The sequence below is a fragment of the Sphingomonas turrisvirgatae genome (assembly GCF_001721295.1).
Lineage (GTDB): Bacteria > Pseudomonadota > Alphaproteobacteria > Sphingomonadales > Sphingomonadaceae > Sphingomonas > Sphingomonas turrisvirgatae.
Genome location: NZ_MDDS01000013.1, coordinates 167,583 through 222,893 on the forward strand (window position 1 = coordinate 167,583; position 55,311 = coordinate 222,893).

The following is a 55,311-nucleotide window of genomic DNA, read 5'->3' on the forward strand; positions in this document are numbered from 1 at the left end:
GACGGACGGTCGGGTGATTTCGTCGTGGCGTTGAAGCCCCGCATCACGCCGATATCGGATGGATCGAGGGGCAGCACGTCGACCCATGGCAGTTTCTGGGACTATGACCGGCGTGTGCCAATCCTGTTCTGGCGCAAGGGGATGACGGGCTTCGAGCAGCCGATGTCGGTCGAGACGGTGGACATTCTGCCGACGATCGCCGCGACGATCGGGCTGAACGTCCCGCCTGGCGAGATCGACGGGCGGTGCCTGGATCTGGACGCGGGGCCGGGATCGACCTGTCCGGCAAACTAGCCCGACAATTCACGTCGCCCCGGCCGTTCGCCTGGGTCCACCAAGCCGCAAGGTAATGCCGTCGAGCCTCGAAAGCTTTACTCGGCGCGCGGTGGATCCCGGCACGAGGCCGGAGATAACGTCGGTCTTCGAGGTTGGCGTTACGCCTTTTCGTCCAGCATCCTGATGATGCCCGAGAAATCGACGCCCGCGTTCCCGGCCTCGGTGAACCGGGTGTAAAGCTCTGCCGCACGCGCGCCCATCGGCGTGTTGGCGTCGGCGCTGGCCGCGGCTTCCATCGCGAGGCGCAGGTCCTTGAGCATCAGGCCCGCCGCAAAGCCGCCCTGATAGCCATTGTCGGCGGGCGTCTGCGGGCCGACGCCGGGCAGCGGCGCATAGCTGTTGAGCGACCAGCACGAGCCGGACGAGACCGAGGCGATGTCGTAGAAGGTCTGCGGGTCGAGGTTCAGCTTCTTGGCGAGCAACAGCGCCTCGCACGTTGCGACCATCGTCGCGCCGAGCAGCATGTTGTTGCAGATCTTTGCCGCCTGCCCCGCGCCATTGCCGCCGGCATGGATCACCGCCTTACCCATGTGCGACAGGATCGGCTCGGCACGCGCGAACGCCGCCTCGCTGCCACCGACCATGAAGGTGAGCGTGCCGCCCGCAGCCGCCGCGATCCCGCCCGAGACCGGGGCGTCGACGGCCACGAGCCCCTTCGCCATGGCGGCGTCGGCGACGCGGCGCGCGGTGTCCACGTCGATCGTCGAGCAATCGAGCAGGATCGCACCCGTATCCGCCGCGCCGAAGACGCTGTCTTCATAGACTTGTTCGACATGCTTGCCCGCCGGCAGCATGGTGATGACGGCCTCGGCGCCTGCGGCGGCGGCGGCGGCGCTTTCGACGGGCAGGCAGCCGGCAGCCCGGGCGCGGTCGAGCGCCTCGGCCGACAGGTCGAAGGCGCGGACATCATGTCCTGCCTTTGCCAGGTTCGCGGCCATGCCGCCGCCCATATTGCCGAGGCCGATGAAACCGATGCGTGCCATGTCTTGCTCCCAAACCTTCTCCTGAGGGAGAAGGATACCGTAGCTTGGCGGCTTGCCGCCTAGCGGAGGTTGGATGAGGGGAGATGCGCCATCGATAGCGCGATCCCCTCACCCAGCTACGACTAGGCAGCGAGCTGCCAAGTCTGCGCAACCCTCTCCCGACGGGAGAGGGAAGCAGTCACTTCCCCGTCCAGCTGCCCGGGCGTTTCTCGACAAAGGCGGCCATGCCTTCCTTTTGATCCGCGCTGCCGAACAGGCCGTGGAACAGGCGGCGCTCGAACTGGACGCCTTGCGCCAGGCTGGTTTCGAACGCAGCGTTGACCATTTCCTTGTTCGCAAGGATCGCAAGCGGCGCCATCGACGCGATCGTCGCGGCAGTCTTGAGCGCCTCTTCCACCAGATCGGCGGCGGGGACGATGCGGCTGACCAGGCCGGCGCGCTCGGCCTCTTCTGCGCCCATCATGCGGCTAGTCAGGCACATCTCCATCGCCTTGGCCTTGCCCACCGCGCGGGTCAGCCGCTGCGAGCCGCCCATGCCCGGGGCAACCGCCAGCTTGATCTCGGGCTGGCCGAACTTCGCCGTATCGGCCGCGAGGATGAAGTCGCACATCATGGCGAGTTCGCACCCGCCGCCCAGCGCGAAGCCGGAAACGGCAGCGATGATCGGCTTGCGCGTGCGCGTGAACTGGTCCCAGCCGGCGAAGAAATCATGGCCATACATGTCGGCAAAGCCTTGGTGCTGCATCTCCTTGATATCGGCGCCGGCGGCGAACGCCTTTTCGCTGCCGGTGAGGACCGCGCAACGCTGCGAAGGATCGGCGTCGAACGCGGCGAAGGCGGCGAGCAAATCGGCAAGCACTTCGCTGTTGAGGGCATTGAGCGCCTGCGGACGGTTGAGCGTCACCAGCGTTACGGCATCGCGCCGTTCGACCAGGATGGTGTTGTAGTCGGTCATGCTTCTTCCTTTGTCCGCTCGCGGCTGCGGGAGGGATTTTAGTTGGGCGTCCAAGCCTCGTCCTCCGGCAACGGCGCGAAGATCTGGTCAATGAGATGATCGCTCACTGCCTCGGGCGTCGCGGGGTCCCAGCGCGGCGCATTGTCCTTGTCGACGATCAGCGCGCGAACGCCCTCGATGAAGTCGTGCCGCTGCACGACGTGACTGGCAACGGCGAACTCCTGCCGCATCTCGTCCTCGAAGGTCGGCATGGTCGCGCCATCGAGCAGCAGCTTGAGGCTGACCTTCATCGACTGCGGCGATTTGGTGCGGATCGTGGCGAGCTGCTGGGCGGCCCATTCGCCGCCGTCCGCTTCGAGCGCTGCGATGATATCCTCGAGCGTGTCGGACGCGAACAGGCGGTCGATGGCGTCGCGGTGTGTGAGAATAGGGGCATCGGGTGTCGGTGCCGACAGCTCGCCCAATATGGCTTCGATCGCCTGTGGTTCGGCGGCGATGCGCGCCTTGGCATCGTCCAGCCGATCGGCGGGAAGATAGTGGCTGGCCAAGCCCAGCGCGACGCACTCCGCGCCATCAAGCCGATGGCCGGTGACCGCGAGATACTGGCCGATCCGCCCCGGCAAGCGCGAGAGGTACCAGCCGCCGCCGACATCGGGGAACAGGCCGATGCCGGTTTCGGGCATCGCGAACTTCGTGTTCTCGGTCGCTACGCGATGTCTTGCCGGCTGGCTGATCCCGACGCCGCCGCCCATGGTGATGCCGTCCATGAACGCGACGATCGGCTTGGGACAAGTGAACAGCGCGTGGTTCATGCGATATTCGACGCGGAAAAAATCGCGCGCATCGCGTCCGTCCTTCGCGCCGCTCTCTGCGAGCAGACGGATGTCGCCACCGGCGCAGAAGCCGCGCGAATATTTCGGGTCGCCATCCGGCGAGGGGGCATGGTCAATGAGCACGGCCTCGATCGTGGGATCGTCGCGCCATGCCGTGATGGCATCGAGCACCGCCTGACACATGCCGGTGTTGAGCGCGTGGATCGCCTTGGGCCGGTTGAGGCGAACGCGGCCGATCTTGCCCTCGGTCGAGATCAGGACATCCTGGCTCATTGGCGCGTCAGTTCCCGTCCGACGATCATCCGCATCACCTGGTTGGTCCCTTCAAGGATCGAGTGAACGCGAAGGTCGCGCCAGAAACGCTCGATCGGATAGTCCATCAGATAGCCATAGCCGCCATGCAGCTGAAGCGCACGGTCGACCACGCTGCTGCCAGTATCAGTGGCGAAGCGCTTAGCCATGGCGGCGAACTTGGTCTTGTCAGGGGCGTTGGCGGTCACCTTGGCGGCGGCGAGATACAGCAGCGCGCGTGCTGCCTCCAGCTCGGTTGCCATATCGGCCAGCGTGAATTGCGTATTCTGGAATTCGGCGATCGCGGTGCCGAACTGCTTGCGATCCCTTGTATATTGGATCGCCTCGTTGAGGCAGCGCTGCGCCCCGCCGAGCGAACAGGCACCGATGTTCAGGCGGCCGCCGTCGAGGCCCATCATGGCGATGCGGAACCCCTCCCCCTCGCCGCCGACCAGGTTTTCGACCGGCACGCGGACATTGTCGAACATCACCTGTCGCGTCGGCTGGGCATGCCAGCCAAGCTTGCGCTCGTTCGCGCCGAAGCTGACGCCGGGCATGTCCTTTTCGATGGCGAGGCACGAAATGCCCTTCGGTCCGTCAACGCCGGTGCGCACCATCGTGACGTAAAGCTCGTTCTCGCCCGCGCCCGAGATGAACTGCTTGCTGCCGTTGACGATGTAGAAATCGCCGTCGCGCTTCGCCGTGGTCTTGAGCGCGGCGGCGTCGGAGCCGGACGACGGCTCGGTCAGGCAATAGCTCGCCAGCCAGTCGGCGGTGACCAGGCGCGGCAGATACTTGTCCTTCACCACCTGTGACCCGAAGCGGTCGATCATCCACGCCGCCATGTTGTGGATCGAGATGAAGGCGCTCGTCGCCGGGCAGCCAAAGGCCATCGCCTCCATGATCAGCGCGGATTCGAGGCGGCCGAGACCGATGCCGCCGCTTTGCTCGCTGACATAGATCGCGCCGAACCCAAGCTCGGCCGCGGCCTTCACCGTCTCGCGCGGGAAGATGTGCTTTTCATCCCACTCCGCGGCATTCGGCGTGATGGCATCGGCGGTGAACTTTCGCGCCATCTCCTGGATCGCGCGCTGGTCCTCGGTCAGGTCGAACTGGTCGGTCATCATTTACCCCATTGTCGGGATGACGAACGCGTTGCCGCCGTCCGGCGATCCGTCTGGCCAGCGCTGCGTGATCGTCTTCACCTTGGTAAAGAACTTGACGCCCTCCATGCCGTGCTGGTTGGTGTCGCCAAAAGCGCTGCGCTTCCACCCGCCGAACGTGTGATAGGCGACCGGCACCGGGATCGGCACGTTGATGCCAACCATGCCGACGTTGACGCGCGCCGCGAACTCGCGCGCGGCGTGGCCGTTGCGGGTGAAGATCGCGACCCCATTGCCATAGGGGTGCTCGCTCGGCAGGCGCAGCGCGTCCTCGAAACTGTCGGCGCGGACCATCTGAAGCACCGGGCCGAAAATCTCTTCCTGATAGGTGCGCATCTGCGGCGTGACGCGGTCGAACAGCGTCGGGCCGACGAAGAAGCCGTCCTCGTGCCCCTGAAGGCTGAAGCCGCGACCATCGACGACCAGTTCCGCGCCCTCTTCCACGCCCATCTGGATGTAGCTTTCGATCTTCGCCTTGTGCGCGGCAGTGACGACCGGGCCGTAATGCGCCTCGGCATCGGTCGACACGCCGACGCGCAGGCCCTGAATTGCGGGCAGCAGCTTTTCGCGCAGTGCGATGGCTGTCTTCTCACCCACCGGCACCACCACCGGCAGCGCCATGCAGCGCTCGCCCGCCGAGCCGAAGGCGGCACCCGCTAGGTCGTTGACCACCTGGTCCAGATCGGCGTCGGGCATCACAATTCCATGGTTCTTCGCCCCGCCCATCGCCTGCACGCGCTTGCCGGCATCGACGCCGCGCCGATAGACGTAATGCGCAATGTCCGACGAGCCGACGAAGCTGACCGCCTTGATCTCCGGATGGTCGAGGATCGCGTCGACCATTTCCTTGTCGCCCTGGACGACCTGCAGGATGCCCTCGGGCGCGCCGGCTTCCAGCATCAGTTCGGCAAGGCGGACGGGCACGCTGGGGTCGCGCTCGCTGGGCTTGAGGATGAAGGCGTTGCCGCAGGCGATGGCGATGCCGAACATCCACATCGGGATCATGGCGGGAAAGTTGAACGGCGTGATGCCGGCGACGACGCCGAGCGGCTGGCGCATCGAATAGACGTCGATGCCGGGCCCTGCGCCCTGCGTATACTCGCCCTTCAGCACATGCGGGATGCCGCAGGCGAACTCGATCACCTCGAGTCCGCGCTGGATGTCGCCCTTTGCGTCGGCGATCACCTTGCCATGTTCGGAGCTGAGCAGATGCGCCAGCTCGTCCATGTGGTTTTCGATCAGCGCCTTGAACGCAAACATCACGCGCGCGCGGCGCTGCGGGTTGGTGGCGGCCCAGCTGGGTTGCGCCCTGAGCGCATTGCCCATGGCAGCGTCGAGATCTGCCTGAACGCCCAGCGTGACCTGCGCCTGAACCTTGCCGGTATTGGGATCGAACACGTCGCTGCGGCGCGCGCCCGTGCCGGCGGTCGATGCACTGCCGATGAAGTGGGAAATCTCGCGGACGGCGGTTGCCATGTCAGACTCTCCTTTACGAACGTGATGCCGCGCCTGGTGGCATGCGGCAACCGATGGACATGCAGGCACGTGCTGCATATTTGCAGCTATGGACTGGAGCGATTTGCCGATCTTCCTCGCTGTGGCGCGTAACGGCCAACTGGCCAAGGCCGCGCAGGCCCTTGAGATCGACGCCACCACCGCCGGGCGGCGGTTGCGGCGGCTGGAGAAATCGCTTGGCGAGCGGTTGTTCGAGCAGGGTCCAGATGGACAGACGCTGACGCCCGCCGGCGAACGATTGCTGACCCACGCGCGCGAGATGGAGCGGGCCGCCGCCGCGATGCGCCATCCCGAGCAGGGCGGACCCGTGCGTGGCACGGTTCGGGTCAGCGTATCCGAAGGGTTCGGCACCTGGTTCGTCAGCCGACATCTCGGCACCCTTGCCGACGCGCATCCCGGCCTGTCGGTCGACCTGGTCGCGTCGAGCGGTTTCCTGAGCCCATCGCGACGCGAAACGGACATCGCCGTGCTGCTGGCCCGTCCCCGCCGTGGGCCGCTGATCACGCGCAAGCTCGCCGATTATGGGCTGCGGCTGTACGCTTCCCGCGACTATCTGGCGAACAGCCCACCGCTCGATACCGCTGGCGATCTTCGCCAGCACCGGCTGATCGGCTATGTGCCCGACATCCTCTATGCACCGGAACTTCGTTATCTCGACGAGATACCGGGCGCGCATGAGCCGCAGTTGCGATCGTCCAGCATCAACGCGCAGTTCCGCATGGCGACCTATGGCGCGGGGGTGGCGGTCCTGCCCTGCTTCATTGGCGATTCCAGTTCCGCACTTGCGCGCGTGCTGCCCGACATCGTGCTGCGCCGCAGCTTCTGGCTGGTGACGCATGAGGAGACGCGGCACTTCGCGCAGGTCGAGGCATTCGTCGAGTGGCTGACGGCACTGGCGGCGCGGCACCGGGGCGAGTTGGAAGGCTAGAGCGCCAGCGCCTGGTCGATCACGGCATAGATGCGCGCGAGATCGTCGTCGGAGATACAGTAAGGCGGCATGACATAGACGGTATTGCCGAGCGGTCGGAGCAGCACCTCGCGCTCGCGGAAGAAGTTCAGCAGTCGAGGTCCAAGATCGGACAGGTAGCTGCCTGATCGATCCTGAAACTCCATTGCCACAACTGTTCCGATCTGACGGAGATTGTTTACTTTTCCTGCCAGGGTTTGCGCCTGAACGGCCTGGCGGCGCGTGAGATCGGCGATCCGGTCGAGCACCGGTTCGTCGCGCCAGATGGCGAGGTTCGCGGCGGCCGCAGCGCAGGCGATCGGGTTGGCGGTGTAGCTCGACGAATGGAAGAACATCGTCGCCCGATCGGTCGAGCGATGGCTTTCGAAAATGTCGGGCGTAGCCATGGTGACGGCGAGCGGCAGCGATCCCCCAGTCAGCCCCTTGGACAGGCAGAGCAGGTCGGGCACGACCCCGGCCTGTTCGCAGGCAAGCAGCGTGCCGGTGCGGCCCCAGCCCGTCATCACTTCATCCGCGACGAACAGCACGCCGTGTGCCGCGCAAAGCTGACGCAGGTCCCTGAGCACCGAGGGAGCATAGATCCGCATGCCGCCTGCGCCGAGCAATAGCGGTTCGACGATGAGTGCGGCCGGACGATCCGCGCAGAGGCGCTCGAATATGTCGAGTGTCGCCTGTTCGGCGCCTGGCTCCGGGAACGGGATGACGTCCACGTCGAAGAGCAGCGGCGTATAACTGCGATTGAAGACGCCACGCGCGCCGACCGACATCGCGCCGATCGTGTCGCCGTGATAGCTGCCCTCCATCACCACGATGCGGTGACGGTCTTCGCCACGATTGGCGAAATGGCCGAGCGCCATCTTGAGCGCGACTTCGACGCTGGTCGACCCGCTGTCGGAGAAGAAGACATGGTCGAGCGGGCGCGGCATCATCGCTACGAGGTCGCGCGCGACGGTCTCGGCCGGCTCGTGCGTCCAGCCGGCAAAGATCAGTTGGTCGAGCGTGCTCGCCTGCTGCCGGATCGCGGCCATGATGCGGGGGTGACAATGGCCATGGGTGGTCACCCACCAGGACGAGATCGCGTCGATGACCCGCCGTCCATCGGCGGTGAACAGCGCCGCACCCTCTGCATGCGTGACCAGCGGCACCGGCTCGTTCAGGCCATGCTGAGTAAACGGGTGCCAGACCGGCGACGTCACAGGCCGTCCAGGTCGAGTGCGGCGGCCGCGCCCTGAAGCGATTGCGGCGTCAGCGGATCGAGCACCGGCAGACGGCCGAGCGAGCGAACCTGGCCGATGACGCAGATCGTCGCCTGACTGTCGAGCACCTCTTCGCCCACGAACAAAAAGCCGGCGATCGGCACCTGTCGTGCGCGCAAGGCCTCGATCGTCAGCAAGCTGTGATTGATCGTCCCGAGCGCAGTGCGCGCGACGATCACGGTCGGCAGCTGCCAGCGCGCGAACAGATCGGCGTAGAGGAGCTCGCGCGTGACCGGCACCAACGCGCCGCCCGCCCCCTCGATCACCACGCGCCCGGCGGGCGGGTTCAGGGAAGCCGGGTCGATGACGATGCCATCGATCTCGGCAGCGCGATGCGGGGAACAGGGGGTGTTGAGGCGATAGGCTTCGGGAAACACCTGTGCCCCGGACAATTGGGCCACGGTCGCCGTATCGCTGCCGTCATCGAACCCAGCCTGGATCGGCTTCCAATAGCTTGCGCCCAGGCGCCAGGCGAGCGCGGCCGAGGCGACGGTCTTGCCGACGCCGGTATCGGTTCCTGTCACGACGATCATGCCAGCGCCTCGGCCAGCGCATCGATATCGGCATGGGTGGCGTTCAGCGTCAGCGAGATGCGCAGTCGGGACGTGCCGGGCGCGACAGTCGGCGGACGGATGCCGCGCACGTCGAAGCCGCGCGCCTGAACCGCGGCGGCGCGGGCCATGGTTGCGGTGTCTTCGCCAATGACGAGCGGCAGGATCTGCGAGCCGGTCGGCTTGACGCCTAGCGGGGCAAGCACCCGCTCGGCATGGGCGATCAGCGCGGCGAGCCGGTCGCGGCGCGCCGGTTCGTCCTGCACGATCCGCAACGCGGCGCGAACCGCAGCCGCCATCAACGGCGATGGCGCCGTCGAGAAGATGAAAGGGCGCGCGCGGTTGACCAGGAAGTCAATGAAGATGCGCGGCCCGGTGACCAGCGCACCTTCGCAGCCCAGCGCCTTGCCGCAGGTGTGCAGCGTGATGACGTTAGAGCGCCCCTCCAGCGAAGCGGCGATGCCGCGTCCACCTTCCCCCCACACGCCGGTGGCATGCGCTTCGTCGATCAGCAGCATGGCGTCGTGGCGATCGGCGATGTCGGCCAACGCCGCCACATCCGCAACATCGCCATCCATCGAATAGAGGCTCTCGACCGCGATCCATGGCGTGCCCGTGCCGCCGTCAGCTCGCCAGCGCAGGATCGTATCCTCGATGGCTTGCGCGTCGTTATGGCCGGCAGCGACGGCATGCGCGCGCGCGAGGCGCAGCCCGTCGTGCATGCTGGCATGGACCAGCGCATCGTGAACGATCAGATCGCCTGGCTGCGGCAACGTCGCCAGCAGCGCGACGTTCGCGGCAAAGCCGGTCGAGAAGAACAGCGCCGCCTCGCTGCCGAACATTGCTGCCGCTTCGGTCTCCAGCATCTCGATCTCGGGATCGTTGCCGCGCAGCAGACGCGATCCGCCCGATCCGATCGCCACGCCCTGCCCGATTGCGTCGCTCACCGCGTCGCGCAGCCGCTGGTCGCCGGCAAGGCCCAGATAATCGTTGGAGGCGAAGTCGATGCCGGTGCGCGGGGTCAGGCTGCGATAGCGGCCAGCGGCACGCAGCCGCTCAAGATCCTGATGGTGAAAGGCGCCGGTCACGCCGCCCCTGCGCGCGCGAGCAGCGCCCGCGCCTGCTTGAGGTGCGGCGCGTCGATCATCTTGCCGTCCAGTTGCAGCGCGCCTGCGTCCGGATTGGCGGCAAAGGCGGCGACGATGCGCCGTGCCTGATCAATCGCCGCCTCGCTCGGCGTGAAGGCGCGGTTGATGACGTCCACCTGTGCCGGATGGATCGCCATCATGCCGGTAAAGCCGTCACGCAGCGCCCTGCCGCAATAGCGTTCGAGTCCCTCGAGGTCGCGAAAATCGGGATAGACCGTCTCGATCGGCGCGACGCCGGCCGCATGTGCCCCGAACAGCGTCAGCGCGCGAACCATCTCGTAAGGCGGCGTGTAGCTGCCGTCGCTCTCACGCGAGGATATGGCGCCGATCGCTGCGGGGAGGTCTTCCGCGCCCCAGGTAAGCCCGGACAAGCGCGGCGAGCAGCCTGCATAGCTGCCAAGGCCGAAGATCGCGGCCGGCGTTTCGGTCGCGATCGGCAGGATGCGGGCACTGACACCCGCCAGCATCGCGTCCAGCCGCGCCACGTTCTCACCAGACTGCGCCTTGGGCAGCACGATGCCGTCGGCGCCCTGTGCGGCGGCGAGATCGTCGGCAACCATGCCGGAGTCGAGCGGATTGATCCGCACCCACCGTCCGACGCCGGGATGCGGCCGTGCCAGGAACGCCGTGACCGCCTGACGCGCCTGCGGCTTCGCAGCGGGCGTGACCGAATCCTCAAGGTCCAGGATCAGTGCATCGGCGCCGCTTGCCAGCGCCTTGTCCATGCGATCCGGACGGTCAGCCGGAACGAACAGCAGCGATCGCAGACGCATGGGCCCTCCCGTGCCTTGGCCCGGCACCATGCGGGGCGGCGTTCCCGTATCCAGCATGACGCGGCGAGGCAATATGCGCTCCGCGCGCGGCGCTCAGCCAAGGTCGCGCAAGGCGGCAACCAGATCGGCCTGCACGAACGGCTTGCTGAGCCGCGGCAGGCTGTCGTCGATGTCCCCGGCATCGGCATAGCCCGAGATGATCAGCAGTCGAATGCCCGGCAGCCGTTCGCGCAGCTGCAGCGCGAGCGAGGAGCCGGTCATTCCCGGCATGAGATGATCCGTGACCAGCAGATCGGGCCTCATCCCGGCATCGACTTGATCAAGCGCCGCCGCTGCCGATGCGGCGCAGGTCACGGTAAGCCCGATGTCGCGCAACATCTGCGCAGCGGAGTCGCGGACCAGTTCGTCATCGTCCACCAACAGGACGGTGCCGCTGAACGCATGCGCTTCGTCAGCTTCTGCCCCGCCAGCGCCCGATTGTGCCGCATCCACGCTTTCCGGAAGCCACAGCATGATCTGCGTGCCCGCCCCTGGTTGACTGTCGATCGTCAGCGCACCGCCCAGCTGCGCGGCGAGGCCATGCGCCATGGACAGTCCGAGCCCCGTTCCCTGCCCCACGCCTTTGGTCGAAAAGAACGGTTCGATCGCGCGGCGCTGTGTTTCCTGATCCATGCCCACGCCAGTGTCGGCGACGCACAGGCAGATGTAGCGGCCCGCGCCGAGTTCGCGCATGTCCCCCTCGCCGATCACGGCATGAGACACGCCGATCCGCAGCTGCCCGCCCTGCGGCATCGCGTCGCGGGCGTTCACGGCAAGGTTCAGCAACGCCATTTCAAGTTGGTTGGCATCCGCGGTGGCCGCGGGCACGCCAGCGGGGGCGTCGACCGCCACCTTGATCTGCGGGCCGATCGTGCTTGAGATGAGGTCGGCCATGCTTCGCACCAGTTCGCTGACATCGACCGGCGCGATCTGCAGCGGCTGCCGGCGGGCGAAGGACAGCAGCCGCTGGATCAGCGTACGGGCGCGCTCGGCCGATTGCAGCGCACCGGCGACGAACCTGCGATCGCGCTCGTCCACGACGCCCTTGCGGTGGAGCCGGTCGAGCGAACCGAGGATAGGGGTCAGCAGATTGTTGAAGTCGTGCGCAACACCGCCGGTCAGCTGGCCGATCGCCTCCATCTTCTGTGCCTGCCGCAGCGCCTCTTCGGCCGCAACCTGGCGTGTCACGTCGCGGCTGGATGCGACGATTCGAGTGACCCGGCCCTCCTCCGACAACGGTACCAGGGTGGTGTCCCAGTGGCGCGGCTCGCCCCCGACCACGAACGAGTGGCGATAATGGGCGATTTCACGAGTCTGGACGATGTGACGATAGGCCCGAACCATTCGCTGCGCGATGCGGGGTGGCAGGCATTGCTGAAGGCGCTTGCCACGGATCGCGTCGAGCCTCACGCCCAATGCAGCCTCGTGAGCCGGGTTCATCTGCTCGATCAGGAATTCGCCGTCGACGCCGACTGCAATGACTGAGAGCGGATCGGGCGTATGTTCGAAATAGGCGCGGTACAGCGCATCGGCGGCGCGACGGCCCGCCTCCGCCCGCTGCAACTCGCGCGTGCGCTGCTCGACGCGCATCTCCAGACTGGCGTTGAGTTCGCGCAGCTGATCCTCGACCGCGCTGCGTTCGATCACCAGCCGGACGCGCTCTGCGATCTCCTCCATGAAGCTGATCTCATCGGCCCGCCAGTGGCGCGGCTTGCGATCGTTGAGATAGACGATCGTGCGCAGCCGCCCGCCGCGCACGAACGGCACCACCAGGATTGCCCGTGTGTCCACCTCGCGCGCCGTCGCCTGCGTACGGCTCTCGTCGCTAAGGTCAGATGCAAACAGGTCGCCGATCGCCACCGTCCGACCCGCCGTGAGCGCAGCGACGATCTTTGGCCCGAACGCGGCGGCGGGAAAGCGGCCGAGCAGCGGCGGCGCGCTGCCGTCGGTCCAGCAAGTGCTGTAATCGAACACGTCCTCCAGCGGGTCGAGGTCGCCGAAGCCGGTTCTGGTCACGCCGAAATGCGCGCCCATCAACGCCGCAACCTCCGGCAGCGCCACCTCTGCGCTGCGCCCGCGCAGAATGTCGGCCACCTGCAATCGCAGGGCAATCCGCGCCTCGCGCCGCGCGGCACGCTGGAACACCCGTTCAAGCTGCGCCGCGCCGAGCGAGAGGAGCAAGATGAGGCTGGTGAGAAAGCTGATCGTGATCGCCAGATAGGTCTGGCCGACGCTGGCAAGTCCCTGCGCATCGTCCATGCCCGCCATCGTGAACGTCGCGGCGTACATGCCCGCATAGTGCATGCCGGCGATCGCCGCGCCCATCACCACCGCCGCTGCGATCCGCTGGGGCAGCTTGCGGTCGCGCGACGCCAGCCACACTGCCGCAGTGGCCGCGACCAGCGCGATGACGATCGAGATCGCGACCCATACCGGATCGTAGCGTAGCGCTGCCGGCATGCGCATCGCTGCCATGCCAAGGTAATGCATCCCGACGACCCCGGTCGCAATCAGCGCGCCGGCCAGCGCGGTGCGGGCGGGCGTGACCTGCTGCCAGTTCAGGGTCGCCAGGCCAGCGCCGGTAAAGCCGATGGCAAGGGCGAGCGAAAGCAGCGTCGGCCCAACGTCATAGCTGATGGTCATGCCCGGCATGCTGAACGCCAGCATCGCGACGAAATGCATGGCCCAGATACCGCCGCCCAGCGTCACCGCCGCCGCGCCGAGCCACACGCGGCGCGCCCGCTGCCGCGATGCCCGAATACGGCCCGCGAGGCTCAGCGCGGTATAGGAGGCGAAGATCGCGATACCGATCGACAGGGCGACCAGAAAGTCGTCGTGCGCGCCGGTCATGATCATCGCTGCAACGCCGATCGGTGCCGCGGATCGGCAGATGCTGCGCGCAGTCCCCTCATTGCCCCTCCAGTCCGAAGCAATGCTTACCGCGCACCGGCGCTCCGGCCAACCGGCAGACGACATTTGGTCCAGCGCGTGCGATGTTTTTGTCACTGCGGCGCCGACGCCCAACAGCGGCCAGCATCAGTGCAGCCGACCGGCCGCCTTGCCTCATGGTAGCCAATATGTCATTCATCATACGACTTCACCAGCGAGAGGATTGACGATGGCGATGCAGCAGCAGAGACGACAGGGCAGGATCGCCGGGCTTGCCATGGCACTGGCGATCGGCGGCGCTTCGGTCGTCGCGACTGTGCTGCCCGCCGGCGCCCAGAATTACGATCTGGATCGGCGCGACGACAGCTTCCGCGAGCGGCTGGAAGTGATCGAGGAAAAACCCGCGCCGGTGATCGGTCCCGACCAAACCGGACTGGCCGGCAACAAGTCAGGCTTCGAAACGGGCGTCACGGTCAAGGTCGACGGCACGTACCACCTGTTCATCTCGGAAATGTTCGGCCGTCCGCACCTCGACATGCGCATTGCCCACTGGAGCAGCCCGGATTCGATCCGCTGGACGCGGCAGAGCACGGTGGTTGAGAGCAAGCCGGGCCGCTCGCCGAACAATTCCATGTCGGAAGTGTGGATGCAGGCGATGGTCTTCGATGAACAGGCCGACCGCTGGACCTTGTTCTATATCGCCTATCGCGGCGGCAACAGCGCCCGTGGCGAAGCGCTCAACATGGACTATGAGGGCGTGGCCCGCCGCGCGGTATCCCAGGTCCCGGGTCGCAAGGGCATCGGCGGTCCGTTCAAGGATGTCGGCATTGCGATGGCGCCCGGCGGCAAGGACGCCGCGCTTTGGGAAGGTCAGCAGGGGCTCGATTCCTTTTTCCCCTATCGCGTCGGCAATAAATGGGTGGCGCTGCACGGCAGCCACAACCACTTCCCAGTCTCGCCATGGCAGGTCGGCGTCGCCACCGCGCCGCGCCTTACGTCCAGCACCTGGAAGCGGGTTCCGAGCGAGCAACCCTCCCCGATCGAAAGTTTGTTCATCGAAAATCCGATCGTCAACCGCCTGCCCAACGGCCACTATATCGCGGTATACGACAACAACCACTTTGCCCCCAACCAGCCGGATATCCCGGTCAAGGCGAATAATTCGGTCGGCTACAGCATCTCGCGGGATGGTATCCGCTGGCATCAGGGCCGGTCGCTGATCGTGCAGACCAGCGAAGCGAGCAACTGGTCATCCGACGTGCGCACCGCGCTGGGGTTGGTGCCCGAACCGGATGGCACCTTCACCCTGCTCTACACAGGCCGGATGAAGGATCGCCCGTTCTGGGGCATCGGTCGCGTCCGGGTGAAGCTGACCATGGCGCCGGCCGGGGCACGCGACTGATCGGCGCGCAGTCCGGACAGGATTGCCGGTCGGCGAGTTGATCGCCGGCCGGCTTCATTCGTTGCTGACAGCGAGCGACCAAGGCGACAAAAGGCAATCGACCGCTGCACGAGCAGGCGGCGCCGACCCGGTCGTGGCGCATGGAGACCCCTCCACGCCACGCGCCGGATTGCGCCGCGGCCTGTGCCGCGCCGCCATGCTGGAGTAGCCCGATGACCTTCACCCCTGCCGCTACCGAACAACGATTCGTGCTTGATACCGTCGCGGGCCTCAGCAGCCTTGGCGTGGATGGCGACATCGTCGACGCCGTGCTTGACGGCGCGGGCGCATTCGCGGCGGGTGAATGGGCACCGCTCGACCGGGCCGGCGACACGATCGGCGCGAAATGGACGAGCGACGGCGTGGTGATGCCCGAGGGCTATCGGGCGGCATATCAGGCCTATGTCGAAGGCGGCTGGGGCACGATCGGCTCGCCCGAAGCCTTTGGCGGGCAAGGACTGCCGATCAGCCTCGCCACCGCAGTGCTCGAGACGCTGGGGACGGCCAATTGCGGCTTTGCCCTCTGCCCGACGCTCAATGTCGGCGCGATCGAGGCGCTGATGCACCACGGCTCGCAGGCGCAGCAGGCGGCCTATCTGCCGAAGCTCTCGACCGGCGCGTGGACCGGCACGATGAACCTGACCGAGCCGCAGGCGGGAAGTGATGTCGGTGCGCTGAAGACGATGGCCAAGCCGCGCGGCGACGGAACGTGGTCGATCAAGGGGACGAAGATCTTCATCTCGTTCGGCGACCATGATCTCACCGATAACATCGTCCATCTCGTTCTTGCGCGCACGCCGGACGCACCGGCCGGGACCAAAGGCATCTCGCTGTTCCTGGTGCCCAAGTTCCGACTGAATGACGATGGCACGCCCGGCAGCTTCAACGACGTCCGTGTCGTGTCGATCGAGCACAAGATGGGCCTCCATGCCTCGCCCACCTGCGTGCTGAGCTTCGGCGATCATGACGATTGCATCGGCGAGCTGATCGGTGCCGAATTCGGCGGTATCCGCGCCATGTTCACGATGATGAACAATGCCCGGCTGAATGTCGGGCTGCAGGGCGTGCAGGTGGCCGAACGTGCCACACAGCGCGCCGTCGCCTATGCCCGCGAGCGTGTGCAGGGCTATCGCGAAGGCAAGCCGACCGCGATCATCGAACATCCCGATGTGCGCCGCATGCTGCTGCGCATGAAGGCGCAGACCATGGCCGCGCGGGCGCTGGTCTATTATGCGTTCGGCCAGCTCGACCGCGCCAACGCCGGCGATGGTGCTGCCAAGGCGCGGCTCGACCTGCTCACCCCGCTCGCCAAGGCCCATGGCACCGACCTGGGCAACGAAGTCGCGAGCCTGGGCGTGCAGGTCCATGGCGGCATGGGCTATATCGAGGAGACCGGTGCCGCCCAGCATTTCCGCGACGCACGGATCACGCCGATTTACGAAGGCACCAACGGCATCCAGGCGGCCGACCTGGTCGGGCGCAAGCTTACGGGCGACGCCGGCGCGGCCCTGTTCGCGCTGACCGGCGAAATGCGGGGGCAAGCGCAGGATGTACGACTGATCGCGCTGATCGCTGCGTGCGACGAGGCGGCGCGGCGGCTGCTGAGCGTGGAAAGCGACGACCGGCTCGCCGCCAGCTACCCGTTTCTCACCATGCTGTCGGTCGCGACTTGCGGCTGGCTAATGGAGCAGCAGCGCCGTGCCGTCGAGCAGGCCAATGTCGATCCAGCGTTCCGTGCCATGAAGCAGGCGGCCGCCGACTTCTATGTGCAGCAGATCGTGCCGGAGGCCCTGGGCCTCAAGGCTGCGGCGACGGCTGACGCGGCAATGCTCTACGCCGTGGACGCGGAGACCTTCGCCGCCTGAACATCGATGTGGATTTGGCTGGGGCGGAAGGATTCGAACCTTCGGTACACGGCATCAAAAGCCGTTGCCTTACCGCTTGGCTACGCCCCAGCACGGTCGGTCCGACGCCCTTAGAGCGTGAGAACCGACCTGAAAAGAGGGTTAGCCGAAACGATGCACCCAGTTGTGCGGATCGGGGGCCTGCGCGCGCTGAATTGCGGTGAGCCGGGCCTTTAGCGCCTGCGTCACTTGACCCGGGCCACCGCTGCCGATCGTGAACGCCCCGTCGCGCGACTTCACCGTACCGACGGGCGTAACCACCGCCGCGGTGCCGCAGGCGAAGGTCTCGACCAGCTTGCCGCTGCGCGCGTCCGCTTCCCACTGGTCGATGGCATAGGGCGCCTCGCGCACCGTTATGCCCTGATCGCGGGCGAGCGTCAGAATCGAATCGCGCGTGATGCCGGGCAGGATGGTGCCGAGCGGCGGCGTCAGGATGCTGCCATCGTCGAACACGAAGAACAAATTCATGCCGCCCAACTCATCGATCCAGCGCCGTTCGGCGGTGTCGAGAAACACGACCTGATCGCAACCCTGCGCGATCGCCTCACGCTGGGCGACCAGGCTGGCCGCGTAATTGCCGCCGCACTTCGCCGCGCCGGTGCCGCCCGGCGCCGCGCGCGTGTAATGATCCGACACCCAGATGCTGACCGCGGGCGCGCCGCTCTTGAAGTAGTTGCCGGCGGGTGACGCGATGCAGAGATACAGATATTCGGAGGCCGGCTTCACGCCCAGGAAGACCTCGCTCGCGAACATGAAGGGCCGCAGGTAAAGCGAGCTGCCGTCGCCGGACGGTATCCAGTCGCGATCGGCCTTCACCAGCGCTTCGATCGAACCGAGGAACAGGTCGTCGGGCAGTTCCGGCATCGCCATCCGCTGAGCCGACTCGCGGAAGCGGCGCGCGTTTTCGAGTGGCCGGAACAGCGCGGTGCCGCCATCGTCCAGACGATAGGCCTTCAGCCCCTCGAATATCTCCTGAGCGTAATGCAGCACGGCCGTGGCGGGATCGAGCAGCAGAGGGCCGCGCGGCATGACCTTCGCATCATGCCAGCCCCTGTCGTCGGACCAGCGCACCATCGCCATATGATCGGTGAACACCTTGCCGAAGCCGGGATCCTCAAGCACGCGACCACGCTCGCTCGCGTCAACCGGCGTAGGGTTCGCCTCGAACTCGAACGACTGGCTGCTCACGCCTCTACTCCCCTGCTGATCAACGGTTGCGCAGGCCTAGGCGGGATGGCAAAACAGGTCAACATGGCTGTCCCAACCGCTTCCCCACTGTTCCTGCGCGAGACCGAGATCCGCCGTGGGGTCGAGCTGTTGTACTTCGGTTACAGCCATTTGACGCGGTCGATCGACGAAGGGCTGGCGGCACAAGGGCTGGGACGCGCCCACCATCGCGCGCTTTATTTCGTGGCGCGTCAGCCGGATCTGTCGGTCGGCGAGCTGATCGCGCTGCTCGCGATCACGAAACAATCGCTCGGGCGCGTGCTGACGGATCTGACGGATCGCGGGCTGATCGAGACGCGCCCGGGCAAGGCCGATCGCCGACAGCGGCTGCTGCGACTGACGTCCGAGGGCGCAGCGCTCGAAGCCGAATTGTTCGCCGCGCTGCGCGACAAGATGGCGGCGGCCTATTCCAGCGCCGGCCAGGGTGCGGTTGGCGGGTTCTGGTCCGTGCTGGAAAGCCTGATCCCCGAGGCCGAGCGGATACGCGTCTCGGCACTCGGGCGATAGCCGGGGCCAAGCTCAGGCGAGCTTGTACCCCTCCTTGTTCATCGCGATCGTGAGATGCTTGTTCTTCGCTTCGTCACTCTGGGTGCGAAGCGAGGGGAACAGGTCCGTTTCTTCCTCGCGGATATGGTCCTCGAGGTCCGCGCGGAACTTGCGCACCTTTTCGAGGAAGGCGGGGCTCGTGTTCGGCATGTTCTCCAGCTCGTACAGATACTGCTTCACATAGCCATGTTCGCGCGTCAGCTCGTCCGCTTCCTCGATCCGACCCGCCTCGCGCAGCGCGGGGTAGATCACATTTTCTTCCTCCAGCGCGTGCTTGGCCAGCGCGTGCTTGATCTGCGTGAGCAACATCGTGCGTCGGCCGGCAGCGTTGTCGTCAGTCGCTTCGAGCGCGTCGAACAGCTTGAGCACCATCTTGTGCTCGGCGATCAGGCCGTCCATCCAGTCGCCGGCCAGCAGCGTCGGCGATTGCACCGCCGCCTTGCGGCCAAGCATCGCCAGCACGCCCAATGCGGCACCACCGGCTACCGCGCCGGCGATCGCGCCAAAGCCGTTCCAGTTGCCTTCGTCCTTGTTCCCGCCCTTGTTGTCGCGGGCCCGCGTCGTCGTCGCCATCATCGCCTCCATGAAAGGGGTTTCGGCGCTTCAACGGCTTAACGTTACGCGCGTTCCCCCGCGGCCCGGGCGGCGGCCGCCATCTCGCCATTGCGCCGCGCCGCAGCAGCCAGCGTGCTGGCCAGCAGGCTTTGCAACGCCTGGTCGGCGTCCAGCACATTCAGCCCCTCCCGCGTCGATCCGCCGGGGCTGGCTACCTTGTCGGCGAGCACGGCAGGCGTATCGTCCGACGCAGCGGCCATGACGGCGGCCCCCTCGACCGTCGCAAGCGCAAGCCGGAGCGCCTGGTCGGCCGGCAGGCCAAGCCCCGCCGCTCCCTCGGCCATCGCATCGATGAACCGGTAGACAAAGGCCGGCCCGCAGCTGGCCAGCGCCGTGACGGCGTCGAACTGATCGGCCGCGATCCATTCGACCTGACCCAACGGCGCCATCATCGCTCCGACCGCAGCGCGTGCAGCGTCATCGGCGCTCGCCGAATTGAGCGCGACCACGCCCTTGCCGAATGCGACGGGCAGATTGGGCATGACACGGAAGATGGCGCCGGCATCGAAGCGCGCGGCCAGCGCAGGCTCCTCCACACCGGCCAGGATCGACAGCAGCAGCGGCACGCCCGCAAGCCGCGGGGCGAGCGTCGCCGCCACCTCGTCAAGCTGTTGCGGCTTGACGCCCAGCATCACTGCATCGGGCAGCTCGCCCTCGGGCAGCGCCGTGCCTTGATGGACCCCAGCGGGCAGCGACAGCGGATACCGGTCGAGGACGAACACGTCGTTCGGCGCCACCACCTCCGCCTCGATCCAGCGGCGCAGCATCGCGCCAGCCATATTGCCGCAGCCGATCAGCCACAGCCTGGCGATGCTCATGCTTCGCCCTGCGTCTCGATCAGCGCGGCGGCGAGTGCATCCTTGGGTGACTTGCCGCCCCACAGCACGAACTGGAACACGGGGTAGAAGCGCTCGCACTCGTCGATCGCGCTTTCCACCAGCAATTCGGTCTGGGCCAGCGTCATCGCCCCGCCCTCGTCGCCGCCGATCATCGCCGCGTGGCGGTACAGGAGGATGCCGCTCGACGACCACAGTTCGAAATGGCCGACCCACAGCTGCTCGTTGACGAGGCCGATCGCCTCGTAGATGTCGCCGCGCCGCTCGTCCGCGACGCGCACGTCAGGAAAGGCGAGGAACTGCAGGACGCCGTCGTCCTCGCGCCAGATCGCGCGCAGCTCGTATTCGGTCCAGCTGCCCTTTACCCGGGCGACGATCTCGTCATCCTCGCGCTCATGGCTCCAGCCATGCGCGGCATAGTAGTTTTCGAGCATGTCGATCGGCGCGGCATCGTCGCGCTCATATTCGCTCTCGTCGAGCATCCGGTCATTCCTCCGCCCGGCCCTTTACACCCGGTTCCAAGCGACGTCGTGGGTGCCACGACCGCGCTGCACCGCACAAGCGGTCATGGTGAACGAAGCGGAAATAGGTGTGGAAAAAGGCCGCTGTCAAAGCGCGGGGTCAGCGTCGCCCTTCTTCGCCCTGGCGGGCTTGACCGTCGGTGCCGCTACACCGCCGACGAGCTTGGCTTCCAGCGCCTCGATCCGTGCGCGCAGGGCATCGTTCTCGTCACGCGCGGCGGCAGCCATGGCCTTCACCGCCTCGAACTCGTCGCGCGCGACGAAGTCCATGCCGCCGACAAAGCCCTTGAACCGTTCACGCGCAGCCGCTTCGCCTTCACGGGCCATACCCGCGACGGTGCCGGCCGCACCGTTAACGAACTTGACGAAATCGTCGAACACCCGGTTGTCGCTCTGCATTGAAACCTCGAATAAACTAAAGATTGATCTGGGGTGCCTGCCCCCCGGGCACAAGGGTCACCGCGTTCGGGTTCAGCCTGTGGATCTGGTAGTTGAGCGTGCCAGCAAAGCACAGCCAGGCGAGATACGGCACCATCGCCCATGCGGCGGCACGGCGGATCCGCCCGAACATCAGCGTCGTCGCCAGCGCGACGAGGAAGATGGCGACGATCAGCACCAGCGCCCAGAACAGCTGATGCGCCCCGAAGAACAACGGCGTCCAGGCAAGGTTCGCCGCCAGCTGGAGCGCGAACAGGATCAACGCGGGCCGCCGCAACCTTGATCCGCGGGCATTGATGACGATAGCGAGTGCCAGGCCCATCAGCACGTAGATGATCGACCATGCGACCGGGAACACCCAGCCCGGCGGCGTCACCGCCGGCTTCTGCAGTAGCTGATACCAGGTGTTTTCCTCGCCGCTCGGCACCAGTCGGCCGGACGCGAAGCCAAGCAGCAGAATGAGCGGGACGGTGACGATTGCCCAACGCAGGAAGGCAAGGCGTAACTGACCTTTGGACGCGATCTCCATTCACTCCCCCGGCTTTTACCCAAGATGTGGTTCGTCACTCGGCGGGCTGCGGGGCCTCCATGGCCGTGTCGAGCTCGCGCGCCACTGCTTGGGGCGAACCGGTCCACTTCGCAAGCCTGCTGTACAGGATCGGGATGAGGAACAGCGTAATCAGCGTCGCCAGCACCACGCCGAACACGATGACGACGCCAATCGCCTGCCGAGCCGCCGCGCCCGCGCCGCTTGCGATCATCAGCGGGACAGCACCTGCCGCGGTGGCGATGGACGTCATCATGATCGCGCGCAGACGTCGCGCCGAGGCCATCCGGATTGCCTCGGCGATCGACTTGCCCTCGTCACGCAGCTGATTGGCGAATTCGACGATGAGGATGCCGTTCTTGGCCGCAAGGCCCACGAGCATGACGATGCCGATCTGACTGTAGAGGTTCAGCGTCTTGCCGAACAGCGACAGGCCGATCATCCCGCCCGCCACCGCAAGCGGGACGGTCATGATGATGACCGCCGGATGCACGAAGCTTTCGAACTGCGCGGCAAGCAGAAGGTAGATGATGAGGATCGTCAGGCCGAACACCAGCAGGATCGACCCGCCCGTCTCGATGAACGACTGGCTCTCGCCGCGATAGCCCACCGCCACGATCTCGGGCGAGCTCGCCGCCTGTTCCTGAAGGAAGGTCAGCGCCTCGCCCAGCGAGTAGCCCGGGGCCAGCCCGCCGGACAGCGTGATCGCGCGCAGCTTGTTGAAGCGGCCAAGGTCGCGCGGGCCCGAAACCTCTCGCGTCGTCACCAGGTTGGACAGCGGGATCAGCGTGCCGTCGCGCGCCTTTACATTGATCTGCGCGAGGTTGGCGATGGTCGAGCGGTTCGGCGCATCGGCCTGGACGATCACGCGATACTCCTCGCCCCGATCGACATAGGTCGACACGCGGCGCGAGCCGAGCAGCGTCTGCAGCGCCTGGCTGACGTCGTTTACTGACACGCCCAAGTCGCCGGCCCGTGTCGTGTCGACGTCGAGACGCAGCTGCGGCTTGGTCTCCTTGTAATCGGAATCGAGGTTCACGATGCCGGGATTGCTGGCTGCCGTCGCAAGGATGCGATCGCGCGCCGCGATCAGCCCTTCATAGGTCGTTCCGGCCAGCACGAAGCCGATCGGCTGACCGCGTCCGCGGGCAAGCGCGGACCGAACTTGCGCATTGCCGCGCACCGCCGGCTCGTCCGCCAGGATCCGGTTGATCTGTTGCGCCACCTGCGCGGTGGTCGTTTCGCGCTCTTCCCACGGCTTGAGGAACACGACGAAGTTGCTGCTGTTAAAGTCGTCGCCGCCGCCGAACCCGGCCGGAACGCGAGTGATGATCGTGCGAACCGCGCCTTCCCCGATCAACGGCAGCAGTTTTTCCTGCACGCCGATCGCGTAGCGATACATCTGGTCGAAACCGGTACCCTCTGGTGCGTTCAGCTGGACCTGCGCCATGCCCTGATCCTCGGCCGGGACCAGCTCCGACTTGAGCGTTGCGAAAGCCAGGCCAGCAACCGCCAGGAACGCCACCACACCGATGATCGGGATGAGCGGGCGGTCGATCGCGCGGTCGAGCCATTTGCCGTAGAAGCGCTCGGTACGCTCGAACTTGTCCTCGAGCCAGCTGGTGAAACGCCCGCGCTTCTCCTGCTTGAGCAGTTTCGAGCACAGCATCGGCGTCAGGCTGAGCGCGAGGAAGCCGGAAAAGGCGACGGCGCCGATCATCGCCACCGCAAGCTCGCGGAACAGCAGGCCGGTCTGCCCCGCAAGGAAGCAGATCGGGACGAACACCGCACAGACGACCAGCGTGGTCGAAATCACCGCGAAGCCGACCTGCCGCGTTCCCTTGTACGCGGCAACCAGCGGCGGCTCGCCCTCTTCGATCCGATGATAGACGTTTTCCAGCACGACGATGGCGTCGTCCACCACCAGGCCGATGGCGAGCACGAAGGCCAGCAGCGTCAATAGGTTGATCGAAAAGCCGAACGCCCACAGCACCGCGAATGCGCCGAGCAGGCAGATCGGCACCGTGACCGCCGGGATGAGCGTGGCGCGCCACGACCCCAGGAACAGGAAGATCACCAGCACGACCAGCACGGCCGCTTCGGCCAGGGTATGCCAAACGCCCTCGATCGCGCGCGCGATGAACAGCGAATCGTCCGATCCGATGGACATCGACATGCCCTCGGGCAGGTCCTTCTGCATCTCGGCCATCGCCTGCTTGGTGGCGTCGGCCACCGCCAACGTGTTGGCGCCGGATTGCCGGACGACGCCCAATCCGATCGCTGGCTGCCCGTTATAGAGGAAGGTGTTGTAGGGGTTCTCCGCGTCCTGCTCGACGCGTGCCACGTCGCCCAGACGCACCAGATAGCCGTCCGGCGCGCGACCGACGATCAGGCGCGTGAAGCTCTCCACGGACCCGAACGGGCGATCGACGCGCAACGTGACGTTCTGCTGCCGAGACTCCAGCCGCCCGGCGGGAAGCTCGACATTCTGGGTACGCAGCGCCGTCTCGACCTCTGCCGGCGTCAGCTGGAACCCCGCCAGCCGCGTCGCATCCAGCCAGACCCGCATCGATGGCCGTGCTTCACCGCCGACGAACACCCGTGCGACGCCATCGATCGTGCTGAACCGATCGACAAGGTTGCGGTCAGCATAATCCGACAGCTGCAGCTGGGTCCAGCCGGGTCGGGACACGACCACGAACAGGATCGGGCTGGCATCGGCATCGACCTTGCGGATTTCGGGTGCGAGCGCCTCTTCCGGCAAATCTTCCGTCACGCTGCCGACCCGATCACGGACGTCATTGGCAGCGGAGTCGATGTCGCGGCCAGGCCGGAATTCGATCGAAATGTCGGACACGCCGTCGCGCGAGCGCGAGGTGATCGTTTCGATCCCCTCGATCCCCGCAAGCGTTTCCTCGATCGGCTGCGTGATCCGCGCCTCGATCACGGTCGCGGCCGCGCCGGTATAAGCGGTCTGCACCGACACGACCGGCGGATCGGTGTCGGGATATTCGCGAACCGACAGGTTGAGATAGGCGACAAAACCGACGATCGTCAGCAGGATCGCCATCACGGCGGCGAAGACCGGCCGCCGGACAGATACGTCGGAAAGCTGCATCAGCCGCCGCTCTTGCCGGCGGGGCTGCCCTTGCCACGTGCGCGCGCCTCGCTCTCAGGCGCGGGCGTGCCGGCGCCGCGCCCGGCCGGGCCGGGGCGAACGGCCTGGCCATCGGCGATCTTGACCACGCCTTCGGTTACGACGCGCTGACCCGCGGCGATGCCCTGGCGGATCTCGACCATGCCGTTCTGGCGCAGGCCTGTTATCACCTTCACCCGTTTGGCCTTGCCATTCTCGATCACGAAGACGAACGTCTGCTCGCCCTCGCCCACCACGGCAAGCTCGGGCACGGCGGGTGCCGTGCGCGCAGCGGACTCGACCGCCACGGTCAGCAGCATGCCCGGCTTCAACCGCCGGTCGCCATTGGCGAGGACGGCGCGGACGGTAGCCGCGCGGCTTTGCGGATTGAGCACCGGATCGATCGTTGCGATCGTCCCGCGGAACGGCTGGTCCGGATAGGCGGCCGCAACCCCCTCGATCGGCTGGCCGGGCTGAACGCGCGACAGCAGCGTCTCGGGGACCGAGAAATCAAGCTTGATGCGGCTGATGTCGCTGACGGTCGCGATTTCCGCACCAGCGCCCACGACGGCGCCGGCCGAGATGTTGCGCAGTGAGACCCAGCCACCGAACGGCGCGCGAACCACGCGATCGCCGATCGAGGCACGCGCCTCGGCCGCCTGCCCCGCAGCCTGGCCAGCCAGCGCGACCTGCGCGTCGACCGCGCTGCGCGTCGCGAAACCCCGCGACTTGAGCGCCTCGAGCCGGTCGAGCTGCTGCTGCGCCTCGCGGGCCCGGGCCTGAGCCTGAGCCAGCTGCGCCGCCTCCTGCCCCTGTGCGAGCACCGCGATCACCTGGCCGCGCGCGACATAGGCGCCATCGTCGAAATTGAGGCGCAGGATCCGGTCGGTCACCGGTGCGGTCAGCGTGACCTGTTCGTTCGCGCGCGCCGTGCCGACAGCATCGATCCGTTCAACGAAGCGGACCGATTGCACCGGCGCTAGCTTGACCAGCGGCGGCACGCGGCGCTGGGCTTCGGCTGAATCGCTCTTGCCGCACGCACTCAACAGGTATGCGGCGGCAGCCAGGGTTAGTATCAATCGCATCAGGTCTGCGCGCTAGGATCATGGAAGGGCGGAAGCAAGCTTGTCACACGAGTTTGTCGCATAACTGTGTCAGCGCACGACAAAGCTGGCCGGTTCCGACATTTGCCCGTTGGGGCAATGGATCAGGCTGCCCGCAGCCGGCCAGCAATCGGCGCCAGTGCGCGCAGGAACTGGGCGGCGCTTGCCTCCCATGTGAAGCTGCGCCCGTGCGCGGCGCATGCGGCGCGGTCGCAATCCAGTGCCATGCGGATGGCGCTGTCCAGATCATCGGCCATTGCACCGGTCGCCGGCGTCAGGATGTCGATTGGCCCCGTCACCGGAAAGGCGGCCACGGGCGTTCCACACGCCAGCGCCTCGATCATCACGAGGCCGAAGGTGTCGGTGCGGCTGGGGAATACGAGGACATCGGCTGCGGCATAGGCGCTGGCCAGCGCCTCGCCGAACAGCGCGCCGGTGAAGATCGCCTGGGGGTAGCGCGCCTCTAGCGCCGCGCGCGCTGGGCCTTCACCGACGATCACCTGCGTGCCACGGACGCGGCTGTCGAGAAACGCCTCGATATTCTTCTCGATCGCGACCCGCCCGACGTAAAGCTGGAGCGGGCGTGGCAGATCGCACAGCGCCGGATGGTGCGGCACGCCGGGCCGGAACGCGGCAAGGTCCACGCCGCGCCCCCAATGCCGAACCTGAGTGAGGCCATGCGCGCGCAGGGCCTGCCGGATCGAGTCAGTCGACGCCAGGATCGCCTGAGCCGGCGCATGAAACCAGCGGATATAGTGCCACACCCACTCGGCAGGCACGCCGGCCCGCGCCTGTACATAGTCGGGAAATTGCGTGTGATAGGCCGTGGTGAACGGAAAATCGTGCTTCAAGCACCAGCGGCGTGCAGCGACGCACACCGGCCCTTCCGTCGCGAGATGCACGGCATCCGGTGCAAAATCGTCAAGCAGGTCGCCGATCGTCCGGCTGCGCACCATGGCGAGCCGAATTTCGGGGTAGGTCGGGCACGGCACCGAGCGAAAGCGGTCGGGCGAAATGATCAGCAACCGGTGCCCCTGCGCCCTGAGCACGCCGCTTACCGCCTGAAGCGTGCGCACGACGCCGTTGACCTGCGGCTCCCAAGCGTCGGTGACGATCGCGATCCGCATGGCTGCTGCGTGCGTCACGAGCCGACCCTCATGCCGCTGCCAATGCGGGCAGTGCGTCCTGCTGGCGCTCACGCGCGGCGATCTCGTCCGCCCAGTGCAGGATTTCCATTCGCCCGTCGCCGTGCTCGACCAGCGCGGTGCAACCCTCGACCCAGTCGCCGTCGTTATAATAGTCGATCCCGTCGATCGTGCGCATCCCCGCCGTATGGATGTGCCCGGCGATCACGCCATCCACACCGCGCGCGGCGGCTTCCCTGGCGACGATCTCCTCAAACCCACAGACGAACTCGACCGCATTCTTGACCTTCTGCTTGGCATGCTTGCTGAGCGACCAATAAGGCAGGCCGCGCCAGCGACGATAACGGTTGCACCAGCGATTGAGTGCCATGACTGCGGTGTATGCAGCGTCGCCGACATGCGCGAGCCAGCGGTGCGACAGCGTGATCGCATCGAATTCGTCGCCGTGCAGCACCAGCAGCCGCCGGCCATCGGCGGTGGTGTGGATCGCCTGACGCTTGATCTCGACGCCACCGAAGTTCAGCCCGCTGAACTGCCGGAAGATCTCGTCATGATTGCCGGGGATATAGACGACCCTCGCGCCGCGCTTGGCACGCTTGAGCAGCCGCCAGACGATGTCGTTGTGCGCGGCCGGCCAGTAGAACCGCTTCCTGAGTTGCCAGCCATCGATGATGTCGCCGACCAGATAGATCGTCTCGCTGTCGACATGATCCAGGAAGTCGATCAGCATCTCGGCATTGCAGCCGCGCGTACCCAGATGCACGTCGCTGATCCAGATGGTGCGATACTGCCGACGCCCGCAATCATCACGTTCCGGGATGGCCGGCTCGACTGCGGCAAAGCCGGAAAGGTCGATAAATGGAAACCGGGTGATCGTGCCCATCTGCGCCCCGCAATTGCTTGCCCGCAGCGACATATGGCGGCGAGTTGTTACACTTCGCCGGGTGGCGGCGTCACGCCGATGTCACGCATCGATGCCAATGCAACCCTCCTGCCGCTCGACCCGCGCAATCCACGCCTGTACGGCGGGAAACTCGGCGAGGGCGAACCCGCCATCTTCGGCAACATGGGTATAGGCATATTCGTGAAGGACCAGGTCAGTCACGCGACCGCCAGTACGATCTTGCCCATGTGCGTCCCCGCCTCCATCCGCCGGTGCGCTTCGGCAGCCTCGGACAGCGGAAAGACCTTGTCGATGACCGGCTTCAGCCGGCCCGCTTCGACATGCGGCCAGACCTGCCGCGTCAATTCGTCCGCGACCAGCGACTTGAACGCCACGTCACGTGCGCGGAGCGTCGACCCGGTGAGCGTCAGGCGCCGGCGCATGATCTCGAACACCGGTACGGTCGCCATGGCGCCGCCTTGTACCGCGATCGAGACGTGGCGGCCGTCATCGGCCATGCACTTCATGTTGCGCGCGACATAGTCGCCGCCCACCATGTCGAGTACGACATCGACGCCACGCCCTTCGGTCAGGTCCTTCACCCGACCGACGAAATCCTCGCTCTTGTAGTTGATCGCGTGGTCGGCACCATGCGCCAGGCACGCCGCAACCTTCTCGTCGCTGCCGGCAGTGACGATCACCGTCACTCCGAACAGCTTGCACAGCGAAATCGCCATTGTGCCGATGCCGCTCGTCCCGCCATGGACCAGCGCGACGTCGCCCTCGCTGGCGTAGCCGCGCTCGAACAAATTGGTCCAAACGGTAAACAGCGTCTCGGGCATTGCCGCGGCTTCGACCATGGTCAGGGCGTCGGGCACTGGCAGGCATTGGCCGAGCGGCGCCACGGCATATTCGGCATAGCCGCCCCCGGCGATCAGCGCGCACATCGGCTGGCCGATCAATTCTGCCGGGACGCCGTCGCCCACGGCCACGACCTCACCGGCGATCTCCAGCCCCAGGATCGAGGTGGTTCCCGGCGGCGGCGGGTAGCCGCCCATGCGCTGCAGCACGTCGGGCCGATTGACCCCCCCCGCGACGACGCGGATCAGCACTTCGTCAGGGCCGGGACTTGGAACAGGTCGCTGCGCCGCGACCAGCACCTCCGGTCCGCCGGGCGAATCGGGATCGATCGCTCGCATCGTTTCAGGCAGCGTCATCAAATCCCCCGTTTTGCGCCAAGGTGTTATTGACATCGACTGGCCGAGGGTCAACGTTCCATCGCAATGGAACTGGACGATCTTCCCCGCCGGAAAGACGACCCTGCCGCCTTGCTCGGCAAACAGGACCTCGACCCTTTTTCGGTCGAGGAACTCGATGCGCGGATCGCGCTGCTCGAAGCCGAGATTGGGCGCTGCCGACAAAAGAAAGAACGCGCGGTTCATCACCGCGCAAGCGCCGATTCGCTATTCAAGCGATGAGCGCAGCACCGGAGCCGGGCGCCACGCCTTCCGCTCCGGTGCGAACGCCGCTGCCATTGCAGCAGAGGGCCGCACTTCCAACATTGGAAAAGACGGGCCGGCACCCAGCCACGATTTTCTGGTGCGGGTGTAACCTTACGGTCCGACTGGAGTTGATCCCGAATGCCTAGTTTCGCTTCCGCCCTCGAATCCACCCTGCACCGCGCGCTGGAAGCCGCTTCCTCGCGCCGCCACGAATATGCGACCCTCGAACATCTGCTGCTCGCGCTCGTCGATGACGAACATGCCAGCAAGGTAATGAGTGCGTGCGGCGTGGAGCTGGGCGAACTCAAGAACACCGTCGCGCACTATCTCGATACCGAGCTTCAGGCGCTGCGCGTCGATCAGCAAACCGACCCCTCGCCGACCAGCGGCTTCCAGCGTGTGGTTCAGCGCGCGATCCTGCACGTCCAGTCCTCCGGCCGCGACGAAGTGACCGGCGCAAACGTGCTGGTCGCGCTGTTCAGCGAGCGCGAGAGCTATGCCGTCTATTTCCTGCAGCAGCAGGATATGAGCCGCCTGGATGCCGTCAGCTTCATCAGCCACGGGGTCGGCAAGGGCGCGGCCCCAACCGAAGCCTCGACACCCAAGGGTGCCGAAGAAGAAAAGCCCGCAAAGGCGGATGCAGGCAAGAAGGGCGAGAGTGCACTCAAGCAGTTCACCGTCGATCTGAACGAGAAGGCGAAGGCCGGCAAGGTCGATCCGCTGATCGGGCGCGGACCAGAAGTGGATCGCACCGTGCAGATCCTGTGCCGCCGCAGCAAGAACAACCCGCTCTATGTCGGCGATCCGGGTGTCGGCAAGACGGCGATCGCCGAGGGTCTGGCCCGCAAGATCGTCGAGGGCGACGTGCCCGAGGTGCTCAAGGAAGCCGTCATCTACTCGCTCGACATGGGCGCACTGCTGGCCGGCACACGCTATCGCGGCGATTTCGAGGAGCGGCTGAAGCAGGTCGTGTCCGAACTTGAGAAGCTGCCGCACGCCGTCCTGTTCATCGACGAGATTCACACGGTGATCGGTGCCGGCGCGACCAGCGGCGGCGCGATGGATGCGTCGAACCTGCTCAAGCCCGCGCTGTCAGGCGGCTCGATCCGCTGCATCGGCTCGACCACCTACAAGGAATTCCGCAACCACTTCGAAAAGGACCGCGCGTTGCTGCGCCGGTTCCAAAAGATCGACGTCAACGAGCCGACGATCGAGGATACGGTAAAGATCCTGGCCGGCCTGCGCACGGCGTTCGAAGATCACCATTCGGTCAAGTACACGCCGGACGCGATCAAGTCGGCAGTCGAACTGTCGGCCCGCTACATCAATGACCGCAAGCTGCCGGACAAGGCGATCGACGTGATCGACGAGGTCGGCGCGATGCAGATGCTGGTGCCGCCGGCGAAGCGCAAGAAGACGATCACCGCCAAGGAGATCGAGGCGGTCATCGCGACCATGGCGCGCATTCCGCCAAAGACGGTATCGGCCGACGACACGCGTGTGCTGGCGGGACTGGAAACCGACCTCAAGCGCGTCGTGTTCGGGCAGGATAAGGCGATCGAGGTGCTGTCCAGCGCGATCAAGCTGTCGCGCGCGGGGCTGCGCGATCCCAGCAAGCCGATCGGCAACTATCTGTTCAGCGGGCCCACGGGCGTCGGCAAGACCGAAGTCGCCAAGCAGCTGGCCGAGATCATGGGCATCCCGCTTCAGCGCTTTGACATGTCGGAATATATGGAGCGGCACAGCGTATCGCGCCTGATCGGTGCGCCTCCGGGCTATGTCGGGTACGATCAGGGCGGCCTGCTGACCGATGCGGTCGATCAGAACCCGCACAGCGTGCTGCTGCTGGACGAGGTCGAGAAGGCGCATCCCGATCTGTTCAACATCCTGCTTCAGGTGATGGATAACGGCAAGCTGACCGACCACCACGGCAAGACCGTCGATTTCAGGAACACGATCCTGATCATGACCACTAACGCCGGCGCGTCGGACATGGCGCGCGAGAGTATCGGTTTCGGCGAGCTGAGCCGCGACGACGTTCAGGAAGAGGCGGTGAAGAAGCTGTTCACGCCGGAATTCCGCAATCGTCTCGATGCGATCGTGCCCTTCGACTATCTGCCGCCCAAGGTGGTGGAGCGTGTCGTCGACAAGTTCATCCTCCAGCTCGAGCTTCAGCTGGCCGACCGCGGCGTCCATATCAACCTGGACGACGAAGCGAAGGCGTGGCTGACCGAGCGCGGCTATGACAAGCTGTATGGCGCGCGCCCGATGGGCCGACTGATCCAGGAGAAGATCAAGCAGCCGCTGGCCGAGGAACTGCTGTTCGGCAAGCTGGTGCATGGCGGCGAGGTCGAGGTGAAGCTGAAGGATGGCGGGCTCAACTTCGCCATCGTCCCGGCAGCGCCCAAGCGGCCCAAGAAGGGCGGTGGCAAGAAGGCGGTGGCGGCCAAGGCCTGAGCGGGATCCGCGCCATGATTTCGAGGGGGCGGGCCGATCGGTCCGCCCTTTTCTTAAGAGCTGAACAAGCCCCAGTATGCGCTCATTACGAGTGTGTTACATCGACCGATCAACCTCGCGTTTACCAGTTGTTCGCTTCCGCTTCCTAGACCGCGCTCATGCGAGCGACGCTCATTCTCTGGCTGATGAAGGCCGTAGCTTTCGTCACGATGCTGACTGGGATGCCGGCGGCGCAAGCATCGGGCTATGGCGCGGGTCAGGTCGGGCGTCCCCTGGCGGTCTGTACCCTTGCCGCGCAGCCGGGTGACCAAGCCAGCCAGTTGATGCGTCAGCCCGACCGGTTCGATTGCACCACCCAGCAACGCGACCTCGGGCCCGGCACCTTTTGGGCGATTTCGGCGCCGATCGGTCAACGATCGAGCGTCGAGACCCCGTTGACCTTGCGCATGAGCAGCCTGTGGCAGGACGGCGTCGATCTCTACGTTCTGTATGCCGACGGCCATGTCGCCGTAATGCGCGACCGCCACACCACTTATTCACGACGCATCCAGCTAGGCGCGATCGTCGAATACCCCCTGCCCCCGCGCGCCGCGCCGGTCGAGCGGCTGCTGTGGCATGTCGAGGGAGCGGCCAATCTACGCGGCATCGTCGTCGGCGCCCGGATCGCCACAGCCCAGCAAAGTGCGCGATCGAACCTGGCGATGGCAGCGATCTACGCGGGGTTTGCCGGTCTCGCCATCGCGCTCATGATCTACAATCTCGCGCTATGGGCCTCGCTGCGATATCCGTTTCAGCTCGCCTATTGCGTGATGATGCTGATGCTCATCTGCTATGCAGCGACTTCATCAGGTGCGCTGGCTTGGGCGTTTCCAGGCATCGACAACCATCTCAGGCTGCGGCTCAACTATCTGCTGCTGACCTATGCCTGCGCTGCGGCGCTGCTGTTTGCGCGCGCATTTTTCGAGGAACATGTATTTGGTCGGCGATTGCGGCTGGCGATTCAGCTCACCGTCGCTGCGCTGGTAACCGTCGGCACCGCGTTCGTGCTGATCGCGCCGTCCGGCGTGCGCTATGCCGATCCGGTCTTCAGCAGCGTGTTCCTTGGCGTGCTGATTACGGTCAGCGCGACGCTGTGGCGAGCATGGCGGTCGCGTTCCAATTATCTCTGGATATTCGCCATCGCTTGGGCGCTGCCGATCTTTGCCGCCAGCGTTCGCGTCTTTGCCAATCTCGGTTGGATCGAATGGCATTTCTGGGTCGATAATTCGACGATCCTCGCAATGGGCACCGAGGCGCTGATATCCTCCATCGCCATCGCCTACCGGATCCGGCTGCTCAGCCGCGAGCGGGACGAGGCGATCGCGGCCGAGACTGTGGCGCGCCGGCTTGCCGACACCGATCCGCTTACCGGACTGCTCAATCGTCGGGCCTTCCTTGCCGCAGCGATCGGTCGGCAAGGCCCGCAGACGCTGCTGCTCCTCGACCTCGACCATTTCAAGCAGGTCAACGATACGCTTGGTCATGATGGCGGAGACGAGGTGCTGCGCGTCGTCGCACGCAGCCTGCGTAATCTTGCCCCGCGCGGCGCGCTGGTGGCGCGTGTCGGCGGTGAGGAATTCGCCATGATCTGCGGGATCGGCGCGTCGCTCGATCCGAATGCCCTGCTCGTCCGCCTGCGCGCCACGCGCATGCCCTTTGACCTGCGCGTCACTGCGAGCGTCGGCACCGCTACTGGTCCGTTGCTCGACGAACCGGACTGGAAGGCGCTTTACCGCGCGGCAGATGCGGCGCTGTTTGCGGCAAAGGCGGCAGGCCGCGACCGCGTCCGTGCCGCGCCGATCGCCGCCTGATCGCGCTTTATCGCAGTTCAGTTGCGGTTCAGCGAGTGGAAGCGTAATGAGTTTTGCATCGGGAGGCGTTGATGAGCAGCTTGCAAAGGCGCAGGGTGATGTTGGGATGCGGCGCGATTGCGCTGGCTGGAGCGCTCGCCGTCTCCGACCCGATCGCCGATATCCGTCTGACGCATGATACCGCGCCCAGCACGATCAGCAGGTTCGAGGCGAAAATCGACCTTGGCCTGGTCGCCTTTTCATTCCTGCACAGCTGGAAGCGCGTCCTGCGCTGATTGACAGCTGGAGGCGCTTGCTTACACTCGTGTAAATGAGCAATCCTGAGCAGGCCTGGCGCACCGCCTATCGTCACCCCGGCCCGTGGGACCAGCATCTGCCGCCACTGTCGATGGCGGCAGCGTTCGACGAATCCGCCAAGCGGATGGGCCCTGCCCCGCTGCTCGACTTTTTGGGTCGGCATTACAGCTATGCCGAGACACTGGACGGCGCGAACCGCGTGGCGTGCGGACTGGCTGCGCTCGGCTACGGCCCTGGCGACCGTATTGGGCTGTTCCTGCCCAACGTCCCGCACTATGTCGCTGCCTATTACGGCATCCTCAAGCTCGGCGCGACCGTGGTCAATTTCTCGCCGCTCTATTCGGTCGAGGAACTGCGCGCGCAAGTCGAGGATTCGGGCACGCGGCTGCTGTTCACGCTCAGCGCTACCGCGTTGTTGCCAACAGCGCTCAAGGTGCTTGAGGCAAGCAGTCTGGAACGGCTTGTCGTCGGGTCCGTCGCCGGCGCGCTGCCGGCGGCCAAGTCGCTGCTCTACCGTATGTTCAAGGGCAGGGAGGTTGCGGAAAGGCCGAAGGATCCGCGTATCCTTGCCTTCTCGCAACTGATCGCGAACGACGGCACCTGCACCACGCCGCATATCGACCCCGAAAAGCATCTCGCGCTGATCCAATATACCGGCGGCACGACCGGTGTGCCGAAGGGCGCGATGCTGACGCATCAGAACCTGAGCGCGAATGCGCGACAGGTCGCGCGGCTCGACCCCGATGTCGGCACCACGCATGACAAGGTGCTGGGCGTACTCCCTTTCTTCCATGTCTTTGCCAACACCTGCGTGCTGAACCGCACCGTCATCACGGGCGGCGAGATCGTGATGCTGCCGCGGTTCGACGGGGCACAGGCGCTGGATGCGATCAACCGCACGCGGCCGCAGGCGCTGCCGGGCGTGCCGACCATGTTCCAGGCGCTGCTCGATCATCCCAAGATGGCCAAGACGGACTGGTCCAGCGTCAAATACTGCATCTCCGGCGGGGCGCCGCTACCCGCCGAGCTAAAGGCGCGGTTCGAGGCTGCAACCGGCGCGCGGCTGCTTGAAGGCTATGGCCTGTCCGAAAGCTCGGGCGTGGTCTCTGCCAACCCCTATCAGGCCGAGGGCAAGGCGGGCACAATCGGCCAGCCGATCATCGCCACCCGCGTGCGGTTGGTGGACAAGGAAGACCCGCGCCAGCCTGCAGCGGACGGCGAGCCGGGCGAGATCGTGCTTGCCGGCCCGCAGATCATGCAGGGTTATTGGGACCGTCCCGAGACCGACGACAGCACCTTCTGCATCGACGCTGCGGGCGGGCGCTGGCTGCGCACGGGCGATGTCGGCCAGATCGACGAAGACGGCTTCATCCGCATCGTCGATCGCCTGAAGGACATGATCGCGGTTGGCGGGTTCAAGGTATTTCCCAAGCATATCGAGGACGTGCTGTACCGCCACCCGGCGGTGAAGGAGACGCTGGTCGTCGGCATGCCGGACCCCTATCGCGGCGAAGTCCCGCGCGCCTATGTCGCGCTGAACGAGGATGCCGAGCCGATCACGGGCGAGGCGCTGCACACGTGGCTGAACCCGCAACTGGGCAAGCACGAGCGGGTGGACGCGGTCGTGATCCGTGACAAGCTGCCCAAGACGATGATCGGCAAGCTTAGCCGTAAGGATTTGCTGCTGGAGATCGCGGCGCAGGGTTAGTCCGCCAGCATTACCGCCTTCAGGTTCATGAACTCGTGGAGCCCCCAAGGGCCGAGTTCGCGGCCATGGCCCGAGCGCTTGACGCCGCCGAACGGCGCTTCGGGAGTGGAAGCCAGCATCTGGTTCACTGCGATCATGCCGGCGTCGATATCGCGGACGAACCGTTCGATCTCGGCCTGATCCTGCGACCACACGCTCGACCCCAGCCCGAATGGAACATTGTTCGCTAGATCGATCGCCGCATCGATGCCTTCCGCGCGGAACACCATCGCAACGGGGCCGAAAATCTCTTCCTGTGCAAAGTCAGCATCGGGATCGACACCGGTCAGCACGCCTGCCGTCATCCATGCGCCATCGCGCTCGATCTTCTCGCCGCCGATCAATGTTGCGCCGTCCGCCTGCGCCCGCTCAAGCTGCTCAAGCACCGTATCGCGCTGCTCGACGCTCGACAGCGGTCCCAGTTCCACCCCATCCACCATCGGATCGCCGATCTTCACCGCGGCCATCGCGCGGGTAAACTGATCGAGGAACGCGTCATACACGTCGGTATGCACGATCATCCGCTTGGCGCAGATGCAGCTTTGCCCGGCATTCTGTACGCGCGCCTTGACCGCCGTCTTTACCGCCGCGTCGAGGTCGGCGGATGGCATGACGATGAACGGATCGGAGCCGCCCAGTTCGAGCACCACTTTCTTCAGCGCCTTGCCCGCCGCCTGTGCGACCTGTGCGCCCGCCCCTTCGCTGCCGGTCAGGGTTACCGCCGCCACGCGCTTGTCGCCGATGATCCTCGCCACCTTGTCCGATTTGATCGGCAGATTCTGGAACAGACCATCGGGCGCACCCGCCGCTTGCACCATTTGCTGGATCAGCGCGGCGCAGCCTTGCGTAAGCGAGGCGTGTTTGAGCAGCCCGACATTGCCGGCCAGGATCGTGGGAGCGAGCCAGCGCACCACCTGCCAATAGGGGAAGTTCCACGGCATGATGGCCAGGATCGGCCCGAGCGGCTGCCATTGGGCGGTCGCGCGGCCGCTCGATGTCGCCACCTCTACGGGCGCAAGGAACGCCGGCCCATGTTCGGCATAATAGCGGAAACCGGCCGCGCACTTCTCGACTTCGGCGACGGCAGAGGCGAGCGTCTTGCCCATCTCGCGGACCGCGGTCTCCGCCAGATGCTGCTTGTCACCCTCGAACCGGTCGGCAATGCCGTGCAACAGTTCGATCCGCGTGTCGATCGGGCTAACGCGCCAGCTGCGGAACGCCATCGCCGCGCGTTTGATCGCTGCCTCGACACCCTCCTCGTCGAGCGGCTCGAACGTTTGGCCGGATTGGCCAGTGGCCGGATTGATGCTCGTGAACATGGTTTTCTCCGCTCCGCGCAACGATGCCCGGCGGAAGTACGGGCGCGCCATGCGGGGAATAGCGGGAGGTTGAATTGGTTCCACCCGCAGCGCATAGCGCGGCTATGACCGATCAGTCCGATTCAACAGCCCTCTCGTTCGAAGACGCGCTCAGGCAACTCGAGCAGATTGTCGGTCGGCTGGAGAGCGGCGACGTGCCGCTCGACCAGGCGATCAGCCTGTACGAGCAGGGCGATTCGTTGCGCAAGCTGTGCCAGGCGCGGCTTGATGCGGCACAGGCGCGGATCGAGCAGGTTCGCACCGATGCCAGCGGAAACGTCACCGGCACCACGCCGTTCGCTGCGGCATGAGTCACGCGGTGGCCGACGCTTCGCTCAACCTGAAAACCGCACTGCGCGACGTCGCGGTCGAGGTCGACCGCCAGTTCGACCTGCTGCTGCAAGTCCCCGCTGACCCGCGCGCGCGCCTTTATGAAGCGATGCGACATGCCGCCATTGGCGGCGGCAAGCGGCTGCGGCCGCTGCTGACCTTTGCCACGGCGCAGCTGTTCGGCGTCGATCGCCTGTGCACCGCGCGCGCGGCGACGGCGATCGAATGCATTCATGTCTATTCGCTGATCCACGACGATCTGCCCGCGATGGACGACGACGATCTGCGCCGCGGCAAGCCGACGGTGCACAAGGCGTTCGATGAAGCGACCGCGATCCTGGCAGGCGATTGCCTGCATGCGCTGGCGTTCGAGCTGCTGGCCGATTCGGCGACTCACGCCGACCCCTTTGTACGCGCGGAGTTGATTGCCGACCTCGCCCGTGCCGCCGGTCCGGCCGGCATGGCCGGTGGGCAGATGATGGATCTGGCAGCGGAAGGATCGAGCTTCGACCTCGCTACCGTCACCCGCCTTCAAGCGCTCAAGACCGGCGCGCTGATCGCCTGTTCGGTCGAGGCGGGCGCAATCCTTGGCCGTGTTCCGGTCGAGGGTCGGACCGGGCTGCGGGGTTATGCTCGCCACATCGGCTTAGCCTTCCAGATTGCCGACGACATCCTCGACGTCGAAGGTGACGAGGCGGCCGTCGGCAAGCAGCTGCGCAAGGACCAGGCAGCAGGCAAGGAAACCTTCCTCACGCTGCTCGGCCTCGACCGGGCGCGCGAACAGGCGCGGTTGCTGGTCGATCAGGCGATCGACCACCTGCGCCAGTTCGGGTCCGAAGCCGACCTGCTGCGCGACATCGCTCGGTACACGCTCGAGCGGGATCGCTGAACCTTTTCACGGGGGGCAAACGCATGACTATCCGCACCGGCGTCTATCCCGGCACTTTCGATCCGATCACGCTCGGCCATATGGATATCATCCGGCGCGGCGCAAAGCTGGTCGACCGGCTCGTCATCGGCGTGACCACCAATCCGTCGAAGAACCCGATGTTCAGCGTCGACGAGCGCATGGCGATGGTCGAGCGCGAGGTCGCGGGGATCGAAGGCGAGATCCAGGTCGTGAGCTTCGATTCGCTGCTGATGGACTTTGCCGAACGCCAGGGCGCGAGCATGATCGTGCGCGGCCTGCGGGCCGTGGCGGACTTCGAATACGAGTATCAGATGGCCGGCATGAACCAGCAATTGAACAGCCGCATCGAAACCGTCTTCCTTATGGCGGACGTCTCGCTCCAGCCGATTGCCAGCCGGCTCGTCAAGGAAATCGCCATCTATGGCGGCGAGATTCGCAAGTTCGTCAGCGCCGCCGTGCGCGACGAGGTGGCGGCGCGGATCGAAGTGATCGGGCGCAAGGGCAGCTGAACCCCGCGCTGCGGCGTCGGCAGTGCCAGATCGAGCGACGCCGCATTTTTGCCACCCGCCGCATTCATTTTGCGGCAATGAGCGAATTGCTCTAAGCGGCTGCTTGCTTCCTTCCGGTGGGGACCTTGATGCGTTTTGTTGCCTTTATGCTCGCGCTTGCGGGATCGCTGTTCGCGCTGCCAGCCAGCGCCCAGATCGTGCCCGGCCCGGCCGGCCGTGCGACGCCGCCCGCAACGACGGACAAGGCCAATCTGTGGCTGCTCGATCTGTCGACGGGCGGCCGCGTCACCATTTGGCTGCGCCCCGATGTTGCGCCCAAGGCAGTCGAGCGGATCAAGGAACTGACGCGCCGCAAATTCTATGACGGGCTGCTGTTCCATCGGGTGATCGAAGGCTTCATGGCGCAGGGCGGAGATCCCAAGGGCGACGGGACGGGCGGTTCGGACCTTCCCGATCTGCAAAAGGAGTTCAACTATCTGCCGCACGTGCGCGGCGCGGTCTCGTCGGCACGCGCGCAAAGCGAGGACAGCGCCAACAGCCAGTTCTTCATCATGTTCGCGCCCCGGCTTCAACTGGACCAGAAATATACCGTCTTCGGGCGGGTGATCGACGGCATGGCCTATGTCGATGCCATCCCGCGCGGCGAGCCACCTGCCAACCCGGCCCGCATCCTCCGCGCCTATATCGCCGAGGATAATCCGCCCCCCTATACGCCGGCACCGGCGGCCGCCCCTGCCCCCGCTCTGGACGCACCGGCTGCACTGCCGCCAGGCCCGGGCAAGCCTGCGGCGCCTGCCAAGAAGCCGGCGCCGGCGAAGAAGTAAGGAGCGGCCCCGCACGATCGGGCCGAGCAGCGATGAACGTCGATCTGTTCGATTTCGAACTGCCGCCGGAGCGCATCGCCCTGCGGCCGGCCTCGCCGCGCGACGCCGCGCGCCTGCTGCTGCTGGACGGCGAACGGACCGAGGATCGGATTGTCCGTGACCTGCCCACGCTGTTGAGGGCCGGCGACTTGCTGGTCTTCAACGATACGCGCGTCATCCCCGCTCAGCTCGAGGGCAGGCGCGGCGCGCGTGAGGGGAGCGAGGATGCCGGGTCCGGGGCGAAGATCGGCGCGACGCTGCACAAGCGTGAGGGCCCGCGCGACTGGATCGCCTTCATCCGCAATGCCAAGCGGCTGCGCGTGAGCGACGTGATCGACTTCGGCAACGATGTCAGGGCTGTCGCCGAAGCGCGCCATGCGGACGGCAGCTTCACGCTGCATTTTCCAGGCGACGAGCCAGTCGAACTGCTGCTGCAACGGGCCGGCCACATGCCGCTCCCGCCCTATATTGCGGCCAAGCGCCCGACCGACGCGCGCGATGCCGATGATTACCAGACGATGTTCGCGAACGAGCCGGGTGCAGTCGCGGCACCGACCGCCGCGCTGCACTTCACGCCCGAACTGATCGCGGCGCTGGATGCCGCCGGCATCGGTCACACCACCCTGACCCTTCATGTCGGCGCGGGTACCTTCCTGCCGGTCAAGGCAGAAGATACCGACGACCATCGCATGCACGCCGAATGGGGGCGAATCGATGCCGACACCGCGGACCGGCTGAACGCCGTTCGGGCCGGCGGCGGACGCGTGATCGCAGTCGGCACGACCAGCCTGCGCCTGATCGAGAGTGCGGCAGGAGAAGATGGGCTCGTTCGGCCGTTCGAAGGCGACACGTCGATCTTCATCACGCCTGGCTACCGCTTCCGCGGGATCGACGGGCTCATCAGCAATTTCCACCTGCCGCGCTCGACCTTGTTCATGCTGGTATCGGCGCTGATGGGGCTGGAGCGGATGCAGGCGGCTTACGCCCATGCGATCGCGAGTGACTACCGTTTCTACTCGTATGGCGACGCTTCGCTGCTACTGCCGTAAGTGCGCCAATTCTATCGGCCGCGGCTGATATGGTCGACGACGTAGCGGCTGAGGCGCTGGCTGAAATGCACCCCGGCGCCGCGTTCGTCGCTCCAGCGCACGGTTCCGCGGATCGGCGCAAGACCGGAGAAGTGGATCCATAGCGGATCCCCCTCGGCAAAGCCCATGCTCTTGAGATTGCACCCGGCGCAGGAGAGGTCGGTGACCTCCACTCGCTTTCCGGACGAGAATTTGACGCCGCGCACCTGAGCATGGATCGCAACCGGCGCGCGCATTTCGTTGCGCCGCTCGGCCCACGACGGCACGACGTTCGTCACCATCGTGCGCTTCCGTGGCCACCGTGCCGGGCAGCACAGCTCAAGCCTCGCATATCGCGATCTCCTCGTTCCCGGGATTGTAGACTTTCGACAAATCGCGATCGTCGCGCACGGCCAGCGCTGCGCTTTCGCGGACGGTTTCCTGCGGCGCGAAGGTCTTCGAGATTGCCGGGGTATAGGTATAGGCCACTTCCACGAACATCACCGGCACCTTGTCCGTCGCCACGACCAGCTCGCCCGGTCGCCCCATGCCCTTGAAGGCGTTGCCGTTCTTGCCATCGCCCTCTTTGCCGTAGGAGGAAGGATAGTTGGCCGCACCGAAGCAGCGCTGCCAATGGATCCACTGGCCACCACCTGAATTGGTCTCCAGGCTGGACAGGATGATCGTGCCGTTTCGCTCGACGTCCAGGGCTGCGCTTTGCAGCTTTGCACCGAGCAGAAGATCGTTGATCTGCGTCTCGGTGATCGGCACGCTCGTCATCACGCTCTCGACGCCGATGCGGCTGGCGTTGTCGGCGACCTGTAGCGCAAGCTGACTGACGCGTTGCCGTACGATCAGGTAGTTGGCGAGTTCGATGCCGTAGAGCACGAGCACGAGCAACACGGGAACGCATAGCGCGAATTCGACGATCGCGACGGCCCGCCTGTCGTGAAGCAGCCCCGAGCCCGGACGGCGCAGCGGCGAACGGATCACGGGCAATTCCGCTGCGGCGCCGCAGCCTGTTCGGTCGAGGGCTGATTGCGGAGCAGCGTGCTCGAGGTCAGCTGCACTTCCTTCCCGAACGGAAACAACGGCCCCACGATCATGCGATCATACTTCACCGTCGCCTCGAACAGCACGACGTCCTTCGCCCCCTCTGGCCCCTTGTTGGACGCGTCCTTGTCCCACGACCCGCTGTTGTTGGCATCGACATAGGGTTCGTTATTGTCGCAGATGCCGTTGCCGTTGGTGTCGACATATTCCTCGGGCCGTCCAACGTTGCGATAGTCGTGATACGCCTTTGTCACGAAGGTGATGGTCGGCTTGGCCACCAGCGTCTTGACCGCGTTCGTGACACCGGCCTGAAGCGCGATCCGCGCGTCGACATTGGCGGAGCCTTCGAGCGCGAGATCGCGCCCCGCCTTCTGCATCTGGCCGGTCAGCACCGATTGCACGTACATCGTGTGACCGATCTCAAGCCCACCGCAGATGATCAGGAACAGGACTGGGCTGAGGATCGCGAACTCGATCGTGCTGACGCCACGCGCATCCCGCCGAAAAGCGCGCCGAGGCATCAGTGCGTCACCCGCAGTTGCGAGATCCGCGCGGCGATCTCGGCAAAGGTCTGGCTGAGCTGAACCGAGTCGTTCGCCTGATAGGCGCGGTTCGGTGAGGCGCAGTCCCGCAGCATCTGCGTCAACGTGGTCCCGAAGGCGATCACCCATACGGTGATGTTCTTCTGCTCCTTGGCAACCTTGCAAAGTTGCAGCAGCCGGGTTTCGACGATCGCGTCCTGCGCGCTACTGGTCGGCAGCGCGGCCGAGCTGGTGCGGCGCCGGTCGAGCGCGGACAGGCCATAGGCGTCGTAATCCGAGATATTCGTTTCCGTGTCGCCGTCGGTCATGAAGATGAGGTGCCGGCTGATCGAGCCGCCATTTGGCGCGGTCGCATTTTCGGACGCGAACAGCCCCTGCGCCGACATCAGCCGCAGCCCCCACAGGAAGCCGACGTCATGATAGGTGAGCCCGGCCGGGTTCAAATTGTTGAGATAGGCATTGATGCTGTAATTGGTCAGTTCGGCCAGCTTCATCGCAGGCGACGGACAGGCTGCGCGATCGTTCGGATAGGACGACAGGTTGATGTAGTTGCTCGTCGTCCGCACGGTCGCCGTGTTCCACCCGGTCGGGTTGGTATAGTTGCCGACCGCGCGCGCATAGACCAAAGCGGGAATGGCCGGCCGCCATTGCGTGCGCGGGTCCCCCGGGTTGGGCACCAGGTCGACATCGAGATCATAGGCAGGCTGGCTGTCATTGGGCGAACTGGTCTGACGCTCTTCGATGCAGGCGCCAGTCGTGCCAGGCCAGCTGATCGTCCGGTTCGCATGGTTGTTGCCGATCTGCGCGACAAAGCTGCCGCCGCTCACCAGCCCGGTCGCCAGCGAGCCTTTCAGGCCCGCGACATTGTAGGCAACCGGCTTGTAATACCAGAAATAGTTCTTGTTGATCCCCGTCTGACCCGCATTTGGGTTCGGTTTCTCCGTCGCCACGCGACTCTGCTTGTAATTCGTATATCGAGTCTCGGTCAGCGTGCAGACGCCATTCGACAGGGCGGCGGAATAGTTACTGCCATTGATCGTCTGAGTTTGAGTCCAAGTCTTCCACAGATCGCCGTTCGGTTGTGTCGTCTCGACGGGGGTCGTGTTCTCGGTCGTCGTCTTGGACGTATTGCCCGGCGCGACACAACTTTCGGACGGCAATGTGCTCTTGAGCGTCTCGACCATACCCGATAGCTTCGTCCACCCGGTATAGGTTGTGGTCCTCGCGCCCTGCGCGCCGGACGCCGTCTCCGTATATTCGCCCTTCTCCCGCGACTGATAGGTCCAGCTGTCGACCATCCAGTCGCGCTTCAGCAGCATCCCCACGTTGACGGTCGAGGAATAGGGCACGAAGCCATAGCGCACGCGCACGCCGCCCATCTTCGCCTTGTCCAGCGTGGAATAGAAATCCACCACGGCCTTGCGCAGCACCTTGATCCGCGGCTGGCTGTCGCCGGGATTGGTTTCGCCCATCGATAGCGTGGTATCGAGGACGAACATGATGTCGCTGTTCGGCAGCTGCAGCTGCGCTTCGCATTGCACCTGAATGTCCACGGCCGGCTGCCTGAACGCGGACATGACGGTCATCGGCACCGTCGCATTGGCGGTCGCGCGAACGATCATGTCGTTGCTGACCTTATACTGGATGGTCGAGTTGCGACTGCCGTAACGTCCCGCATTGAAGTTCGCGATGAAGAAGCGATTCGCCGCAGCTTCGGATTCCTTGTCGAAATCCGATCCCGTCATCGATCGCCGGCCAGCCAGAACGGCGGCGTCGCAGGCCTGCTGCAAGCGCGACTTGACGAGATATTCGCGGCTGACGTCCATTGCGCCGCCAACCATTGCCATCAATGGAAACAGCGCGAACGCGAACAGCATGAGTGTGTTGCCCCGACGGTCGGGCGCCAGCTGCTTCAACAGTGCGATCATACGGCCAGTCATGGAAGTCCCCCATGAAGCTGGATGCCATACATTGCTTAACCAACCGCTAAGGCGGCACTTTGCTGCCTAATCCCAAATCATCTTCGTGATCGTTTCGGCCGGATACCGAATTTTTACGCCAAATGACCTATGACGCCGGCTTCAGGAGAGCGAGATGACACGCCGATCCGTCCAAGTTTTACTTATCAGTGCTGCCGCCATGTTCGCCATCGGATGCACCGCGGCGTCGGAAATCGCCCGTAGCCAGATGGTTCAGGCGCTCGCCCACGGCGACCATCCCGCAGCATTGCACCTCAGCCTGTTGCGAAGCCGCTTTGCCGTGTTGGCGATCGTGGCGATCTCCGCCGGTGCCGGCGTCATTGCCACGCTGCTTTATGTGAAGCTGATCGGCACGATCGGTCGGGCGGCAAAAGCCGCGACGCGAGCGTCGGTTCCTGGCTCGCAGTCCGTCGCTGCCGGCTAGCAGGCGGCCGGCCTAAGCCCGTCGTGCCGGATTGTCCGGCCATCGTGCCATGTCCCTGCCGTAAATTGCGGGCTATCACCGGGGCATAGCCGCATCATTCCGGGAAGCCCATGTATCACTTCATCCTGCTCGCTTCGCTGCTGGCTGCCGCGCCTGTCGCCCAGGATGTCGTGCCGGCGGGCCTCCCGGTGAAGCAGCCCCAGCCCGGTGCAGAGCCGATCCCGCTGATGATCGCCGAACCGGTCGCGATGGCAATCGCGGCGTTCGATGCAAATGGCGATGCCAGCGTCACGCGCGCAGAGTTCGACGACGGCGTTGCCCGCAGCTTTGCATCGATCGCGAAGGATGAGCCGACGATCGGCTATATCGCCTTTGGTGATTGGGCTGAGCGCTGGCTGGGGAACCGCAACGCGCTGCCCAGCCCGTTTGAAGTCGACCAGGATGGTGACAACCGGATCTCGCTGGCAGAGCTGCAGGCGCGGTTCGCGTTATTCTTCGATCGTTTCGATCGCGACAAGAACGGTGCGATCGCGCGCAGCGAACTGCTGACCGTGCGGCAGACCACGCGCCCCGGCGATCGGCCGGCCGAATCCGGCGGATCGCCCCGACAACGACGGCGGCGCTGACCGGTCGCGGCGTGCGGCGGGCCTGAGCGGATGTCCTAGCATCTCATGCCGCGCAGCCGCTAAGAAAGTTGCGATGTCCGGATCGCACCGCCACGACCATGCCGCGCACGGTCATTCACATAGCCACGGCCACAGCCACGCTCCCGCCGATTTCGGCCGCGCGTTCCTGATCGCCACCACGCTGAACCTCGCCTTCGTCTTCGTGGAGGGCGCGGCGGGGCTGTGGACCGGTTCGATGGCGCTGCTTGCCGATGCCGGACACAATCTGTCCGACGTTCTTGGCCTGCTGATCGCATGGGGCGGCGCGTCGCTGGCCAAGCGCCCCGCCTCGCGCCGGTTCACCTATGGGTTGCGCAGCTCGACCATCCTCGCCGCGCTGGGCAATGCCGTGCTGTTGCTGTTCGCCGTGGGTGCGATCGCGCTGGAAGCATCGCGGCGCTTTTCCGAGCCGCCGCCAGTTCCGGGCACGACGGTGATGATCGTTGCGGGGATCGGGATCGTCATCAACACGGTCACCGCCCTGATGTTTGCCAGCGGACGCAAGGGCGACATCAACATCCGGGGCGCCTATCTCCACATGGCGGCGGACGCAGCCGTTTCGGCGGCGGTAGTCGTGGGCGGCGCGCTGATCCTGTGGACCGGACAGGCGTGGATCGACCCGGCGCTGAGCCTGATCATCGTTGCGGTGATCCTGTGGAGCACATGGGGCCTGCTGCGCGATTCGGTTACGATGGCGCTCAACGCCGTGCCGCCGGGAATCAATGCCGAGAAGGTGGAGGCGACGCTCGGCACCCTGCCGGGTGTAACGCGCGTACATGACCTGCACATCTGGCCGATGAGCACGACGGAAGTCGCGCTGACCGCACATCTGCTCATGCCCGGGGGGCACCCGGGCGACGCGTTCCTGCGCGATGCGGAGCATCGGCTGGAGCATGATTATGGCATCGGGCACGCGACGCTGCAGATCGAACTGGGCGATGACGATCCCTGTGGGCTGCACCACGGCCATTGAGGCCTGCCGCGATCAGCCGAAATGCACGGCGAGCCAGACGGTCGGCCGATCGGGATCGGTCCGCGTGACCCAATGCCGCGTACGCGCCGGGATCATCAGATGATCGCCCGGTGCCAGCGCCGCCTCCTCGCTCCCCTCAAGCCGGATCGCCGCGCTACCCGCCAGCAGCACGACCCACTCGTCATGCGGCTGCTCGAACGGCGCATCTTCCGGCGTGCTCTGGCCCGCTGAGACGATCCGTTCGACCCGGGCCTTGCCCACGCCGGCCAGCTGCGTGAACACCTCGCCCCGCTTGGCCGCCGGCAGGTTGGCGAGCATGTTCGCGACTTTCGGCTTGCGCAGCTTGGGCTTGGGCGGCGGCTTCGGCGCGGGTGCAGGCTTGGCCTTGACCTTGGGCAGTCCCTTGGCCGCCTCCGCCCAGTCGTTGCGCATCGCGCCGCGCAGGTAGGTCGCGACCTCGTCAGCGCTGGCAGTCAGCCCGCCCTCGCCGAAGCCGAACAGCTGCTTGCCCCCGGCGTCGGTCAGCCCGTACTTGCCGAAATCGCCCCCGGCCTTGCGCCGGCGCGACTTGACCAGCTTCAGCCCGCGATGCCGCGCGCTTTCCCTTAGTGCCTGGTCGTCGGGATCGGCCATCAGGCGCCGCCAATCCCCTCGACCACCTTGCCGGTGCCGCCGCATTCGGGGCAATCGGCATCATCCAGCCGCCCGGTACCGCGGCAGCGAGGGCAGACATTCTCACCCGTTCCCGGTGTGCCGGGCGCGGCATCGTCGCCGGAGTTCAGTGGGTCGCTCATCGCCGATCTCCTCTTGCTTCGCGCAACGCAGCACGGTGCCGCTTGGCTCCCTTTGCGGTAGCCTCTAAAGCGCCGCGATGCTTCCGCGTTTCGACTTCACCATCGCCGCAACCGACGGCAAGGCGCGCACCGGCGTCATCGCCATGCGCCGCGGCGAAATCCGCACCCCGGCCTTCATGCCGGTCGGCACCGCCGCGACCGTCAAGGCGATGAAGCAGCAGGACGTCCGCGCATCCGGCGCGGACATCATCCTTGGCAATACCTATCACCTGATGCTGCGCCCCGGCGCCGAGCGTGTGCATCGCTTGGGCGGATTGCATGGCTTCATGGGCTGGGACCGGCCGATCCTGACCGACAGCGGCGGCTATCAGGTAATGAGCCTGTCGGAACTGACCAAGCGCAGCGAGGACGGCATCGTCTTCAAGTCGCACCTAGACGGTTCGCGCCACCTGCTCTCGCCTGAACGATCGATGGAGATCCAGCGGCTGCTCGGCAGTAACATCGTGATGGCGTTCGACGAGCTCGTCCCGACCACCTCGACCCGAGAGGTGCAGGCCGCCGCAATGGAGCGGTCGATGCGCTGGGCAAGGCGCAGCCGCGCGGGCTTCGATGCCGGTGGCGAGCATGCCGAGCACAATGCGATCTTTGGCATCCAGCAGGGCGCGCTGGACGAAGGGCTGCGCCAGTGGAGCGCGGATGCGCTGCTCGACATCGGGTTCGACGGTTATGCCGTCGGGGGGCTTGCGGTCGGCGAAGGGCAGGAGGCGATGTTTGCCTGCCTGGACTATGCGCCCGGCCAGCTCGACGCGGCCAAGCCACGCTATCTGATGGGGGTGGGCAAGCCCGACGATATCGTCGGCGCGGTCGAGCGCGGGATCGACATGTTCGATTGCGTCCTCCCGACCCGATCCGGCCGCACCGGCCAGGCGTTTACGGCGCGCGGGCCCGTCAACATCCGCAACGCCAGACATGCCGAGGATCAGGGCCCGCTCGACCCGAGCTGTCCCTGCCCCACCTGTAGCACCTATTCGCGCGCCTATCTCCACCATTTGGTCCGCGCCGGCGAGATTCTGGGTGCGATGCTGATGACCGAGCATAATCTGTGGTTCTACCAGCAGTTGATGGCCGGTCTGCGCGGGGCCATCGCCGCGGGCCGGCTCACCGAACATGCCAATGCCTTTCGCGCGGCCTATTATGGCGGCGAAGGCTGATTGCGCGGCGGAGCGTGGAGTCTTAGGGTTGCGACACAGCCCGTGAATGCGCGCTTGTGCGCGAGGAGAGTTGCGTGACCGATCAGCCTGAAACGACCGACGAGATTGCCAACGAGATCACCGCTGCGGTCCGCGCCGCGCGCGAGACGGCCGAGCGCGCCGAAGGCAAGCCCCAGCCCGGCGAAGGCAAGAAGTGGCCGCTCAAGGAGATCGGCATCGGCATCGGTTCGGCCGCGCTGGCCGCTGCGGTCCTCTACGCCGCGCGCCGCAACAAGAACTGAACGTTCCGCGTCCTTCGGAGACCTAGATGCGCCTCACCCGTACCGCGCTGCTCCTCAGCGCTGCCCTGCTTCCGTTCGCGGCGCATGCCCAGGATGCGGCCCCCGCCCCGGCCAAGCCGATCGCCGTCGCGCCGCTCGCCTATACCGAGCGCACGCTGCCCAATGGCCTGCGGGTCTATGCCATTCGCGATACCTCGACCGCCAATGTATCGGTGCAGGTCTGGTACGATGTCGGGAGCAAGGACGATCCGGCCGGCAAGTCCGGCTTTGCGCACATGTTCGAACATCTGATGTTCAAGGGCACGCGCAACCTGGTGGACGAGCAGATGGACCGACTGACGGAAGACGTCGGCGGGTACAATAATGCGTCGACCAATTCGGACTATACCAACTATTACGAGGTGGTGCCGGCCAACCACCTCGAGCGGCTGCTGTTCGCCGAGGGCGATCGCATGGCGAGCCTGATCGTCGATCAGAAGGTGTTCGCCAGCGAACGCGACGTGGTGAAGGAAGAACTGCGCAGCCGCGTCCTGGCCTCGCCCTACGGCAAGCTGTTCTACATCTACTTCCCCAACATCTCCTATTCGGTTCATCCCTATGCCCGTCCCGGCATCGGCAGCATCGAAGATCTGGACGCAGCGACGATCGACGACATTCGCGCCTTCCACGCGACCTATTATCGGCCCGACAATGCGGTGTTGGTCGTGGCCGGCAATTTCGACCCCAAACAGCTCGACCGGTGGGTGGACCAGTATTTCGGACAGATCGCGACGCCCAAGCGCCCGATCCCGCGCGTGACGGTCGCCGAGCCGCCGCGCACCGTCGCGACGCGCAAGACGGTTTATGAAGCGAACACGCCGCTGCCCGCCGTGCTGCTCAGCTATCAGCTGCCCGCCGACAATGATGCCGACACGCCTGCGCTGATGGTGCTCGACGGGATCCTATCGGGCGGCGAGAATTCGCGGCTCTATCGCAACATCGTCTATCGCGATCAGTTGGCGGCGCAGGCCGACACGTTCCTGGACACGCGCCAGTCGACGGGTGCCTATGCGATGTACGCCATCCTGGCCGGCGGCAAGTCGGCCGAACAGGGCGAGCAGGCGATGCGCCGCGAGATCGCCGACCTGCGCGACAAGCCGGTGAGCGAGGCCGAACTTGCCGAGGCCAAGAACGAAATCCTGACCAGCGCGCTCAAGAGCCGCGAGACCGCCGAAGGCAAGGCATCGACGCTGGCCGCATCGATCATCGTCAGCCGCGACCCCAAGGCTGCCGACCAGCAGCTTGCCGCGATCGCGCGCGTCACAGCCGCCGACATTCAGCGAGTCGCACGCAAATATCTGAACGACAATCAGTCGGCGGCGCTCGTCTATTTGCCGCAGGAAGCGGGCAAGACCGGCGATACGGTAAGCATCGCCCCGACGGTAAAGGTCGCGCCGCTCGTCGCGCCCAAGGACATCGTCGTCCACACTCAGGCAAGCGCCGCCGAACGCGTGGCGATACCTGCCCCGGCTGCGCCGGTCGCGCCGACAATCCCGAGCGCGAGCGAGACGAAGCTCGCCAACGGCATGCGCGTCATCGTGGTCGAGAAGCGCGACCTCCCAATCGTCACCGCCACGGTCGTCAGCACCGCCGGCGGGTCGCGCGACCTGCCCGGCAAGGCCGGCACTGCCAGCCTGGCGGCCCAGTTGATGACCAAGGGCACCGTTACGCGCAGTGCCGAGCAGATCGCGCAGCAGATCGAGTCGCTCGGCGGGTCGATCGGTGCCGGTGCCGATTGGGATGCCGCCTTCGCGACGGTGACGGTCAAGGCCGACCAAGTGGCACCCGCGATGACGATTCTAGCCGATGTCGCGCGTAACCCGGCGTTCGCGCAGGCGGAAATCGATCGAGCACGCAAACAGTCGGTCGATGGGATCACCGTGCAGCTCAAGGACCCGGCGGCGCTGGCGGGCTATACCGCCAGCCGCACGGTGTTCGGCGATGGCCCTTATGGCAATGTTCTGGGCGGCACGCCGACCTCGCTGCCACGCATCGCGCGCGACGATGTGGTCGCCGCCTATCGCACAGGGTGGAACCCGAATTCGGCCGCATTGGTGGTTGTCGGCGATATCGCGCGCGCCGATGCCGGCGCACTTGCGCAGAAGCTGTTCGGGGACTGGAAGGCGAACGGGGTCGCAGTGCCGGCAGTGACACCTCCGGTCGCGGCAAAGCCGCGGGTGATCGTTGTCGATATGCCCGACGCCGGGCAAGCCGGTGTCGTCGTCGCGCGGCCGGGCATCGCCCGATCGAACCCGGACTTCTATGCCGCGCAAGTGGCCAATGCGACCCTGGGCGTCGGCTTCACCTCGCGCCTCAACCGCGAAATCCGCATCAAGCGCGGCCTTGCTTATGGTGCCAGCAGCGGGGTCGATACGCGGAGGCTGTCCGGCATCGTCACCGCGTCCACGCAGACGAAAAACCCGTCCGCACCGGAAGTCGTCAGCCTCATCGCGGCCGAGATGAAGCGCATGGCGAGCGAACCGGTCCCGGCGGCCGAGCTGGAGACGCGCAAGGCGGTGCTGGTCGGCAGCTTCGGCCGTCGGATCGAGCGGACCGATGGCATTGCGGGCGCGCTGGCCGATTATGTGGCAGAGGGCGTGCCGCTCGAAACGCTGCGCAGCTACATTCCAGCCATCCAGGGCGTGGACCCGGCGGCCGTGCAGGCCGCGGCCGCAAAGGTGCTGGACCCGACGGGCGCGAGCATCGTCGTGGTCGGCGATGCCAAGCAGTTCGTTGATGCGCTGCGCCAAAGCTATCCGCGGGTCGAGGTTATCCCGGCCGCATCGCTGAACCTGGACAGCGCAGCGCTGAAGTGACTGACTGGTTCCCGTCATCCCGGCGAGCGCCGGGATGACGGGATCACGTCACAGCTTGCATTAATCATCATCCGTTTCACGGCGGGACGCCGCTGAATCGGGGGCAGAAAGCCAGTCGCGATCACGCTAGACCGCCCGCCGCAACCGGGAAAATTCAGGCGTGCTGCGACGATTTACGCGAGTTCAGCTTCGGGGTATTGCGGCAGCGCTGCTGGCGTCGCTGATCGGCGCCGGCTTTTCCGCGCATGCTGGACTGTCCTCCCTTCAGGCAATCGAACAGCCTGCCGCGGCGCCGCTCGCCACCGGCTATGAGGCTGACGATCACTTCCCAGGCTCAGCCTATTATCAGCTGGCGTCGGACGATCCTGGCGAAGCGGCACCGGCCGCAGGCACGACCGGGACGGTCGCGCTGCCCAGTTCCCCGGTCCCCGAACATGCCGTGCTCGATCCCACGCTGCGCCCCGCCCCGCCCTTTCTGTTGCTTGGCACGGCGCAGGACAAGGCGCGCGCGCTCGAGTGCCTGACGACGGCGATCTATTACGAGGCGGCGAGCGAGCCCGATGACGGCCAGCGCGCTGTGGCTCAGGTCATCCTCAATCGCGTGCGACATCCGACCTTCCCGGCCACCGTCTGCGGGGTCGTCTATCAAGGGTCGGAAAAGACCGTCTGCCAATTCAGCTTCGCATGCGACGGCGCGATGGCGCGCACGCCGGGCCGCGCCCCTTGGCAACGCGCCGCCCGTGTCGCCGCCGCGGCGCTGAGCGGCGCGGTGTTCGCGCCGGTCGGTATGGCGACGCACTATCACACCTATGCCGTGACCCCTAGCTGGAACCGCTCGCTCGTGATGACCGGCGTCTTCGGCGCGCACTTCTTCCATCGCTGGAAAGGCTATTGGGGGACCGGCGCTGCGTTCACCCAGGTTTATCGCGGTGGAGAACCCTATCCCGGACCCAAGCCGCCAATGGTTGCGGCGGTGCTTCCTGTCGTGCCCGCGCTTCCGGTGCCGCCCCCGCCGGCCAGTCCAGCGGCGCGCACCGACAAAGCCGCGGTGCAGCGCGAATATGTGCAGAGTGGCGACGTGCTGCCGGCCTATGCGGCGCAATCCGAGTCGCAGATCCTGGACAAGTGGAAGGACAGCGGAAAGCCGATCCGCTGACACGAAACGGCCCCCGCCGGCTGGGCGGAGGCCGTCATCGTCCTGTCAGGCCGGATTTAGCGGCGGCGTTCCCAATCGCGGCGCTCCCAGCGGATACGCTGCGCCAGCCGGTCGAAGCGGTTGTCGAGATCGCGACGCTCCCGCACGGTGAGGCCGGGGGCCGATCGACGGTAACGATTTTCGAGCTGAACGAGCGAGCGGAACTCGGCCCGCAGATTCGCTGCCTCGCGCCGGTTGAGCTGACCCGAACGTACGCCCTGGTCGATGCGCCGCTCGAGCTGTGCCTGGCGCTGGTTGACGCCCCACCAGCCCTGCTGCGCCGAAGCGGCGGGAATGGCGGTGGCCGCGATGCCGAGGCCTGCGATCATCAGTGCGATCTTCTTCATGGCTTTACTCCTCGCTTACAAAGTTGGCGGCCGTTCGTTCGGCCTGAAAGCAACCTGGGGGCGAACTGTCGCAGCAGTTTCACGGTTCGCAGGCGGATGTGTCGCGAGGTGTCGCGAACACCCTCCCCTTGTTCATCTTCTCACCCGACTGTCGTAACTTGATAAAACACCCGAAAGACTCCATGTTACCGCCATGCTGAACCTCATCTCGCTCATTGTCGGCGTCGTGACGCTTCCGATCATGCTCGTCGGGCTCGTTCCATTGCTGGGATGGATCAACTATCTCGTCATTCCGATGGCGATCGTCGGCCTGGTGCTGGGCGTGCTGTCCAGCTCGAACACCGGGCGCAACCTCAACATCGTCGTGTTGATCATCGGCGCGGTCCGCCTGTCCCTCGGGGGTTTCATCTTCTGATGAAGAGGGGCCGGTCACCCGGCCCCTTCCCGGTCAGCGGCAGCGCACGTTGCCGCGATCGATCGAATTGCCGAGCGCCGCGCCGCCGGCTGCGCCGAGCAGCGTGCCGAGCAGGCCCGATCCGCGGCTGGACAACGCATTGCCCAGCAGGCCGCCGGCAACACCGCCGACGATGAGACCGGTCGTGCCGTCCTGGCGGCGGCAGTAATAGCGGCCGTCGCGGCCGGCGTAGATGCGATCCTGCCGAGTCAGGCGCCGCTCCTGATAATAGCGGCCATCGCGATAATACTCGTCAGCATAATAGCGACCGCCGGGGCCCGGCCGGTTCCAGTCGTAATTGCGAGCCTGTCGCCAGTCGCGGCGATCGTCGCGGTAATCGCGGCGGGCATCGCGCACCTCGCGCCGATATTCACGTTGCGCTTGCCTGACCTCCCGAGGGCTGTCGGCCTGGCGCAGGTCGCGGCGATAGTCGCGCTGCGCGTCGCGCACTTCGTCGCGATATTCCTGGCGCGGGGCCTGCTGGGCCATTGCCGGTATCGGCGCAATGGCTACCGATGCCATGACGGCCGCAAGGATGGAGTTACGCATGCTACGCTCCTGTCTCTGATAGGCCGGTAGAACGGCGGAGCGGATGGCAGGTTGCGTGAACAGCAAACTACCCTGCGTTCATCCGCCAGCCAGCTTTCAGATCCGAGCGGTGCCTGGATAGGCGAACAGCAGATCGGCATCGGCCGACGCGTCGAGCACGGCCGATCCGGTGATCGCCACGCATTCGCCAGCACGCCATGCAACGCTATCCACCGTGCCGGTACCGCGCACCGGCACCAGCCAACCGGTCACGTCATCCGGCAAGCGGAAGGCACGCTCGCCGCCGGGCCAGCGTTCAAGCACGAACTTGGGTCCTTCGACCAGGATCGTGCGCCCCGCCGCGACTTCCCCCGGCATCGGCGCGGGGACGAATGGCCGTGCGTCCGATACCGCGACTCCGTCCTCCAGGTGCAGTTCGCGCGAGCGGCCATAGTCATAGAGGCGATAGGTCGTTTCGCTGTTTTGCTGGATTTCGATCAGCGTGATCCCCGCGCCGATCGCATGCACCGTGCCGGAAGGGGCATAGAAAAAGTCCCCGGCCTTGACCGGCTTCCAGTCGAGCAGCTGCTCGATCGACCCGTCCAGCGCTGCTGCGCGCAGGCGTTCGGGATCGATCGGCTCATGGGTACCAAGCGCGATGGTGGAATCCGGCTCCGCGTCGAGGATGACCCAGCATTCGTCCTTGCCACGCGGCAGGCCGCGAGCATGCGCCTGGTCGTCGTCGGGATGGACCTGAACCGACAGCTTCTCGCTGGTGAACAGATATTTGACGAGCAGGTCGGGCGTGCTGTCACCCGGCGACTGGAACCAGACCTCGCCGACGGAATCGCCGTCCGGCGCAGGGTCGTCGAAGCCCGGCCACAGCTTGTGCCGGCCCCACGGCTTTTCGACCCGATGCGTCTCCAGGAGCTTGGCAGGCATTGATCCTCCATATGTTCGAATCGCGGCGTAACGCTTCGAAGCTGGGTCGTGATCCTTGGCCGCGCAAGCGAGGCCAAAAAACATTTCGCGCGGCCGCGACGCTCGGCTAAGAACGCCGCCTATGCGTATCTTTTCCA

At 65.7% G+C, this 55,311-nt stretch carries 56 protein-coding genes and 1 tRNA gene (2 of these 57 running past the window's edge); 24 read left to right on the plus strand and 33 right to left on the minus strand.

Annotated features, from left to right (window positions below):
- A protein-coding gene (locus BFL28_RS06115; RefSeq protein ID WP_069319833.1) for an alkaline phosphatase family protein crosses the window boundary here: on the plus strand, positions 1-294 show its 3' end. 1,350 nt of this gene lie to the left of the window's left edge; 294 of the gene's 1,644 nt are visible here — the last part of the coding sequence; its start codon lies off the left edge, out of view; the stop codon is at positions 292-294.
- Positions 295-434: 140 nt separating this feature from the next.
- Here BFL28_RS06115 and mmsB read toward each other — a convergent pair whose 3' ends face one another.
- The 5 genes from mmsB to BFL28_RS06140 form a co-directional block, all read right to left on the minus strand.
- The gene (gene mmsB, locus BFL28_RS06120) at positions 435-1,319 is read right to left on the minus strand and encodes a 3-hydroxyisobutyrate dehydrogenase (RefSeq protein ID WP_069319707.1); all 885 of its coding nucleotides are present in this window, start codon (positions 1,317-1,319) and stop codon (positions 435-437) included.
- A gap of 178 nt (positions 1,320-1,497) precedes the next feature.
- Entirely contained in the window at positions 1,498-2,274 is a 777-nt protein-coding gene (locus tag BFL28_RS06125; RefSeq protein ID WP_069319708.1) for an enoyl-CoA hydratase, read from the minus strand.
- Between the two features lie 38 nt (positions 2,275-2,312).
- Positions 2,313-3,380, minus strand: a complete 1,068-nt coding sequence (locus BFL28_RS06130) for an enoyl-CoA hydratase/isomerase family protein (RefSeq protein WP_069319709.1) — start codon at positions 3,378-3,380, stop codon at positions 2,313-2,315.
- Positions 3,377-4,522 (minus strand): acyl-CoA dehydrogenase family protein, encoded by a 1,146-nt coding sequence (locus BFL28_RS06135; RefSeq protein ID WP_069319834.1) that lies wholly within the window; start codon positions 4,520-4,522, stop codon positions 3,377-3,379. The genes BFL28_RS06130 and BFL28_RS06135 overlap by 4 nt, the downstream gene beginning before the upstream one ends.
- A gap of 3 nt (positions 4,523-4,525) precedes the next feature.
- Complete coding sequence (locus tag BFL28_RS06140; RefSeq protein ID WP_069319710.1) at positions 4,526-6,037, minus strand: CoA-acylating methylmalonate-semialdehyde dehydrogenase; 1,512 nt, start codon at positions 6,035-6,037, stop codon at positions 4,526-4,528.
- An 88-nt stretch (positions 6,038-6,125) separates the two neighbouring features.
- On the opposite strand from BFL28_RS06140, the gene BFL28_RS06145 reads away from it, so the two are divergent.
- Positions 6,126-7,004 carry a LysR family transcriptional regulator gene (locus tag BFL28_RS06145; RefSeq protein ID WP_069319711.1) on the plus strand — a complete coding sequence of 293 codons (879 nt, stop codon included), beginning with the start codon at positions 6,126-6,128 and terminating at the stop codon, positions 7,002-7,004.
- Here BFL28_RS06145 and BFL28_RS06150 read toward each other — a convergent pair.
- From BFL28_RS06150 to BFL28_RS06170, 5 genes are all read right to left on the minus strand, one after another.
- Positions 7,001-8,239, minus strand: coding sequence for an adenosylmethionine--8-amino-7-oxononanoate transaminase (locus BFL28_RS06150; RefSeq protein ID WP_069319712.1), 1,239 nt, complete (start codon positions 8,237-8,239; stop codon positions 7,001-7,003). The genes BFL28_RS06145 and BFL28_RS06150 overlap by 4 nt on opposite strands.
- Positions 8,236-8,832, minus strand: a complete 597-nt coding sequence (gene bioD / locus BFL28_RS06155) for a dethiobiotin synthase (protein ID WP_069319713.1) — start codon at positions 8,830-8,832, stop codon at positions 8,236-8,238. Before bioD ends, BFL28_RS06150 begins: the two co-directional genes overlap by 4 nt.
- Entirely contained in the window at positions 8,829-9,938 is a 1,110-nt protein-coding gene (locus BFL28_RS06160) for an 8-amino-7-oxononanoate synthase (RefSeq protein WP_069319714.1), read from the minus strand. The genes bioD and BFL28_RS06160 overlap by 4 nt, the downstream gene beginning before the upstream one ends.
- A complete protein-coding gene (locus BFL28_RS06165) occupies positions 9,935-10,771 on the minus strand; it encodes an HpcH/HpaI aldolase/citrate lyase family protein (RefSeq protein WP_069319715.1) in 837 nt (278 codons plus the stop codon). Before BFL28_RS06165 ends, BFL28_RS06160 begins: the two co-directional genes overlap by 4 nt.
- 93 nt (positions 10,772-10,864) lie before the next feature.
- Positions 10,865-13,660 (minus strand): MHYT domain-containing protein, encoded by a 2,796-nt coding sequence (locus tag BFL28_RS06170; protein WP_173655688.1) that lies wholly within the window; start codon positions 13,658-13,660, stop codon positions 10,865-10,867.
- A gap of 268 nt (positions 13,661-13,928) precedes the next feature.
- Between BFL28_RS06170 and BFL28_RS06175 the strand changes: the two genes are divergently transcribed.
- Both BFL28_RS06175 and BFL28_RS06185 read left to right on the plus strand, forming a co-directional pair.
- A complete protein-coding gene (locus tag BFL28_RS06175; protein ID WP_079246965.1) occupies positions 13,929-15,101 on the plus strand; it encodes a glycoside hydrolase family protein in 1,173 nt (390 codons plus the stop codon).
- Between the two features lie 212 nt (positions 15,102-15,313).
- A complete protein-coding gene (locus tag BFL28_RS06185; protein ID WP_069319718.1) occupies positions 15,314-17,005 on the plus strand; it encodes an acyl-CoA dehydrogenase family protein in 1,692 nt (563 codons plus the stop codon).
- A gap of 15 nt (positions 17,006-17,020) precedes the next feature.
- On the opposite strand, the gene BFL28_RS06190 is transcribed toward BFL28_RS06185, so the two are convergent.
- Both BFL28_RS06190 and BFL28_RS06195 read right to left on the minus strand, forming a co-directional pair.
- Positions 17,021-17,095 (minus strand) — tRNA-Gln (locus BFL28_RS06190).
- Positions 17,096-17,146: 51 nt separating this feature from the next.
- The gene (locus BFL28_RS06195; RefSeq protein ID WP_069319719.1) at positions 17,147-18,232 is read right to left on the minus strand and encodes a branched-chain amino acid aminotransferase; all 1,086 of its coding nucleotides are present in this window, start codon (positions 18,230-18,232) and stop codon (positions 17,147-17,149) included.
- Positions 18,233-18,295: 63 nt separating this feature from the next.
- Between BFL28_RS06195 and BFL28_RS06200 the strand changes: the two genes are divergently transcribed.
- Positions 18,296-18,778: a MarR family winged helix-turn-helix transcriptional regulator gene (locus BFL28_RS06200; RefSeq protein WP_069319836.1), complete on the plus strand. Its 483-nt coding sequence runs from the start codon at positions 18,296-18,298 to the stop codon at positions 18,776-18,778.
- Between the two features lie 12 nt (positions 18,779-18,790).
- Here BFL28_RS06200 and BFL28_RS06205 read toward each other — a convergent pair whose 3' ends face one another.
- The 11 genes from BFL28_RS06205 to BFL28_RS06250 form a co-directional block, all read right to left on the minus strand.
- Entirely contained in the window at positions 18,791-19,390 is a 600-nt protein-coding gene (locus BFL28_RS06205) for a hemerythrin domain-containing protein (RefSeq protein ID WP_069319837.1), read from the minus strand.
- Positions 19,391-19,434: 44 nt separating this feature from the next.
- Positions 19,435-20,250: a pyrroline-5-carboxylate reductase gene (gene proC, locus BFL28_RS06210; RefSeq protein ID WP_069319720.1), complete on the minus strand. Its 816-nt coding sequence runs from the start codon at positions 20,248-20,250 to the stop codon at positions 19,435-19,437.
- On the minus strand, positions 20,247-20,750 hold the full coding sequence (locus tag BFL28_RS06215; RefSeq protein ID WP_069319721.1) for a type III secretion system chaperone family protein: 504 nt from the start codon (positions 20,748-20,750) through the stop codon (positions 20,247-20,249). The genes proC and BFL28_RS06215 overlap by 4 nt, the downstream gene beginning before the upstream one ends.
- A 126-nt stretch (positions 20,751-20,876) precedes the next feature.
- Positions 20,877-21,188, minus strand: a complete 312-nt coding sequence (locus tag BFL28_RS06220) for an accessory factor UbiK family protein (protein WP_069319722.1) — start codon at positions 21,186-21,188, stop codon at positions 20,877-20,879.
- Positions 21,189-21,204: 16 nt separating this feature from the next.
- Complete coding sequence (locus BFL28_RS06225; RefSeq protein WP_069319723.1) at positions 21,205-21,756, minus strand: TspO/MBR family protein; 552 nt, start codon at positions 21,754-21,756, stop codon at positions 21,205-21,207.
- Between the two features lie 34 nt (positions 21,757-21,790).
- Positions 21,791-24,892, minus strand: coding sequence for an efflux RND transporter permease subunit (locus BFL28_RS06230; RefSeq protein ID WP_069319724.1), 3,102 nt, complete (start codon positions 24,890-24,892; stop codon positions 21,791-21,793).
- Positions 24,892-25,995, minus strand: coding sequence for an efflux RND transporter periplasmic adaptor subunit (locus BFL28_RS06235; protein ID WP_069319725.1), 1,104 nt, complete (start codon positions 25,993-25,995; stop codon positions 24,892-24,894). The genes BFL28_RS06230 and BFL28_RS06235 overlap by 1 nt, the downstream gene beginning before the upstream one ends.
- A 122-nt stretch (positions 25,996-26,117) precedes the next feature.
- Positions 26,118-27,140 carry a glycosyltransferase family 4 protein gene (locus BFL28_RS06240; RefSeq protein WP_069319726.1) on the minus strand — a complete coding sequence of 341 codons (1,023 nt, stop codon included), beginning with the start codon at positions 27,138-27,140 and terminating at the stop codon, positions 26,118-26,120.
- Positions 27,141-27,168: 28 nt separating this feature from the next.
- Entirely contained in the window at positions 27,169-28,041 is an 873-nt protein-coding gene (locus tag BFL28_RS06245; RefSeq protein WP_069319727.1) for a UDP-2,3-diacylglucosamine diphosphatase, read from the minus strand.
- Between the two features lie 81 nt (positions 28,042-28,122).
- The gene (locus BFL28_RS20455) at positions 28,123-28,263 is read right to left on the minus strand and encodes a glutathione S-transferase family protein (protein WP_193790885.1); all 141 of its coding nucleotides are present in this window, start codon (positions 28,261-28,263) and stop codon (positions 28,123-28,125) included.
- Positions 28,260-29,258, minus strand: a complete 999-nt coding sequence (locus tag BFL28_RS06250) for an NAD(P)H-quinone oxidoreductase (RefSeq protein ID WP_241527234.1) — start codon at positions 29,256-29,258, stop codon at positions 28,260-28,262. Before BFL28_RS06250 ends, BFL28_RS20455 begins: the two co-directional genes overlap by 4 nt.
- Before the next feature lie 66 nt (positions 29,259-29,324).
- On the opposite strand from BFL28_RS06250, the gene BFL28_RS20055 reads away from it, so the two are divergent.
- The 5 genes from BFL28_RS20055 to BFL28_RS06265 all read left to right on the plus strand — a co-directional run bounded on the left by BFL28_RS20055 (position 29,325) and on the right by BFL28_RS06265 (position 35,855).
- Positions 29,325-29,519: a DUF1192 domain-containing protein gene (locus BFL28_RS20055; protein ID WP_079246966.1), complete on the plus strand. Its 195-nt coding sequence runs from the start codon at positions 29,325-29,327 to the stop codon at positions 29,517-29,519.
- A 162-nt stretch (positions 29,520-29,681) separates the two neighbouring features.
- On the plus strand, positions 29,682-32,000 hold the full coding sequence (clpA, locus tag BFL28_RS06255; protein WP_069319728.1) for an ATP-dependent Clp protease ATP-binding subunit ClpA: 2,319 nt from the start codon (positions 29,682-29,684) through the stop codon (positions 31,998-32,000).
- A gap of 185 nt (positions 32,001-32,185) precedes the next feature.
- A complete protein-coding gene (locus BFL28_RS06260) occupies positions 32,186-33,850 on the plus strand; it encodes a diguanylate cyclase (protein ID WP_079246979.1) in 1,665 nt (554 codons plus the stop codon).
- A 71-nt stretch (positions 33,851-33,921) separates the two neighbouring features.
- The gene (locus BFL28_RS20715; protein WP_131818610.1) at positions 33,922-34,125 is read left to right on the plus strand and encodes a hypothetical protein; all 204 of its coding nucleotides are present in this window, start codon (positions 33,922-33,924) and stop codon (positions 34,123-34,125) included.
- A gap of 35 nt (positions 34,126-34,160) precedes the next feature.
- Entirely contained in the window at positions 34,161-35,855 is a 1,695-nt protein-coding gene (locus BFL28_RS06265; protein ID WP_069319730.1) for a long-chain-fatty-acid--CoA ligase, read from the plus strand.
- Here BFL28_RS06265 and BFL28_RS06270 read toward each other — a convergent pair.
- Positions 35,852-37,213, minus strand: coding sequence for an NAD-dependent succinate-semialdehyde dehydrogenase (locus tag BFL28_RS06270; protein WP_069319731.1), 1,362 nt, complete (start codon positions 37,211-37,213; stop codon positions 35,852-35,854). The two genes, BFL28_RS06265 and BFL28_RS06270, sit on opposite strands and share 4 nt — an antisense overlap.
- Before the next feature lie 104 nt (positions 37,214-37,317).
- On the opposite strand from BFL28_RS06270, the gene BFL28_RS06275 reads away from it, so the two are divergent.
- The 5 genes from BFL28_RS06275 to queA all read left to right on the plus strand — a co-directional run bounded on the left by BFL28_RS06275 (position 37,318) and on the right by queA (position 40,913).
- Complete coding sequence (locus BFL28_RS06275; protein ID WP_069319732.1) at positions 37,318-37,563, plus strand: exodeoxyribonuclease VII small subunit; 246 nt, start codon at positions 37,318-37,320, stop codon at positions 37,561-37,563.
- Complete coding sequence (locus tag BFL28_RS06280; protein WP_069319733.1) at positions 37,560-38,471, plus strand: polyprenyl synthetase family protein; 912 nt, start codon at positions 37,560-37,562, stop codon at positions 38,469-38,471. The genes BFL28_RS06275 and BFL28_RS06280 overlap by 4 nt, the downstream gene beginning before the upstream one ends.
- Before the next feature lie 23 nt (positions 38,472-38,494).
- Complete coding sequence (coaD, locus tag BFL28_RS06285) at positions 38,495-39,001, plus strand: pantetheine-phosphate adenylyltransferase (RefSeq protein WP_069319734.1); 507 nt, start codon at positions 38,495-38,497, stop codon at positions 38,999-39,001.
- A gap of 128 nt (positions 39,002-39,129) precedes the next feature.
- Entirely contained in the window at positions 39,130-39,825 is a 696-nt protein-coding gene (locus BFL28_RS06290; protein WP_069319839.1) for a peptidylprolyl isomerase, read from the plus strand.
- A 32-nt stretch (positions 39,826-39,857) separates the two neighbouring features.
- Entirely contained in the window at positions 39,858-40,913 is a 1,056-nt protein-coding gene (gene queA, locus BFL28_RS06295) for a tRNA preQ1(34) S-adenosylmethionine ribosyltransferase-isomerase QueA (RefSeq protein WP_069319735.1), read from the plus strand.
- A gap of 11 nt (positions 40,914-40,924) precedes the next feature.
- Here the strand turns inward: queA and BFL28_RS06300 are convergent, their stop codons facing one another.
- Genes BFL28_RS06300 through BFL28_RS06315 form a run of 4 tightly spaced genes read right to left on the minus strand, consistent with a single transcriptional unit; the run spans position 40,925 to position 44,466 of the window.
- Complete coding sequence (locus BFL28_RS06300; RefSeq protein ID WP_069319736.1) at positions 40,925-41,233, minus strand: PilZ domain-containing protein; 309 nt, start codon at positions 41,231-41,233, stop codon at positions 40,925-40,927.
- A 37-nt stretch (positions 41,234-41,270) separates the two neighbouring features.
- A complete protein-coding gene (locus BFL28_RS06305) occupies positions 41,271-41,924 on the minus strand; it encodes a TadE/TadG family type IV pilus assembly protein (RefSeq protein WP_069319737.1) in 654 nt (217 codons plus the stop codon).
- Positions 41,921-42,505, minus strand: a complete 585-nt coding sequence (locus BFL28_RS06310) for a TadE/TadG family type IV pilus assembly protein (protein ID WP_069319738.1) — start codon at positions 42,503-42,505, stop codon at positions 41,921-41,923. The genes BFL28_RS06305 and BFL28_RS06310 overlap by 4 nt, the downstream gene beginning before the upstream one ends.
- Positions 42,505-44,466: a pilus assembly protein gene (locus tag BFL28_RS06315; protein WP_069319739.1), complete on the minus strand. Its 1,962-nt coding sequence runs from the start codon at positions 44,464-44,466 to the stop codon at positions 42,505-42,507. The genes BFL28_RS06310 and BFL28_RS06315 overlap by 1 nt, the downstream gene beginning before the upstream one ends.
- Before the next feature lie 199 nt (positions 44,467-44,665).
- On the opposite strand from BFL28_RS06315, the gene BFL28_RS06320 reads away from it, so the two are divergent.
- From BFL28_RS06320 to BFL28_RS06330, 3 genes are all read left to right on the plus strand, one after another.
- Positions 44,666-44,929 carry a hypothetical protein gene (locus tag BFL28_RS06320; protein ID WP_069319740.1) on the plus strand — a complete coding sequence of 88 codons (264 nt, stop codon included), beginning with the start codon at positions 44,666-44,668 and terminating at the stop codon, positions 44,927-44,929.
- Between the two features lie 110 nt (positions 44,930-45,039).
- Positions 45,040-45,555: an EF-hand domain-containing protein gene (locus tag BFL28_RS06325; protein WP_069319741.1), complete on the plus strand. Its 516-nt coding sequence runs from the start codon at positions 45,040-45,042 to the stop codon at positions 45,553-45,555.
- A gap of 73 nt (positions 45,556-45,628) precedes the next feature.
- Positions 45,629-46,567 (plus strand): cation diffusion facilitator family transporter, encoded by a 939-nt coding sequence (locus BFL28_RS06330; RefSeq protein ID WP_069319742.1) that lies wholly within the window; start codon positions 45,629-45,631, stop codon positions 46,565-46,567.
- Positions 46,568-46,579: 12 nt separating this feature from the next.
- Here BFL28_RS06330 and BFL28_RS06335 read toward each other — a convergent pair whose 3' ends face one another.
- Positions 46,580-47,200, minus strand: coding sequence for a cupin domain-containing protein (locus BFL28_RS06335; RefSeq protein WP_241527235.1), 621 nt, complete (start codon positions 47,198-47,200; stop codon positions 46,580-46,582).
- Positions 47,200-47,361 carry a hypothetical protein gene (locus BFL28_RS21075; RefSeq protein ID WP_173655689.1) on the minus strand — a complete coding sequence of 54 codons (162 nt, stop codon included), beginning with the start codon at positions 47,359-47,361 and terminating at the stop codon, positions 47,200-47,202. Before BFL28_RS21075 ends, BFL28_RS06335 begins: the two co-directional genes overlap by 1 nt.
- 77 nt (positions 47,362-47,438) lie before the next feature.
- Between BFL28_RS21075 and tgt the strand changes: the two genes are divergently transcribed.
- The 4 genes from tgt (at position 47,439) to BFL28_RS06355 (ending at position 52,864) form a co-directional block, all read left to right on the plus strand.
- On the plus strand, positions 47,439-48,572 hold the full coding sequence (tgt, locus tag BFL28_RS06340) for a tRNA guanosine(34) transglycosylase Tgt (RefSeq protein WP_069319743.1): 1,134 nt from the start codon (positions 47,439-47,441) through the stop codon (positions 48,570-48,572).
- A gap of 74 nt (positions 48,573-48,646) precedes the next feature.
- Complete coding sequence (locus BFL28_RS06345; RefSeq protein WP_069319744.1) at positions 48,647-48,853, plus strand: hypothetical protein; 207 nt, start codon at positions 48,647-48,649, stop codon at positions 48,851-48,853.
- A gap of 26 nt (positions 48,854-48,879) precedes the next feature.
- Positions 48,880-51,708 carry a M16 family metallopeptidase gene (locus BFL28_RS06350; RefSeq protein ID WP_069319745.1) on the plus strand — a complete coding sequence of 943 codons (2,829 nt, stop codon included), beginning with the start codon at positions 48,880-48,882 and terminating at the stop codon, positions 51,706-51,708.
- Between the two features lie 160 nt (positions 51,709-51,868).
- Positions 51,869-52,864, plus strand: a complete 996-nt coding sequence (locus tag BFL28_RS06355; protein WP_069319746.1) for a cell wall hydrolase — start codon at positions 51,869-51,871, stop codon at positions 52,862-52,864.
- 56 nt (positions 52,865-52,920) lie between these two features.
- Here BFL28_RS06355 and BFL28_RS06360 read toward each other — a convergent pair whose 3' ends face one another.
- Positions 52,921-53,250, minus strand: coding sequence for a hypothetical protein (locus BFL28_RS06360; RefSeq protein WP_069319747.1), 330 nt, complete (start codon positions 53,248-53,250; stop codon positions 52,921-52,923).
- A 193-nt stretch (positions 53,251-53,443) separates the two neighbouring features.
- Between BFL28_RS06360 and BFL28_RS06365 the strand changes: the two genes are divergently transcribed.
- The gene (locus tag BFL28_RS06365; RefSeq protein ID WP_069319748.1) at positions 53,444-53,665 is read left to right on the plus strand and encodes a hypothetical protein; all 222 of its coding nucleotides are present in this window, start codon (positions 53,444-53,446) and stop codon (positions 53,663-53,665) included.
- 33 nt (positions 53,666-53,698) lie between these two features.
- On the opposite strand, the gene BFL28_RS06370 is transcribed toward BFL28_RS06365, so the two are convergent.
- Entirely contained in the window at positions 53,699-54,253 is a 555-nt protein-coding gene (locus BFL28_RS06370) for a glycine zipper 2TM domain-containing protein (protein WP_069319749.1), read from the minus strand.
- Between the two features lie 96 nt (positions 54,254-54,349).
- A complete protein-coding gene (locus tag BFL28_RS06375) occupies positions 54,350-55,174 on the minus strand; it encodes a class I mannose-6-phosphate isomerase (protein ID WP_069319750.1) in 825 nt (274 codons plus the stop codon).
- A gap of 121 nt (positions 55,175-55,295) precedes the next feature.
- On the opposite strand from BFL28_RS06375, the gene BFL28_RS06380 reads away from it, so the two are divergent.
- Positions 55,296-55,311: the 5' portion of an outer membrane protein assembly factor BamD gene (locus BFL28_RS06380; RefSeq protein WP_079246969.1), read on the plus strand. 848 nt of this gene lie beyond the right edge of the window; only the first 16 of its 864 coding nucleotides appear in the window; it begins with the start codon at positions 55,296-55,298; its stop codon lies off the right edge, out of view.

What these genes read in the sequence shown, in the direction of transcription:
- mmsB (WP_069319707.1), bottom strand. Translation starts at nt 1,319, where the DNA reads ATGGCACGCATCGGTTTCATCGGCCTCGGCAATATGGGCGGCGGCATG.
- BFL28_RS06125 (WP_069319708.1), bottom strand. Translation starts at nt 2,274, where the DNA reads ATGACCGACTACAACACCATCCTGGTCGAACGGCGCGATGCCGTAACG.
- BFL28_RS06130 (WP_069319709.1), bottom strand. Translation starts at nt 3,380, where the DNA reads ATGAGCCAGGATGTCCTGATCTCGACCGAGGGCAAGATCGGCCGCGTT.
- BFL28_RS06135 (WP_069319834.1), bottom strand. Translation starts at nt 4,522, where the DNA reads ATGACCGACCAGTTCGACCTGACCGAGGACCAGCGCGCGATCCAGGAG.
- BFL28_RS06140 (WP_069319710.1), bottom strand. Translation starts at nt 6,037, where the DNA reads ATGGCAACCGCCGTCCGCGAGATTTCCCACTTCATCGGCAGTGCATCG.
- BFL28_RS06145 (WP_069319711.1), top strand. Translation starts at nt 6,126, where the DNA reads ATGGACTGGAGCGATTTGCCGATCTTCCTCGCTGTGGCGCGTAACGGC.
- bioD (WP_069319713.1), bottom strand. Translation starts at nt 8,832, where the DNA reads ATGATCGTCGTGACAGGAACCGATACCGGCGTCGGCAAGACCGTCGCC.
- BFL28_RS06165 (WP_069319715.1), bottom strand. Translation starts at nt 10,771, where the DNA reads ATGCGTCTGCGATCGCTGCTGTTCGTTCCGGCTGACCGTCCGGATCGC.
- BFL28_RS06170 (WP_173655688.1), bottom strand. Translation starts at nt 13,660, where the DNA reads ATGACCGGCGCGCACGACGACTTTCTGGTCGCCCTGTCGATCGGTATC.
- BFL28_RS06175 (WP_079246965.1), top strand. Translation starts at nt 13,929, where the DNA reads ATGGCGATGCAGCAGCAGAGACGACAGGGCAGGATCGCCGGGCTTGCC.
- BFL28_RS06185 (WP_069319718.1), top strand. Translation starts at nt 15,314, where the DNA reads ATGACCTTCACCCCTGCCGCTACCGAACAACGATTCGTGCTTGATACC.
- BFL28_RS06200 (WP_069319836.1), top strand. Translation starts at nt 18,296, where the DNA reads ATGGCTGTCCCAACCGCTTCCCCACTGTTCCTGCGCGAGACCGAGATC.
- BFL28_RS06205 (WP_069319837.1), bottom strand. Translation starts at nt 19,390, where the DNA reads ATGGCGACGACGACGCGGGCCCGCGACAACAAGGGCGGGAACAAGGAC.
- proC (WP_069319720.1), bottom strand. Translation starts at nt 20,250, where the DNA reads ATGAGCATCGCCAGGCTGTGGCTGATCGGCTGCGGCAATATGGCTGGC.
- BFL28_RS06215 (WP_069319721.1), bottom strand. Translation starts at nt 20,750, where the DNA reads ATGCTCGACGAGAGCGAATATGAGCGCGACGATGCCGCGCCGATCGAC.
- BFL28_RS06220 (WP_069319722.1), bottom strand. Translation starts at nt 21,188, where the DNA reads ATGCAGAGCGACAACCGGGTGTTCGACGATTTCGTCAAGTTCGTTAAC.
- BFL28_RS06225 (WP_069319723.1), bottom strand. Translation starts at nt 21,756, where the DNA reads ATGGAGATCGCGTCCAAAGGTCAGTTACGCCTTGCCTTCCTGCGTTGG.
- BFL28_RS06230 (WP_069319724.1), bottom strand. Translation starts at nt 24,892, where the DNA reads ATGCAGCTTTCCGACGTATCTGTCCGGCGGCCGGTCTTCGCCGCCGTG.
- BFL28_RS06235 (WP_069319725.1), bottom strand. Translation starts at nt 25,995, where the DNA reads ATGCGATTGATACTAACCCTGGCTGCCGCCGCATACCTGTTGAGTGCG.
- BFL28_RS06240 (WP_069319726.1), bottom strand. Translation starts at nt 27,140, where the DNA reads ATGCGGATCGCGATCGTCACCGACGCTTGGGAGCCGCAGGTCAACGGC.
- BFL28_RS06245 (WP_069319727.1), bottom strand. Translation starts at nt 28,041, where the DNA reads ATGGGCACGATCACCCGGTTTCCATTTATCGACCTTTCCGGCTTTGCC.
- BFL28_RS06250 (WP_241527234.1), bottom strand. Translation starts at nt 29,258, where the DNA reads ATGACGCTGCCTGAAACGATGCGAGCGATCGATCCCGATTCGCCCGGC.
- BFL28_RS20055 (WP_079246966.1), top strand. Translation starts at nt 29,325, where the DNA reads ATGGAACTGGACGATCTTCCCCGCCGGAAAGACGACCCTGCCGCCTTG.
- clpA (WP_069319728.1), top strand. Translation starts at nt 29,682, where the DNA reads ATGCCTAGTTTCGCTTCCGCCCTCGAATCCACCCTGCACCGCGCGCTG.
- BFL28_RS06260 (WP_079246979.1), top strand. Translation starts at nt 32,186, where the DNA reads ATGAAGGCCGTAGCTTTCGTCACGATGCTGACTGGGATGCCGGCGGCG.
- BFL28_RS20715 (WP_131818610.1), top strand. Translation starts at nt 33,922, where the DNA reads ATGAGCAGCTTGCAAAGGCGCAGGGTGATGTTGGGATGCGGCGCGATT.
- BFL28_RS06265 (WP_069319730.1), top strand. Translation starts at nt 34,161, where the DNA reads ATGAGCAATCCTGAGCAGGCCTGGCGCACCGCCTATCGTCACCCCGGC.
- BFL28_RS06270 (WP_069319731.1), bottom strand. Translation starts at nt 37,213, where the DNA reads ATGTTCACGAGCATCAATCCGGCCACTGGCCAATCCGGCCAAACGTTC.
- BFL28_RS06275 (WP_069319732.1), top strand. Translation starts at nt 37,318, where the DNA reads ATGACCGATCAGTCCGATTCAACAGCCCTCTCGTTCGAAGACGCGCTC.
- BFL28_RS06280 (WP_069319733.1), top strand. Translation starts at nt 37,560, where the DNA reads ATGAGTCACGCGGTGGCCGACGCTTCGCTCAACCTGAAAACCGCACTG.
- coaD (WP_069319734.1), top strand. Translation starts at nt 38,495, where the DNA reads ATGACTATCCGCACCGGCGTCTATCCCGGCACTTTCGATCCGATCACG.
- BFL28_RS06290 (WP_069319839.1), top strand. Translation starts at nt 39,130, where the DNA reads ATGCGTTTTGTTGCCTTTATGCTCGCGCTTGCGGGATCGCTGTTCGCG.
- queA (WP_069319735.1), top strand. Translation starts at nt 39,858, where the DNA reads ATGAACGTCGATCTGTTCGATTTCGAACTGCCGCCGGAGCGCATCGCC.
- BFL28_RS06300 (WP_069319736.1), bottom strand. Translation starts at nt 41,233, where the DNA reads ATGGTGACGAACGTCGTGCCGTCGTGGGCCGAGCGGCGCAACGAAATG.
- BFL28_RS06310 (WP_069319738.1), bottom strand. Translation starts at nt 42,505, where the DNA reads ATGCCTCGGCGCGCTTTTCGGCGGGATGCGCGTGGCGTCAGCACGATC.
- BFL28_RS06315 (WP_069319739.1), bottom strand. Translation starts at nt 44,466, where the DNA reads ATGACTGGCCGTATGATCGCACTGTTGAAGCAGCTGGCGCCCGACCGT.
- BFL28_RS06320 (WP_069319740.1), top strand. Translation starts at nt 44,666, where the DNA reads ATGTTCGCCATCGGATGCACCGCGGCGTCGGAAATCGCCCGTAGCCAG.
- BFL28_RS06325 (WP_069319741.1), top strand. Translation starts at nt 45,040, where the DNA reads ATGTATCACTTCATCCTGCTCGCTTCGCTGCTGGCTGCCGCGCCTGTC.
- BFL28_RS06330 (WP_069319742.1), top strand. Translation starts at nt 45,629, where the DNA reads ATGTCCGGATCGCACCGCCACGACCATGCCGCGCACGGTCATTCACAT.
- BFL28_RS06335 (WP_241527235.1), bottom strand. Translation starts at nt 47,200, where the DNA reads ATGGCCGATCCCGACGACCAGGCACTAAGGGAAAGCGCGCGGCATCGC.
- BFL28_RS21075 (WP_173655689.1), bottom strand. Translation starts at nt 47,361, where the DNA reads ATGAGCGACCCACTGAACTCCGGCGACGATGCCGCGCCCGGCACACCG.
- tgt (WP_069319743.1), top strand. Translation starts at nt 47,439, where the DNA reads ATGCTTCCGCGTTTCGACTTCACCATCGCCGCAACCGACGGCAAGGCG.
- BFL28_RS06350 (WP_069319745.1), top strand. Translation starts at nt 48,880, where the DNA reads ATGCGCCTCACCCGTACCGCGCTGCTCCTCAGCGCTGCCCTGCTTCCG.
- BFL28_RS06360 (WP_069319747.1), bottom strand. Translation starts at nt 53,250, where the DNA reads ATGAAGAAGATCGCACTGATGATCGCAGGCCTCGGCATCGCGGCCACC.
- BFL28_RS06365 (WP_069319748.1), top strand. Translation starts at nt 53,444, where the DNA reads ATGCTGAACCTCATCTCGCTCATTGTCGGCGTCGTGACGCTTCCGATC.
- BFL28_RS06370 (WP_069319749.1), bottom strand. Translation starts at nt 54,253, where the DNA reads ATGCGTAACTCCATCCTTGCGGCCGTCATGGCATCGGTAGCCATTGCG.
- BFL28_RS06375 (WP_069319750.1), bottom strand. Translation starts at nt 55,174, where the DNA reads ATGCCTGCCAAGCTCCTGGAGACGCATCGGGTCGAAAAGCCGTGGGGC.